Raw genomic sequence first — 57,671 nt, 5'->3', positions numbered from 1 at the left:
ACTTCAACTATCACAACGGCTTAAGCATTCCAACCTTTTTCGAAAGTATTATTGACGGATTGAAGAATATGTTTTAGACTCGGAGAGGTGGTAAAAGGATAAAGGTGAAAGGCAAAAGGTAGCTGCAGCTTTGCAAATCAAGTAGCAAAAGATTGCAGTGGCTTTACGAATTATTCAAACGAGGCTTATCATCTGATTTTCAATACCTTTTTCCTTTTACCTTTCAGCTTAACCTAACTAAAATGGCAATCCTATACCAAAGTTAAGCTGCATAAAGTTGTAGCTTTCGCCTCCGTTGGCTGCTTCGTAAGCTTTTTTGAATGAGCCTTTGCTGAATAATTCGCCTGCATGGTTAACCAATACCCATTGGTCGCTGCCATTAAATTGAGGGTCTTTAAATTTAAAGGCGGCATCCAGCCTGAAAACAAAGAAGCTTAAATCAAACCGGAGACCGGTACCTATGCCCATTGCTGTTGAGCTTAAAAAATTACTGAACTTGAACTGACCATTCGGGTTATCCGGCTCATCATGTAAGCGCCATACGTTACCTGCGTCAACAAAAAATGCGCCTTTAAGCTTCGCTCCAAAAAAGTTATCGGCAAGCTTATAGCGGTATTCGGCATTGGCTACAAATTTAATTTCACCAAACTCATCAAGATATTTTAAGCGGGCCCTTGTGGTATTATCCGCACCATAATAGGTTCCCCGGTTAAATTGCCCCGGTCCAAGGGTGCGCGGCAACCAGGCCCTGATATCATTGGCACCACCGGTATAGAAGTTCTTCTCAAAAATAAGCTGATTACTATTACCGTAAGGAATACCAATACCTGGGTTAATACGGAACACAAACTGCCTTTCGCCGCCTAAGCTGCGGTAAAAACGGGTATCCAGTTCAACCTTGGTGTATTGAGCAAAGGTATAGCCAAAAAGTTTATGTTGCCCTAAAGTATCTTTAGGGGCGTTTGTAATGTTACTGATGAGATTAAGAAAGTTGCCGCCAAGATCTAAACTACCGCGGAAATAGGTAAAGTTTTCGTAGCTGTTAAGCTTTATGGCATTAACCTGGTAAGTGTATTGGCTTCCCGCCGTAAAAACGGTACGCCCGATAAGATAAACGTACGAGTACCTATTTTGCTTAAGTAAGGTATCACGTGCTGCCGGATCAATTATACCTCTGGAAAATTCAATACTGATGGGCGTAATAGTATGTGATTTATATGGCGTATCAAAAAAGTCGTAAGTGATGGAATTGATAAAACTTTCGCGCTTAACCAGGTCTTTTTGAAAGAACAGTGAGTAGTTTGACGAGAATGTAGTATGCGGAACTGCGAATTTACCGAGGAAAGGAAATTTAAACGGCAACAAAAGGCGGGGATAAGTAAGCTGCGCACCAGCCCTGAACTCCTGGTTTTGGATACTGCTATGATCGTTACCTACTGTATTTCCATTATCAAAAAGGATACTCCAGTTCACTTTTAACTGCAAAATAGCAGCCTGTTTAAATAAGTTCCTGTCGGTAAAAGTATTACCTACGTTATAACCAAAACGCCCCCCACTAAACAGCACCTCTCCTTCCACACGGTCGCTCATGCGTTTCAGGGGCACTATATCTATCCGGGTATCGAGCTTATTGGAGCTATCTTTCAGCTTTTCGTAAACCGGGTTGGGCACATTTCTGAAAACGTTTAACTCTGATAAGCGCGTGGTGGTGCGTGTTTGCTTATCAATATCATAGATCTCGCCCTTTTTCTGGAAAACATAATCGGTTACTACTCTTGGCTTAAACCTTTTTGAGTAATCAACAAACCTGAATTGCGAGTCGACCTGTATGGTATCAACTTTACCAAGGGTACGGCCCTGGCTGTTTGATATCGTGATCAATGTATTGTTGATGGTATAAACCGGGTGCTGGGTTTTCCCTGCCGGATTATCAATGATCATTTTTACATCAACAACACTGCTGTTAAAGGTTGAATCGTAAGTAAAATTGATATACTGGCGGTAAAAATCATAGTAGCCGTTATGCTTCATCAACAGATAAAGCTGATCCCGGTCGTAAGCTAAGCTATCGGTATCAAAGCGCCCGCCGGGTTGTATATGCGTAATTTTATTGCGGTTGGCGTTGTATAGGTTTTTGATATTGTTATCGCCGATACTATCGGTAAACTTACGGATGCGGAACATAGGGCCTTCATCGGCAGTAAAAACTAATTCGGCCTTTTGCTTTTTGATCACAACGCTATCGGTAACCCTGCCTTTAAGATAACCACGGCTGCGGATAAACTTTTCCATCTGCAGGCGCGAGTACTCAATCAGGTTGCTATCCACAACCACCGGGGCTTCACCAATATTTTTTTTACCTTTTTTACTGAAAGTATAGTAGAGCTGTAAATTGAGCCAGTTGTTGGGTTGCTGCTCCTTATCTACATAATTTATAGCAGCTTCAGAAAATTCTTCGTCGATTCCTTTAATGGTAATTTTGCGCACCAGCGCCTGGTCTTTACGGATGCCACGGGTAATACTGCAGCCCGAACCGATAATAACCAGCAAAATACTTAATATTGTAAGGCGGTAAACAGCAGGTTTAGTATATGCTTTCAAAATCACAGATCAGTTTATTAAAGTCCTTACAACATAAAAAATTCCGTAAAGAGCATGGCTTGTTTTTGGTTGAAGGCTACAAATCGGTTATCGAGTTTGTAAATGCCGCATACCAGGTTGATACTATATACCATACCGCCGAAACTGCTCCAAAAATGCTGAATTTATCCCGAAAAATAAATTTTCAGGAAATTTCATCGGCCGACCTGGAAAAGATCAGCAGTTTGAAAACCCCGCAAGAGGTAATTGGTTTGGTTAAAATACCAAAATGGCCCGCATTAAATTATAACCTCCTGAAAAACAAGTTTTCGCTGGTGCTTGATGGTGTGCAGGATCCCGGCAACATGGGTACCATTATCCGCACGGCCGACTGGTTTGGCATTGCCGATATCATTTGCTCTGAAGACACTGTTGACGTTTACAACCCGAAAGTGGTACAGGCAACCATGGGGTCCTTAGCAAGAGTAAACGTACACTACGGCGATCTGTTAACCATCCTCCCCCAGATAAAACTCCCTTTATTTGGCGCAATGCTGGATGGTGAAAATATTTATACTACAAATTTCGGAACGGAGGGTTTATTGGCCATGGGAAACGAAGGTAATGGCTTACGCCCTGAAATACAGGACTTAATCAATAAAAAAGTAACTATTCCGCGCGTAGGACAGGCCGAATCATTGAATGTTGCCATTGCCACGGCCATACTTTGTTCAGAAATTAAGCGAAATTCGTTCAAATAAATTTGTTCGCTAAAAATAATTACTATCTTTGCAGTCCTTAAAAAAGGGTCGGATGGCCGAGTGGCTAGGCAGAGGTCTGCAAAACCTTTTACAGCGGTTCGAATCCGCTTCCGACCTCAGGGTTAAAAAATATTTAAAATACAAGACAATGGGCGTTACTCGTTTAAAAAGAAAAGACAGGAGAAATAAAACTTTTTCACGTTTAGAAGTTCAGTTCCTTAAACTGGCTACTAACCTGGAATACGGAAGCCGTTCTGCTGAGTCAAAACACAGCCAGATAGCTAAAAACAATGCAGCTTTAGATATCGCATTAGGTAAATAATTTATCTCCTTCTTCTTTAGAAGAAAAAAGACTTAAAGTCCTGCCGGTATCCGGCGGGACTTTTTTTTATGCCTGAATCTAAACCATGATTTTTAGGATTTAAGGATGGGCGTAATGCTCTCGTCTCTCCGAGCTTGTGTCCTCATAGGCTCATGTTAAATACTGTTCAATAACAAAAAGACAGTAGCGTTTCCGTGGGGACACGGAAACGGGGAGAGTTAACAGATGTTCATTTTCCCGCAACCGTGTCCTCACGGTCGCCAGTAGACAAGTGTTGGAATACATCGATGACAGGAGTTGAAAACACAGAATATCCGCGGGGCACGGGGATCAAAAAGAAAATCCGTTTAATCCCGGTTCAGAAGCTTTTTATTAATCCTGCCAATCAATCCCGGTCCCTCATAAATAAAGCCCGTATAAAGCTGCACTAATGACGCACCAGCATTTAGTTTATCAATAGCATCTTCAGCCGAATGAATCCCTCCTACTCCTATAATAGGGAATGAACCTTTTGATTTTTCATGCAGATAAGCAATAACTTCTGTTGAGCGTTTGGTAAGTGGTTTGCCGCTTAACCCACCCATTTCTTCTTTTAGTTTTGATGGCGATGATAGGTTTTCCCGACTGATAGTAGTATTAGTGGCTATTAAGCCTGCTATACCTGTTTGCTGAACGATATCAACAATATCATCCAATTGTGAGTCGGTTAAATCAGGGGCAATTTTTAGCAGTATAGGTCTGCTGACACCGTTTTTATTATTGCGTTGCTGCAAGGTGTTCAGAATTTCCATCAACGGGCCTTTCTCCTGCAGGGCACGCAGGCCAGGGGTATTAGGTGAGCTTACGTTCACAACAAAATAATCAACCACATCAAACAAACGGTCGAAGCATTTAATATAATCGCTTACAGCCTCCTCATTAGGGGTAACTTTGTTCTTGCCGATGTTTCCGCCGATGATTAAACCTTTATTAGCGTTTTTAGGATCGCGTCTGAAGGCTGCAATGCGCTCGGCAGCGATATCCACACCAAAATTATTAAAACCCATGCGGTTAACAAGCGCGCTATCTGCCGGCAGGCGAAACATGCGCGGTTTATCATTACCCGGTTGAGGCAAGGGTGTAACGGTCCCAATCTCAACAAAGCCAAAACCCATATTAGCCATCTCGCCCATCATTTCGGCATTTTTGTCAAAACCCGCGGCAAGACCAACAGGGTTCCTGAATTTAAGACCAAAAACTTCACGTTCAAGCTTTGGATCTTTCACATCCCAGATTGCCTTACTTAATGCTGTACCACCCGGGAAACGGTTAAAACGTTTGAGGTTACGGGTAACAAAGTAATGCACATTTTCGGGATCGAACTTAAACAGGATGGGTTTTATCAACTGATACATGCCGCGAAGTTAGCACATTCCAACGCGTTGAACAAACGGGATCTGTGGAGGCGATTGACACTAGGTGCGCGGGGCTTGTCATCTTGAGTGGGAGAAAATAGAGATCTGTGAAAGATAAATGACATATCCGCCGCGTCATTGCGAGGCATGAAGCAATAGCGCAGCGGCGGGTAACAACTATTGTTGTAATGAACTTACGTCATCGCGCTCCTGGCCGCGCGAGGCCAGGTACTTTTGTGGCCACAAAAGTACTCAAAAAGGCTTGCAGCAGAAAGGCTTCTTTGCGCCGACCAATCACAGACTTACGAAGTTTTTGAAACTTCGTAAGTCTTCAAAAGACACGAGGCGTAGTATCCTCTCAAATCATGTAGTTTAGTTAACAACCGTGTACAAAATACACCACAATTTTTAACGGATTTTAGCGCATCAAAACCAAATAGAAAATAGCATTTTAATACGACATAAATCACTAATAATCAATTAATTAAAATAAAAAAATCTTTGGTATCGATGCGTATCATTTTTATTAAAACGGGTGTAAATCGCAATAATTTATATTTCGCATTTTGCTTTTTTCTGATTAAGTTTAATAAATTTGAAAACTCCGGTTAGCCATAGTCCAGGCTCGTAACCAAACCGGCAAGCCTATTTAATTAAACTCATGCAAAAAAAGTATTTAATTGCCTGTTTCATAGCGGGCGGATTATTAAAGGCTGGCTTTGTCAGCGCCCAGGGTAAAGCCCCGTATTCGGCAGCAGGTAAATCTGTAAAAGTGATCGTATCTGAGCAAAATGCCGGGTACAAGTTCAAAGAAACCGAAACGCTGAAATTTGCCGACAAGCCGCAACCAGCAGAAACTGAGGTAGCAGTATTTATTGACCCTGCCAAAACATTCCAAACCATGATTGGTATCGGCGGCGCCCTTACCGATGCTTCTGCCGAAACTTTTGCCAAACTACCTAAGGATAAGCAAAAGGAATTTTTAACTGCTTATTACGATAAAGCCAGGGGTATTGGCTATTCCTTCGCCCGTACCAATATTCAAAGCTGCGATTTTTCGAGTGATAGCTATAGCTACGTAAAAGATGGCGACAAGGAGCTAAAAACCTTCGATATCAGCCATGATAAAACCTACCGTATTCCATTTATTAAAGCAGTTACAGCTGCCGCTGGTGGTAAACTTACCATGTTTGTATCGCCATGGAGCCCTCCGGCATTCATGAAAGATAATAATGATGTATTGCATGGCGGTAAGCTTAAAAAAGAGTTTGACCAAAGCTGGGCCAACTTTTATGTAAAGTTTATCAAAGCTTACGAAAAAGAGGGCATCCCAATCTGGGGCCTTTCGGTACAAAACGAGCCTATGGCTAAACAAACCTGGGAATCATGTATGTACACAGCCGAAGAAGAGCGTGATTTTGTAAAGAACTTTTTAGGCCCAACACTACAAAAACAAGGTCTGGCAAGCAAAAAACTCATTGTTTGGGACCACAACCGCGATTTGCTTTATCAGCGTGCCAGCACCATCCTGGAAGACCCTGCTGCTGCTAAATATATTTGGGGTATCGGTTTCCACTGGTATGAAACATGGACAGGTGCTGGCCAAAACTTTGAGGCAACACGCCGTACCCACGAAGCGTTCCCTAACAAAAACCTGGTATTTACTGAAGGTTGTATCGAAAAGTTCGATTTTAATAAGATCAATGACTGGTCGCTTGGTGAACGCTATGGTTTATCCATGATCAATGACTTTAATGCCGGTACCGTAGCATGGACCGACTGGAACGTGTTGCTTGATGAAAAAGGCGGACCAAACCATGTTGGTAACTTCTGCTTTGCACCGGTACATGCCGACCTGCGTAACGGAAGCCTGATCTATACCAGCTCATACTACTACATCGGTCATTTCTCTAAATACATTCATCCGGGTGCTAAACGCATCAGCGCTGTAGCCAGCCGCGATAAACTGTTAACAACAGCTTATCAAAACCCGGATGGTTCAATTGCCGTTGTGGTAATGAACAAAACCGACGAAAAAATAGATTACAGCCTTTGGATAAAAGGAAAAGCGGCCGGCACTACTGCCCTGCCACATTCGATTGCTACACTTATTGTGAAGTAATCTTTATAACGATCTTAGTTAATCAATCAACTAAATCTCTGGTATGGTGGGTCATTTATGATCCACCATTATCATTACCGGGAAATGGTCGCTTGGCTCTTTAGCCTCGTATTTGTCACTCCCTTTTGCCTTGGCCCTGTAGGTATCTGTTAAAACTCCGTAACGCTTTACCTTAAAATCTTTAGTTACAAAAATATGGTCTATCCGGCCGGTGGATTTGTCGTTAGCATTAAAATCATTAAACGTTCCGTTTGTAGCATATTTAATGGGCGAAAGTTCGTAGCTATCTTTTAGTACCCCCGAGTTGTTGATCACCGCGTAGCTATCAGAGGTTTGATCAACATTAAAATCGCCCGATAAAATGGTTGGTGAATTACCACCCATTTCTTTTACTTTTTTCAATACCAGCTTAGCGCTTTCGCGGCGGGCCACCACACCTATATGATCCATGTGCAGGTTAAAGTAGTAAAATTTAAAGCCGGTTTTTATTTCCTGGAAATATCCCCATGAACAGATCCTCGGCAGTGCCGCGTCCCAGCCTTTGTTTGGTTTATCTGTAATTGGAGCCATCCAGAAATCGCCATGCTTCAGCAATTTAAACTTACCCCTTTTATAAAATATAGCCGAAAACTCACCTTCCGTTTTGCCGTCATCACGACCTATGCCTGTATAGGTATACTGTGGCATGGCTTGCTTTAAACCGTTAAGCTGGTGTACCAATCCCTCCTGGGTACCAAAGATATCCCAATCATGAAAACGGATAAGCTGAGCAATAACAGGCAGGCGCTGTTTCCAGCCATTCCCACGTACAGAATCATCGTTTGTGGCATTATCATTGCGCAAATTGTAAGTAGCCACAGTAAGCTGATGCTGACCATAACTTACTGAAACAGAAAGCATAGTCATAAACACTAAAGAAAGTACTTTTTTCATAGGTAAATAGTTAATTCAAATGCCGCCTGCATTTGAACAAATTAAAAGCGAATATTGAGTTATATTTTTTAAGACCAAGATTATTTCCAGAAAAAGTTAATAATTAATTAAAAATATTCTTAATTGGTGTGCGGATTAGCCCGCGTCTTAAACATTGTTGCTTTATGTATAAACAGTCATTTGCAAAAACGCTTACACCTTTGGTGTGCCTGGTTTTGGCGCTGTTTTTACACACCAATGTATCTGCCCAAACAGCCGATATCAGCAAGCTGAGGCAACAAATGGCCCAAACAAAAGATAGCATCACCTATCTTAACCTGTTTAACAAGCTGGGCTTTATGTTGCATATGGAAAGTGCCGATAGCTGCTTTTACTACGGTATAAAAGGAAATGCCATGGCTACCCGCCTTCATAATGAGCCCGGCAAGGCCGATGCCTTAGCCAATATTGGTGCGGCACTATCCCTTAAAGGTTTGTATAGCCAGGGTTTAACCTATTACAGCCAGGCCCTGGCAATTTATAAAAAGTATGGCAATCACGGCGAGGTAGCGTCCATGCTCATGAACTCCGCCATTACCTATAGTTTTATTGGTGACAGCATTAAATCAATGCAGTTTACCAAAAAGGCACTTAACGAAATGTTAAAAGCCCCGGCAGATACCATGGCCAGCATGCTGTACGCCAACTATGCCGATATGAACCCGGTGCTTGCTCCGGACTCAGTAGTCTATTACCTGAAAAAGGCAACGGATGTAGCCAATCATTTTAAAGACAACCGCACCCTTCTGGTTATCGATCAGCTTTATGCCGACAGGCTCATGCAGCAAGGCAAACATGAACAAGCCTTGCCCTTTATAAAACACTCCTTACAAATTGCCCGAAGTAAAAACTGGGAGTACCACGAACTGGAGGCTTATAACGCCTTTGCCGATTACTATTTAGCAAAAAAACAGGTTGACAGCGCCATAGCCGAGTATAACATCATTTACAAAACGGCAATGGCCAATAAATTTATCTATTGGCAAACCGAAGTTTTAAAATCATTATTGCACTGCTATGAACTTAAAAATGATGCTGCCAGCCAGGCTCGCATTAATAAGCTGCTGGTAAAATCGCTTGAGCAAACTAACATCAATAGTAATGCCTTTTTGGGCGATTACATCGCCTACAATAATGCCCAACAACAGGTGAAAAGCCTTGAAGTAGTTAATAAAAATAATAGTGTAAAGATTTGGCTCCTGATTGCACTCAGCGTATTGAGCTTTGTATTTATAGCCTTACTATCGCGCATGAATGGCAAGGTGCGCCGACACTCGCGGATGTTATCGGTACTTAATGAAAAAATAGCCGGGCAAAATGAGGAGCTAAAGCTTACCGACGAATTTAAAGGCAGGCTGATATCTATGCTGGCCCATGATTTCAGGGCACCGCTGGCTTCAACAATTTCGATGATCCGTTTGCTGCGCGAAGATGAGGGCGATTTTGAAAAAGAACAATTAACGGGATTGTACGACCAGATAGAAACCGATATCCAAAACATCTTGCTCACCTTTGATAATATCCTGCAATGGATCAAAAAGCAGCTTTCGGGGTATGTTTTCAATGCGCAAACACTATCTGTAAAAGAACTCATTGATGACGCGGCCTCCATGTTCAAACTCAGCATCGACACAAAAAAAATCGAGTTCAGGAACGAGGTACTTGCTGATCTGAACTATTTTTCGGACAAGGAGATCATCCAATTCATTAATCGCAACCTCATCCATAATGCCATCAAGTTTTCACCTGCCGGAGGAGTAATTACAGTAAAAGCGCAGGTTAACGCCAATGAACTCATCGTATCTGTAAAAGATGAAGGGCGAGGAATAAGCGAAAACATGATGAAGCAGCTGTTCTCCTTCAACAACAATCAAAAAACCGATTCGCTTGATAAAGGAGCCGGTATAGCCTTAACCATTTGCAAGGAGTTCATCAATAAAATAAACGGCCGCCTTTGGGCCGAAAGCAAGGAAAAGAAAGGTACTACGTTTTATTATGCTTTGCCGTTGAGCTAAGCAGATTTTTCTCATTCACCGGTTTATTCATTCCCTCCCTCGGGAGGGGCGCGTTAGCATTGTGTGTTGGCAGGGAGGGGTTATACGTATTGCGAGATTGAGCATCTTGCAGAAACCCCTCCCTACACCCTCCCAGGGGAGGGAATCGCACTTTTCCGCCCGCTTTAAATCCTACCCAAACACTACCGTTTTATTCTTAAACACAAACACCCGGTCTTCAAAAACAAGTTTCAGAGCTTTGGCCAATACGGCGGTTTCAACCTCCTGACCGGCTTTTACCATATCCGTCCAGCTGTAGGAATGGTTTACCGGGACAATCTGCTGGGCGATGATCGGTCCTTCGTCCAGTTCATTTGATACGTAATGCGCGGTAGCCCCTATCAGTTTAACACCACGTTCAAATGCCTGCTTATATGGATTAGCGCCTATAAACGCCGGTAAAAACGAGTGATGGATATTGATGATCTTCATCGGGAATTCGGCCACAAACTCCGGCGACAGAATCCGCATAAACTTGGCGAGTATTACATAATCAGGAGTGTACTGCTTAATGGTAGCTATCACCTGCTGTTCAAATTCTGGTTTGCTTACCCCTTCATGGCTGATGTAATAAAAGGGGATATCAAAGCGCTCGCATATATCCTGCAGTTTGGCATGATTACCAATAACACATTGTACACTTGCACCAAGGGTATTAAAGTGGTTACGCACCAGGATATCGCTCAGACAATGATATTCTTTAGTGGCCAGCACCACTATTTTTTTAACAGGTTCGGGGTTTACTGCAATGTAGGCCCCTTCGGGTAATATTTTTCGTAATGAATCTTCAATCCCGGAATCTTCGCCGTCTTCAACCTCCAGACGGGTAAAAAAAACATTTTCGTTATGATCAACATGCTCACGCATGGAAACTATGTTAAGAAGGTGTTTGGCTAATGTTGCAGATATGGCAGCCACAAGGCCCACTTTGTCTTTACACTGTATTACAATTATCATGCTTTAATGATACAAAGAATTTTGCTGAATATGCAAGAAGCATTTTCTTTAAATTATTTACAACACATTGTAGCAAAGTGAAATAATATGCCGTAAAGTATTTTATAAACCCACAATTATGAAAAATATCCTGCTATTAATCTCCGCGATTGTATTATGTAGTATCACAGCTTGCAATAAAGACAATATTCCCGGCGCGGGCAGCAACACCATCATTGGCAAATGGCGCTGGGTAAAGTCAGTTGGCGGCATCGGCGGTTCTACCAGCACACCGCAAAGCAGCGGCTATACTGCTCGTTACGAATTCAATGCGGACAGCAGTTTTCAGAGTTTTCAGGACAATAAGTTATTGATAGAAGCCAAATTCCGTACAACCAAAAATTTCAAGGTTAGTTCAACCCAAACGGTGGATGCATTGTTGATATCCGGCCCTACGCTGGATACCCGCCCCGTTGCATACCTTATCAGGAACGATAGCCTCTATATGTATGATATTTATATAGCCGATGGTTATAACGAAACATATGTAAGGACGAAGTAAGGCATTGTTAATCAGTTGTCTTATATCCCCCCTTTTTACCTTTTGTCATCCTGAGGCACGAAGGATCTTCTTCGCTATGCACGGCGGCTTTGCATATTGAAGAAGATTCTTCGTTCTCACTCGGAATGACAAGCATTTACCTATTTATTACTATGCCCTACTTTCATCATATCCCGTACGGCACGCGCTAATAAGATCTTCTCGTTGTTATCCAGTTCCTTTTTCTTTTCGCTGTCATTAAACTGATAAGTGATACGACCATTATGATCGCTTTCGGCGTTTATTTCAAAGTCGTCATTTTTATATTTCACCTTACCATTAGGCGAGATCTGGGCGATGCCTGTGCTGTCGGCCGAAAAATATACATGTCCCCAGTATTCAATCCGCCTTTCTTTGCCATTGCCGTTTTCAACAATAACCGTGTGTCTTCCGCCTATGCGACAGCCATCTAACAGCGCTATCACGCCTATTACAATCAATACGTATCCTAATTTTTTCATGTTGTTATTTTTTAATGATGATTATTTTAATTGATGTTGTTCTTTTCTGTTAAGCAGCTTTATAAAACAAGCTGCCATCGATATAAACCATACCGACCAGCCCAGGTGGGCAAATCGTTGAATAAGCCCGATATAATTGTTTTCAATAGTGGCCGAAGGAATAAAACGGATAAAAATGAGCAGCATAACACCAAGGCTCAATAACGAGAGCTTTCTGATTTGCTTAAAGCTATCGCCCCGCCATAAAATAACGGATAGCAACGCACCTATATAAAGCAGCAAAAACACCGGCCCCGAAGCCGAATGCAGGCGATTCCCCGAATGAAAAATAGCCGCCCAGCCAAACATAACCGGGAAACCGACAACCCCAAACACAGGCAGGATATTAAGCTTCAACTGACTGCACGCTATAAACAAGCCGGCCATAAAAAACACGCTGAGCACGGTACAAAGCAGCGTAAATGTTTCCATCAAGGTTTCGGATTTTGTGCCGATGGCTCCTAACTCGCTTATGGTATTACTGATATGATTGTAATTGCCGTGTATAAAACCGCATATAATGGTTGAAAGCCAAAATATAATGGGAATGATGATGCCGGTATAAAGCAGAGGTTTAGTGTCCATTTTAATAATATTAAAATTGTTTTCTTCTGATTAAAACAAAGTTAATATTAAACATGGTACTATACAATACATAGTACTATATTTTTAAGATTTATTTTTTAGAGAGGATGACAAAAGTATAATGTCCAGTATCCGTCCTATCTTTCAAAGGCATATAATAAAAAAGGCAGCACATGACGCTGCCCCTTTAAAGAGTCTTAAATCTGCCAACCGCCATTGATCAAAACAATCACGTAGCTGTTTAAAATTCAAAATATTCATTGCCGTTGGTTTTAACCAACGGTAAAAAACTGAAAAGTCTTGGCTTTAGCCCAATTAAAGCGAACAGATTTAGGCTAAAGCCCATTTGTCGCTATTCATTATTCCGTTGGTTAAAACCAACGGCAATGAATATTCACATACCTGTAATTTGCATTAATGAATTTTAAACATCTTCTAAGAAAGATCAAATCTTTCGCATTCGATTATTCGGCAGAGTGCCCAATATGCTGCAACGCGTAGTTTATAAAATTGCTCGTCAACCCGTAGTCTTCAGTGCCTTTGCGGCGAATAAAGAAGAAATCACGGGTAATTTTCAATCCTTCAATAGGCACTTCTACCAAATCGCCTTCAGCAAGCTGACGGATAATTGACGGTCGCGGCATAAAGCCAAGACACTGATCGGCCAGTAGGAAATTTTTTAAAGCCTCGGTACCACCAAGACGGATTTTTACCGACAGATCGGCCGGTTTTATATGTAAGGGTGAAAGTGCTTTCAATACAGCATTCAACGTACCGGAGCCTCGTTCGCGCACAGCCAACGGCGTTTTTACAAACTGCTTTAAGGTTAGTGATTTACCCGCCAGCGGACTTTTGGCCGAGCAAACCGGGATCACCTCATCGCTCATAAAAGGTTTGTACGATACGGTGGTGAGCTTATTATCTACCTCCATAATACCGATATCAATCTCATGGTTAAGTAAAGCATTCAGAATATACTCGCTGTTACGGTTTACCAATTGCACATCAACATTGGCGTACTCGCGCTGAAAACCCGAAAGTATCGAAGGTAAAATATACAGGGCAATAGTTGTACTCGCGCCCAAACGCAAATGCCCGGCGGCTTGTGACAAGTTGCTTAACACCGAAAGATCGTACTCAACCTTCCGTTCAATCTCTGTTGCCTGTTGCAGGTATTCGTTCAGTTTATTACCAGCTTCGGTAAGCAGAATACTATTGCCTTTACGCTCAAACAGGGGCACTTTGTATTGATCTTCAAGTGCCTTTACATGCTTGCTAATGGCGGGCTGCGTAATAAACAGCACCTGTGCGGCCTTACTGAAACTCAGGTTGGCGGCAACTTCCATAAATACACGGTGAGCGAAAGAGATCATGCGGCAAAGTTAGTTTTTTACCCGTTCAAAATACTTGCCGGTAAATTTATATACGATATAGTCGCGGGTAACCTGTCGTTTTGCATTAACTAAGGGGCTATGGATAGTTTGTGTTTTGGCGTCGTAATAAATGGTAGGGATTACCTTCATATCAACTACCGACAGGAAGTTGTAATCAAAATACAGCTTGCTATGCAAACCCGTTGTGGTTTTAACCAACAGTACTGCACCGTTCAGTTTAGCGTTCTCGATAGCAAAAAACTGGATCCCCTGCGTGGCATCAACGCTCGACCGAACCGAATTATACGCTGCAAGGTAATAAGTTTTGCTCCCTGCTTTAAGGGTATAGATTTTTGAGTACCAAAACACCGGGTTATGCTTTTTCCCCACCGAATCCATTTTTAAGGACGAGAAAACCTGGCCGTTAAACTTGTACTGCAAAACGTTATCAAAATCATACCCGGTGCTTCCCAACCTGGTATCCCAGGAATAAGTACGGAACAAACCATCGGCAGATGAGGCAATCACTACCCGCTCTTTAACCAGTTCGGTAAAAGGATAATTAATGGTTTCAGGATATTTGGAGGTATAATACTTTAGCTTAAAGCCAAAGATCTTGTTCATTTTTTCTAATGAATCAATAGCCTTCCACTCTTTTTTGTGGGAGCCGTAATAGTTTACCCTTTTAAAAATCCGTAACAGATCGGCCTCAATGGCCTGCGGACTTTGGGCAAACAAATTTGCTGAGTAAAAACAGCAGCAGAAAACAATTATAAACTTAAAGGTTTTCATCGGTAAACAAGATACGCAAAAAAAGCAAACCGGGCGGATATTCTGTTATCATCGTTGCCAGTTACCTGTTTTTTAGCTTTTTATTTTTTCAAAATATTGCCCGTTAAATTTGTAGGTGATAATATTGTCGGTTACTTTACCATCGCCAATAACAACAGGAAATGTAATTATTTTTTGTTCCGGATGGTATTCAAGCCCGTTTTGGAGTTCCTCACCAACATGATAAGTATAATATAATTTATGAGTTAATCCGCTCCTGGTTTTTATCAGTTTTGCCTTATCATTCAGTTTACCATTCTGAATGGCAAATACCCTGATCCCGGCTCCCATGTCATATGTATGGAAAATACCATAATAAGTAGTAAGGTAATAGATTTCGCTCCCAACCTTCAAAGTATGTAACTTATTATAGGCATATATGTAATCATCGTCGTTTTTTACAGTATCTACAATAGTGAAGGTTTTACCTGCCGACTTATATTGGATAATGTTTTCATAAGCATGTTGCGTGCCCCCGGTCATGTTATCCCATGATAATATCCTGAACAAACCATCGTCGGATACAAGACCTATCTTTTTAAATGCCTGATCAAGTGCTGCAGGGCATTTTTGGGTATAAGATTTCACTTTTGCTTCAATCTGCAAATTGGCAGTAAATAACCCGTCACCATGGGTGTCTTCAGATGAATGCTCATTCCAATAGCTAATCTTTTCAAATGCTTTGTCAAAATCGGCCTCAATGGCTTTGGGAGTCTGCGCAAAAAGATCGGCAGAAAGAATGCAAAAAATTGCAATAAGCTTTAGGATTTTCATATTAAATATTACGGCATAAAAATAGGGATAATCAAATGACTATCCCTATCCTATTCTTTTAAAAAGTAATATCTACTTACGCCTCAACCGGCTGACCGATCAGGTGCTGAGCAGCAAGGTACTCGGCAATTTGAACGGCATTAGTAGCTGCACCTTTACGCAGGTTATCAGATACAATCCAACAGTTAAGCGTATTGTCCTGAGTTTCGTCACGGCGGATACGGCCTACAAATACCTCATCTTTATCATGCGCGTCAAGTGGCATTGGGTATTTCAGGTTAGCAGTATCATCAACCACAACAATGCCCGGCGCGTTAGCTAACAGCTCACGAACTTCGGCCAAATCAAAATCATTGGCAAACTCAATGTTAACCGACTCAGAGTGACCGCCCATAACCGGTATGCGCACCGTAGTAGCAGTTACTTTAATGCTGTCATCGCCCATGATCTTTTTAGTTTCAAGGATCATTTTCATTTCCTCTTTAGTATAACCGTTTTCGGTAAATACATCAATTTGCGGAATCACGTTTAAATCGATAGTATAAGGGTAAACTTTCGGTCCGTCAATACCTTTACGCTCGTTAAATAACTGATCAACAGCTTTAACACCTGTACCGGTAACCGACTGGTAGGTTGAAACTACTACCCTTTTAATTTTGTATTTATCGTGCAGTGGTTTTAAAGCCACCACCATTTGTATAGTTGAGCAATTTGGGTTAGCAATGATTTTATCATCGGCGGTAAGTACATCAGCGTTTACTTCAGGCACAACCAATTTTTTGGTTGGGTCCATACGCCATGCCGATGAATTATCAATAACAGTTGTACCAGCCGCTGCAAATAAAGGAGCTTGCTGTAATGAAGTGCTTCCGCCGGCCGAGAAAATTGCTACGTCCGGCTTCATCTTAATCGCATCCTCAACAGAAACCACCTTAAACTGCTTACCCTTAAAAGTAATTTCTTTACCAATACTTTTTTCTGAAGCTACGGGAATTAATTCTGTAACGGGGAAGTTGCGTTCTGCAAGAACCTGCAACATTTTGGTGCCTACTAATCCTGTAGCACCTACTACTGCGACTTTCATTTTTTAAATTGTTTTTGAAATGTATCAGGCTGCTTCACAGCGCCTGTTTTTAATTAATTATGTGTTTTAAATGTTAAACCCTCAAATATGCACATTTTTTTGGTATCGTGAAAATATAAAGTCTATGGTTTTTATGGAGTAATTCTTTTTGAGCGAGTGGTTGACTGGGTTGATTAAGTGAGTGGTTTGCCTGATTCTCTTTCTGGCGCAAATCTTGAGCGAAAGGCTGATACGCGGCTGACTTGTGACTTCTGAAGGCTATTAATTTGTCTGAACCAGAATTTTTGGAATTAAGCGAATTAATGGAATGCTAAGCAAAATTCAAGAAATTCTAAATAATTCGTTTAATTCGAGTTCAGATTTCTGAGCAATTCTGTAAATCCTTAAATTCTGTAAATTCTGATTCAGACAGAAATCAACGGTCAAAAAATCAGCGTAATCAACGCAATCAAAAAATAATCAACGGTCAATTTCCTACCTTTGCGCGGTAAACTCAAAATTGCATGAGCGAAAAGATTTTAGTGATAGGCGCCAATGGCCAGATAGGCACCGAACTGGTAATGGCTTTGAGAAATATACATGGTGCCGAGGCTGTTGTAGCTTCAGATATTAATAGCCCTACCTATGCTATGCGTGGCAGCACCGGGCCGTTTGAACTGATCAACGTGCTTGATAAAGACAACCTGCACCACATATTTGACAAGCATCGCCCCACGCAGGTTTACCTGCTGGCTGCCATTCTTTCGGCAGTGGGCGAGCAAAAGCCTAAAATGGCCTGGGACCTCAATATGACCGGCTTGCTGCATGTGCTTGATTTCGCGGTGGAGTTTAAAACAGCTAAAGTTTTTTGGCCGAGTTCAATAGCGGTTTTCGGTCCGCATTCACCACAGCATGATACACCGCAGTATTGCGTAATGGATCCTAACACGGTTTATGGTTTTAGTAAACTGGCCGGCGAACGCTGGTGCGAATACTATTTTAATAAATACGGACTTGATGTACGCAGTATCCGCTATCCGGGCTTAATAGGCTGGAAAGCTAACCCCGGCGGTGGCACTACCGATTATGCCGTACATATATTTCACCATGCGTTAAAAACCGGCAGTTACGAAAGCTTCCTGGCCGAAGGTACGGCCTTGCCCATGATGTACATGGACGATGCCATCAGGGCTACCATCAGTTTGATGGATGCGCCTGCCGAGCAGATCAGCATCCGGTCATCGTATAACCTTGCAGGCATCAGCTTTACACCTGAACAATTGGCGGCAGAGATCAAAAAACTGATCCCTAAATTTGAGATCAGCTACAGCAATAATGATCCGCGCCAGGCCATAGCCGATAGCTGGCCAAAATCAATTGATGACAGCTACGCACAAAATGATTGGGGTTGGAAATTGGAATATGACTTGCCTAAAATGGTAGCCGATATGCTGACCAATTTGAAAACGATAATTTAAGGTTAAAGACGAAAGGTTAAAGGTTTTTATCTGCCTTTTTATAAACAAATATTATATTTACCGCCTTGTCTTTATAGGGCAAAGCTTTGTAAAACAACAAGGTTGATCTATGAACCATCAACCATGAACAATGAACTAAAAACACATGGGAAGAGCATTTGAATTCCGCAAAGAAAGAAAGTTTAAGCGCTGGGCCAAAATGGCAGTGCAGTTTACCCGTTTAGGTAAGGAAATTGTAATGGCTGTAAAAGCCGGCGGCGGGGATGTTAACACCAACTCACGCCTGCGTACCGCGGTGCAAAACGCCAAGGCTGTAAACATGCCTAAAGACCGTGTTGAGGCAGCCATAAAACGTGCCAGCAGCCGCGATGAAAAAGATTACGAAGAGCTTGTTTACGAAGGTTACGCATCATACGGCGTTGCTGTTTTGGTTGAAACCGCAACCGATAATACCAACCGTACCGTTGCCAACGTACGCAGCTACTTTACAAAATATGGTGGTTCCTTAGGTAAAACCGGATCGCTTGATTTTATCTTCACCCGTAAATCGGTTTTCACTTTTGAGCCCGGTGACCGTGACCTGGAAGAGCTTGAATTTGAATTGATTGATGCAGGCCTGGAAGAAATATTTGTTGAAGCCGACGAAAACGGCAACGATGTTGCGGTAATCCACACCGCTTTTGAAGATTTTGGTAAAATGCAAAAGACTTTAGAAGAAATGGGTATCGAAGTAAAATCGGCCAAGTTGGAGCGCATCCCGCAATCATTCCATGCTGTTAGCGAAGATCAGGTTCCTGAAATCATGAAACTGATTGACCGTTTGGAAGAGGATGACGACGTACAGGCTGTATACCATAATATGGCGGAATAATTCTGATATCGGATTTCGGAATTTCGATTTCGGATTTGTTTAATCATAAATAACACGTCATTGCGAGGTACGAAACAATCGCAAACTATACAGGGCGAACCTACTAATCAGGGATTGCTTCGTACCTCGCAATGACGGTTTAAATAACATATCATGCCACTATTAAACACACGAAAAGGCGAGCGGAAAGTAAAGGTAACCTTTGCTAACGGGCTGCTATTTGTTGAAACCGATGGTGGCAAACCCCAGGCTTTCCCGTTAGAATGGTTCCCGAAACTATTGAACGCTACTGATGAGGAGCGTGAAGACTGGAGCCAAACCGAAAAAGGCATCCGCTTTAATAAGCTGGATGTGGATGTAACGCTGTAGTTTAGAATCAAGACAGCAAGAGCCAGGAAACAAGAAACAACAACAATCGGAATCACGAAAACAAGACTTAAAAATTGCATTTTTCTTATTGTCTTGACTCCCGATTCTTACCTCTTAACAAAAATGGTTTTTGAAGAATTTTTAAAGAAGAAAAGAATTGACCTTGTGGCTCTTGAACAGGGTGAACCGGCTTTATTTTCTGAATTTAAAGATCATTTTGAACAAATGGGCGAAAAAAGTTTCGACCATACCAAAAAGTACTGGTTCAATAAACTGAGGCGTCAGTTCCCGATCCCAATCGAGGTTAAAACTGAAAAAGTACACATCAAAAACCCGCTTGCTGAGCAAACCATTACCGAAAGCCTGATAGAACCGGGTACGGCGTCCAAAATTGGTTTTACGCCAAAGTTCCGCGCAGCGGCAGTGCCTAAGCCAACTCCGCCTGTTCAAGAAGCTAAGGAGGAAACAACGGAACCTGCGACACAGGAAACACCATCGGGAGAAACTGCACCGAAGCCGGCATTCAAACCACGCTTTAACCCGGCCATGGCAAAAGCTAAACCGGCAACAAGCGAGGCATCGCCTGAAACAGATAAAGAACAACAAGCTGAAGCTCCTACCCCGGCTGCAGAAACGCCTGCAACAACCGCCAAACCAGGTTTCAAACCACGCTTTAACGCGGCTATGGTAAAACCAAAACCTGTGGAGACGGATATGCCACAAGCTGAGGATAAAAAAGAGGAAGCTCCGGCTAACGAACCTCAAACTCCCGCTTCGGAAACACCGGCACCTAAAATGGGCTTTAAGCCACGTTTCAACGCAGGTATGGTAAAGCCTAAGCCCGCAGAAAATGAAATGCCTGCCGAAGAAGAGAAACCTGCTGAAGAGCCTAAAGAACAGGCATCTGAAGCATCGGCTCCTAAAATAGGGTTCAAACCACGTTTTAACGCTGCTATGACGAAACCCAAACCAGCTGAACCTGAACAACCGCCAGTTGAAGAGGTAAAACTACCAGCTGAGCCTCAGCAACCAACAGTTGAAGAAGAAAAACCGGTTTCCGACGTTCCTGCACCAAAACTTGGCTTCAAACCACGCTTTAACGCGGCAACAATGAAGCCGAAAGCTTCTGAAACCGAAACAAAAGCAGAAGATAAAAAAGGGGAGGACGCGCCAACTGAAGAGCCTCAGGCTCCTCCTACAGAAGCGCCTGCACCTAAATTAGGTTTTAAGCCGCGTTTCAACGCCAAAAATCTTCCTAAAAAATCAGAGGGAGAAGAATAGGTCGTTTCTTATAAACAAGCTTATTGTCATTTCGATACGAGGAACGAGTGAGAAATCTTATACGCCCTGCTGAGTAGCTATGCTAATAGGTTTGCTTGGCGTATAAGATTTCTCTTTCGCCCCAACGCTATTGTCTCCCCCGCTCACTCGAAATGACATTTTAAAAGTATATTTCGCTTATATGGGTGCATTCGCATTATATTCCACCTATAACAAATTGTCATTTCGATACGAGGAACGAGTGAGAAATCTTATACGCCCTGCTGAGTAGCTATGCTAATAGGTTTGCTTGGCGTACAAGATTTCTCTTTCGCCCCGATGCTATTGTCTCCCCCCGCTCACTCGAAATGACAATTTTGTTTTAAAGCAACTTTCGTTTAGATAGATGTAGTCACAGCACAGCCGCCCTGTATAGTATGCGATTGCTTCGTCGTTCCTCCTCGCAATGACATAGTTTTTATGTCGTCCATTATTTACTATGCGAAAACAGCCAGTGCAACAAATCCGGCTCCTTAAAAGCGTTATCCCAACTATTGTGCCCAACGCCCGGGTATAAGGTAAACCTTGGGCTACCCCCTGCTTCTTTAATGGCATCAACCATTACCTGCGAATGGTCTGCAGGCACTACCGGGTCATTATTACCGTGGAAGATCCAGAGCGGAACTTTTTTGGCGTATTTTTTAGCGTTTAGGGTGTTGTCGCCTCCGCAAATGGCGAAAGCGGCTGCGAACACCTTAGGCTCGCGGCCAATGATCTCAAATGTACCCATTCCGCCCATGCTGAGGCCTCCTACGTACACTTTATGCTTATCAACAAAAGGTTTATCTAAAAATTGCTCTACAAGCCCCATAAGCATGATCATAGCCATAGTTGGCGGCGCATCTTCCTGGAAAATAAATTTACGCTTGTTGCTTGCCGAATCGGTAACCTGTTTTACATTGCTCCAATAACTTTTTGCCGGGCATTGCGGAAAAACCACTATCGACTCGTACATTTCCCGTACGCTATCCTGCAAAAACCTTTGGGCTCCATAAGCCAGCTGCGATTCATTATTATTTCCGCGCTCGCCAGAGCCATGCAGTACAAACACCAAAGGATATTTTTGTCCCGGATTAAAATGTTTGGGAAATAAGATACGGTATGGTAGCGTATCTACTTTGTAGATATAACTACCCCTGTCAAACGAGCTCACGTTCTGGGCCTGGGCTGAAAAAGAGAATGCTAAGAGCAAGCTTAGCATTCCGGTTACAAGTATTGTTTTGATCATGGGCTAAACAGCGTTTTTGTTTTATAACCAATATAATTACTGGTTATTGCTTTAAAACAAATTTAACTGCTTTAACCGCGTTTTGTTTATCAACTATACTGATTTAATTTTTAGCGATAGCCGGACTTTCAAAGCCAAGCTTTTTCAATCCACCCTGAACTTCGGGGCAACTCATGAAAAGTTTCCATAATAATCCTGTACGATAGTTTTCAATCATCACAACAATGGGGCCCTGGTCAATAGCCAGGTACGACTTTGCATACCAGTTATGCGATTCGCTGAAGGAATCGGTAAAACCGTATTCGCCCCAGATCTTATCGCCCAGGTCATAATAAAAATGGCGCAGCGCCTTCATTGAATATTCTGGCGTATAAGGGAATGCCGATAGCGCGGCTGTTGGCGTAATCACCCCCAGATCATTAGTTGGCGAATGCGCGTTGTAGCCTTCAAAGTTATCACTGGCAGTTAAGCCCCAGCAGTTTTCGCCGTATCCTTTAAATTTTTTAGGGTTATCAACACAGTACGCGTGGTTTATTAAGGTGTGATTTTTGTTTTGCTCCCAATAATCGGCATACTGATCTTTTAGTCCTTTAGGATTTAAGCCAAGGAACGAGTACTGAGAAAAGAACAGCGGACCACCATAATCAAATCCCAGCGGCAATTTAAAGCCATAAAAAGTTCTTCCGTTTTTAAAGAAATCGCTTTGTGCCCAGCCCCGGTGATACACGTCGGCGCTAACCGGGTAACGCTCGGCAGATGCCGCAAGCACGTAAGTGATCAAACATTCATTAAAACCGTGGATCGGGAAATTCATAGCCCAGCCGTTATTAGGGCTCCAGTGCCAGTAAAGAGCGTCACGGCCATCGCGGGTGTACCAGCTCCATTCCATTTCGCCCCACATCCAGCTAATTACATCACGAATGCGGCGCTCTTTGGGGGCATCGCTGTTAAAATACTGCCTTGCACATAACAATCCCTGGAAAAGGTATGCCGATTCAACAATATCCCCACCATCATCCTTACGGCCAAAGCGGATCACTTTACCGGTTTCGCCATTTAACCAATGCGGGAAAGCACCGTGAAATGCGTCGGCCTTGTATAAAAAGTTAACGATCTTCACCATGCGGTCAACCGCCTGCTCATGGGTGATCCATTTGCGGCTATCGGCCACAATGAGCGACATAATGCCGAAACCAGAACCGCCGGTAGTTACCACCTCGTTGCCATAGTCAAAAGAAGTATTGCTGCGCTCACGGGCCAGACCGCTTACCGGGTGACCAAAATCCCAGAAATAACGGAATGTTTGGCGTTGCACCACGTCAAGCAGGGCACTATCCGTCAGGTTTTTGATAATACCAACAGGTTTAATGCCATCTTCTGATTTCTTTGCTGCTTTTTGGGCAAAGCAGCAAATGGCAGCCAACATAAGTACCGGGGTAATTAATAGTTTTTTCATTAAGCTTTTGCGTTTGAATATGAAAAACAGGGTTTTCAATAAAAAAGAGAGGTTGCCCGTTAAACCCAACAAGGCAACCTCATAATCAAATCAACTGTGTGTATTGTTATCGGTTAATTAATAACCAGGATTTTGTGTTAATGCACCACCGCTCAGGTCGATCTCGGTTTGAGGCACAGGCCAAACTTCGTTTTTGCCCGCTGTCCAACCACGTGAACCGAAAACTGCAGTACCCCTGCCCTGGCGGATCACGTCAAAATAACGTTCAAATTCCATAGCCAGTTCAACCCTTCTTTCCTGGTATATAGCAGTACGAAGCGTAGCCTGATCGGTAGTAGTTACCTTTGGCAAAATAGCAGCGTTACCGGCACGGGCGCGGGCGCGAACCTGCTCCAACGGAATTAACGCTGCCGCAGAGTTACCCAATTCGTTATTAGCTTCAGCGTTCATCAACAACACATCGGCATAACGAAGTACAATTTTGTTTTGCTGACAACCTTCGTTAAAGCCAGAAACATACATACTGAACGGAACGTATGATTTTTGGTTGTACATCGGGTTATCGCCTGTTGCAGGGATCTTATCACCTTCTGGCGTAGTTTCGCCCCTGAAAATGATAGTAGCGTCGCGACGTGGGTCGCCGGTTTCGTAAGCAGCAGCTAAACCTGCGCTTGGTACGTTAAAGCCCCAGCCACCGCCGGTAACACCACGTACACCCTGTACCTGCGAGTATTGTGAGTTTGAAGCATCCGGATTGTTAGGAATTAAAGCGCACTGTACTTCAAATACCGATTCCTGGTTGTTTTTATGATTAGTACGGAACATTTGTTCATAATCAGGAAACAACGAATAGCCCATACCCATTACCTGGTTTGTGTAATTTAATACATCAGTCCATTTTTTAAGGTACATGGCTACCTTAGCATGTAAGGCAATAGCAGCGCCCTTGGTAGCATGGCCAATATCGGCAGCACTGTAGGTTTGTGGCAATACATTGGCAGCATCATTTAAATCTGTTTCAATAGCTGCCCAAACCTGTGCTTTGGCAGTACGTGGCAGGTTGTATTCCGACGCACTTTTAGGTAAGGTTAAACGCAATGGCACATCGCCAAAAGCCCTAACCAACCTGAAATATGCATAAGCCCTGATAAATTTAGCTTCGGCCAGATATCTTGCTTTTAAGGTTTCGTCCATGGTGATGCCGGGAACATTGGTCAGGATCTGGTTGGCAAAGTTGATAGTTTGATACTGTCCTCTCCAGAAACCACCTAATTGAGCATCGCCCGAAGTAATGGTAAAATTGTGGTAGTCATTAAAAAAGGTAGCATCGCTGGCGGTACTGCCTTTTTCCACATCGTCAGAGCCCATGCTTTCTACAGCGATAGGCGCAAAAGCGATGTTGTTCCACTCGCGCAGGTTAGCATACATGGCACTAACCGCTTTAGTGGCATCATCTTGCGTTTTGAAAAACTGGGTTGCCGCGGTATTTTGAGCCGGGTCTACATTTAAGAAGCTTTTTTTACAGCTCTGGAACGATATGATTGAAGCGATAAGACCTAAAGCAACGACCTTACGCGAATATTTTGTACTATTTTTCATCTTTATATTGATTAAAAAGTAACGTTAACACCAAAATTATAGGTAGCAAACAACGGATACACACTTGCATCAATGCCACGGCTGCCTACATCACCACCAATTTCTGGCGAGAAGCCTTTATAGCCGAACAGGTTGATAGCATTCTGCGCATTTGCATAGATCCTGACTTTTGAAATATTCAGTTTCTTCAGGAAATCGCCCGGTATGGTATAACCCAACTGCGCATTCCTCATCCTGAAGTAAGCGCCGCTTTCAACATAAAATGAGTTAGGGGCTGAGTTAGCTGTTTTACCAACATTTACAGATGGGTAGGTATTTGAAGTACCCGCACCATGCCAGCGGTTTTGATAAAAGTCTTGCGTGAAGTTTTCATTACCAAAACGGTAAGCGATATTGGCATTATAAACACTTACACCGGCAACACCTTGAAAATCTAAAGCAAGGTCGAAGTTTTTATAAGTGAATGAGGTGTTAATACCGTAGTTATATTTTGGCAGCGGGCTGCCCAGCGCTACACGGTCGCGGCTATCCAATATACCATCGTTATTGGTATCCTGGTAAATGAAATCGCCGGGAGCTGCACCTTTTTGTTTTGAAGCAGCAACTTCCTGAGGTGTTTGGAATATACCGGTTACTTTATAACCATAAAACTGACCAATTGGCTGGCCAACCACAGTACGGGTGGCTAATGCGCCATTGGCAATACCTTCACCACCATCATAAATTGGGTTTTGGCCGGTTACTACGTTAAGCACTTTATTGTTGTTGATACCAAGGTTAGCGCTAACGCTGTAATTGAAATCTTTAGACGGGTTATCTCTCCAGCCTAATGAAAACTCCCATCCCCTGTTTCTGATGCTTGCCTGGTTACCTATCAATGAGCTGTTGTTTGTACCCAATGAACCGGCTACCGGGATTGCGAAAATAGCGTCCTGAGTTTCCCTGTTATAGTAATCTGCTTCAAAAGTTAACTTGTTATCAATTAATCCGCCTTCGATACCAAAATCAGATGATACTGTTCTTTCCCAAACGATAGATGGTGGTACTATAGAGTTAATACTTGCACCCGGATAAGTTGTAAGCGGGTTACCGAATAAACCTGTCAGGTAAGGATCAGTAGCGATAACCTGTACGGTTGGGTTAATTGGTACGCCGGAGTTACCTACTTTACCCCAGCTTCCGCGTAATTTCAGGTTGCTGAATACTTTCTGATCTTTCATGAACTCCTCGTTGGTAATTACCCAGCCGGCACCAACCGAAGGGAAGTAACCGTAAGTATGATCGCCATAAAACTGAGAAGCACCATCACGACGAATAGACGCGTTCAATAAATACTTATCTCTGAACGAGTAATTAACACGTGCAAATTGTGATAACGCACGGGTGTGGATCTGGCTGCCCGGAGTTGCAAAGAAATTTACATTGGTGGTATCCGGGAATGAGCTCCTGATGCTTCCGTTTTTCACATACGGAACATAATCGGCCTTACCATCTATTTGCCTGGTGCGGTTGTTCTGAGCACTGTAACCTACCAAAGCAGTAATTTTATGATCTTTTATTTTAACATCATAGGTAAGGGTGTTTTCCCAAATCCAGTTACGTACATCGGTATGGTTGATATCCAAATTGGTTTTATTGCTTTGCTGACGCAGGGTGGCCATATACTCAGGCGTAAATGCCCTTACTTCATTCTGGCTGATATCACCGCCAAAGCTTGATTTAAATTTGAAGTTTTTAAGGAAGGTAACCTCGCCGTAAGCATTGTAAGTAAAACGCTTGTTTTTTGTTCTCTGGTTAAAGAAATCAATAGTAGCCTGTGGGTTATAGTTATTACCGTCGCCGGTGTTGTAATCATTAGGATCACCATAACCACCATCCGCTTTACGCACAGGTAATGTAGGGGCGGCACCAAACAACTGGTGGAAAATAGCGCTGTTAACATCGCGCGATACATCAGATAAAGCACTTGCAGTATAACCGAATTTTACGTTTTTAGTCGGCTTAAAATCATTTGACAAGTGAACGGTGTAACGCTGATAGTTATTTGTTTTTGCTATACCATCCTGGTTAAGATAACCGAACGAATAGTTGTAGGTATACTTATCGGTACCACCGCTTATTGATGCTTCATGGTTTGTAGTGAATGCTTTGCGCAATATTTGCTTGTACCAATCGGTACCTGTACCGTACGATGCAGGATTGGTGAATATAGGATCGCCGCCATTTAATGCCGAAAGCTCATTTACCGCAGTAGCATATTCGCTGGCATTTGCCATTTTCACCTGGTTGGTAACAGCCTGCAAACCTACATAGCCATTATAATTAATAACCGGTTTGCCTTTGGTACCACGTTTGGTGCCTATCAAAACTACACCGTTAGCTGCACGGATACCATAGATAGCAGTACTTGACGCATCTTTCAAAATGCTGAAGCTTTCGATATCCTGCGGGTTAAGGAAGCTGATATCATCATACCAAACACCATCAACTACGAACAGAGGTTTGGTATTACCATAAATAGTACCTAAACCACGAATGGTAATATCCGGCGACTTACCCGGCGTACCGCTGTTGGTGATTTGTACGCCTGATACTTTACCCTGTAAACCGCTTAACGCATTGGGTGAAGCCTGCTTGGCAACATCGGCACCTTTAACCGTAGCTATGGAACCGGTTACGTCAAGCTTTCGCTGGGTACCATAACCAATAACAACTACCTGCTGTAATTCGTTGGTTTGTGGCTGAAGGGCTACGTTTATGGTTGTTTGCCCGTTAACGGCTACCTCTTGTGTAGCGTAACCTATATAAGCTACTGATAAAGTTGCATTGCCCGGGGTTTTAAGTGTAAAAGCTCCGTTTACATCTGTTTGGGTGCCTATGGTTGTTCCCTTAACTGATACAGACACGCCTATTAAAGCCTCGCCTGTTTTGCCGTCAGTTATTTTACCTTTTATTGTAACGTTTTGTGCAAACGCCGCGTCATAACAAAGTAACAGTAACAACATCAACCCTGAAATAGTAAAAATTCTTTTCATAGTGGTTAATAAATAATACGGATTGAAAAAATAATTGGTTTATTGATTTGCAAAGCTGAACAGATAATCAGCCTTTAACAAATATTGTAACTCAACATTAATACATCTGTATAAGAATACTTTCTCAAGAAATGTTTTAACCAAGTATAACAAACTATTTAACAGCGAGTTAAAAGCACCGACACTACTACACAACATGCATGGCAGTCAATGCCTCAAATTGACACAATGAGAGGTAATGATGTAGTGTTAAAGCTCGATGAGAAACTCGGTGAGGTTCTTGTCATGCTCCAGATTTAGCTTTTTGCGCAACCTGTAACGACGAATTTCGACGCCGCGCAGCGAGATGTTGAGCAGTGACGCGATCTCCTTACTATTCATATTCATGCGCAGGTACGCGCACAGTTTAAGGTCATTTGGCACCAGGTCCGGGTGACCCGCTTTTAGCTTTTTAAAGAAATTTTCATGGGCTTCGTTAAAACTGGTTTCAAAAATATTCCAGTCGCGGTCGTCACTCATGCCCTCGTCAATCACTTTTTGTATACGGCGCAGCTGCTCGTCGGCAAGCTTCTTACCATCGCCTCCTTTCAGGTGGGTTAGCTCATCGCTTATTTTTTGCAGCAACTCATTTTTATAAACTATGTTCATAGCCGAATTGGCAAGCTCCCGGCTTTTGCTGGCCAGGTCGGCCTGCAACTGCTCGTTCTTTATATTGACGATGTGCTGCTCATTAGCTATAGCCTCCTGCTTCAAAAACTCTTCTTTCTCTTTCTGTAGTTTTTGTTGGATTTGCTGCTGATGTTTTTTCAATTTAAGCCCGTAATAATATCTGATCACGTAAAACAGCAATACAGCCAGCAGCACATAAAACACCATGGCTAATTTACCGGCATACCATGGCGGCAATACTGTAAAAGTTATTGTTGAAACAGCCGACTGATACTGATCATTGATCTTAGCCCGCACCTTGAAATTATAAGTACCCTGATTAAGGTTGGTAAACTCCTTCTGGCTTTGCGGCGCCCATTCGCTCCATTGATGCGAATAGCCTTCCAGGTAATACTGAAACCTGATTTTGGCTTGCGTGTAGTAAGGCAAAGAGTAACTTATGCGGATGTTATTTTCGGCATAAGGTATTTCAATGTTATTGCTATCCTCGGCGGCTTCACTTATTAATGATACCTTATCTGTAACATTCTCTATCCTGCGGATGAGCACATTTGGTATTTTGACCATATTGGGCAACTGGGCATCCGCATCATTCAGTATCACAAAGCCGTCATCAACACTTATCAAATAGGTTGAGTTATTAATGCGGTTGATGGTTTCATAATGCTGTACCATTTGTCCGTTCAGGATAGAAAACCTATTGGTATCAATAGTTAGCTTCCCGGTAACCGACATATCGGCCAGGCCTACCCTACCCTGGTTAATAAACCAGTATTTTTTACCTATGGCCTTAATGATTTTGCTTGAGGTTGCAAATGTTCCCAGCTTACTGTTAAGCTGCTGATATTTATAAAAACGGTCTGTAATATCGTCATACACATAAAAACCCGAATCTGACGAGAAAACGGTGCGATTATCAAGGTCAAATACATTAATGTTGTAGCTACCCGGCAAACCATGTTTTTGATCATAATAAACGTGAGATACCACAGTGCGCTGATCGGCGCTTAAAGTGAGTTTATAAATGCCCTTATAAGCATGGCTTACCCAAATCTGGCCTTTGGCATCTCGTTCAACATAGCGCGAGGGTTCACTAAAACCTGCTAATTTATGGCTGTATTGCCAATTGCCCGCCGCGTCTTTCCGGTAGATCACCAAGCCGGTATAAGTACCCTGCATCAACATATCGGGTGCCATTTTCTTGATGTTCCATCCGCCTGTTATATCCGAGATCTTTTTTATGGAGGCTCCGTTTACCTGGTAAGTCCCGTCATTATGGCCGCAAAGCAACCTGTTATCCTGCAGCGACAAATCCCATACCTGCCCCTGCGAACCTGGAATGAGCTTAAAGTCGAACGTTTGAAAGGGACTGTTATGGTTATCGGGCAGCCAATCACTGTAAAACAAGCCCTGATTAGTGCCGAGATAGATCTTTTTATCGAAAATGATGCTTGAATAAACCGTACCGAATTTGCCCGTTTTATCGAAATAAAAATACAAAGGCGAGTTAACTTCAATTCTGTCGATGCCGTTATCCAATCCGGCCCAAAGGTTTTGGCTGGCATCGGTATATAGGCTCAACACAGTATTGTTTTGCATACCGCTGGCCTTATTGATGTGCTGTACTACACGCCCCGTTGTATCAATGATTACGATACCGTTCAAAATAGTACCGTAGGCGAAATACTTACCGGCGATGGCGGCGCCATTATTTAGCTGGTACGTTGTTAAAAAATCATTAGCCTGGTTGGCCCAGGGTTTAACCGTTTTGCCATCGTAAATAAACAAACCGTTTTTTGCCGTGCCTATGAGATATTTCCTCTGTTGAAATGGCAAAATGGATAACACACCACTTGCGCCTAAAATATTGCTGCCTTCAATATATTCAGTCTTTGAGCCTTTAAGCTCAAAAAGCCCTTTGGTTAATTGTTCTACAAAAAAACGGTTACCGCTTTTAAAAAGGAACAAATAGGGCTCACGCGTTTTCACCACCTCTATTTTACCCGCCGAATAAATGTAAATGGCACCAAATGATTGGAAAAGCACCCTATTGTTATCGCAATATATTTTCCAGATTTCTTCGGTTACCGGCAAAAAGTTTTTAGGTACCAGGTTAATTAGCGAGGTATATTTTAAAATGCCTTTACCATCATTATGCCAATAGCCAAATTCACCATAGCCACCGGCATATACCCTGCCCTTGCCATCGGCACTAACGGAGCGCACTATTAAGCCGTTAGGCATGTGGTACTGCTGCCAGTATTTACCATCAAAGGAGAGCAGACCTTCGGCGTTACCAAAGTACATGATATCATGCTCATCGCGCGTTACCGACCAATTTTGATTACCAAACTGATAAGTTGCCTTGGTATAGTTTTGAATGTAAGGAACACCTACACTTTTAATATCTAACGACCACGCCGGCCAAACCGATATAAAAACAAGAACGATAATAATACACAGGGTTTTACGCATAAAATATAGCGGCTCAGTTTACTAAAGTAGTGTTTGTACCCGACAAAATAAAAAAGCCTACCCTTAAGGGTAAGCCTTGTATAATTAATTGTACCACAGCTATTATGCTATTGGCTGTAGTTTGCTTTTATTGACGTTAACCGGCTGAGGAACTTTTACATAATAACCGGTACCATCATAAACACGTTTGCGCGGATGCTCTTTACAAGCGTCACTGCAGCAGCCATCCATGGCGGTGCCACATTCATCGCACTGGGTAAAATGCTCATTGCACTCAGGGTTGGCGCAATTGATCATTTTTGGCGTTGTTTTACCGCAATTGAAACAGGTTGAAATAACAACCGGATTAACGTTGTTCACATCAACCGAAAGGCGATTATCAAACACATAACATTTGCCTTCAAAATCCTCGCCGCCCGCTTCCTTACCATATTTAATGATACCGCCATGCAACTGGTACACTTCAGGGAAACCTTCGTGCAGCAACAAGGCAGATGCTTTTTCGCATTTGATACCACCTGTGCAGTAAGTCAGGATCTTTTTATCCTTGTACTGTGCAAGATGATTGATCATATCCGGGAAATCGCGGAAGTTATCGATATCAAGCGTTACGGCGTTTTTGAATTTGCCTAATGAATGCTCGTAATTTGAGCGCACGTCAAGCACAACCACATCGTCCCTGTCTTTCATCGCCAAAAACTCTTTTGGTTCCAGGTGGATGCCGGTTTTTTGTTTAGGGTCGATAACGTTAGGATCGCGCAGACCTGAGTGTACGATCTCTGATTTATAACGCACATGCATTTTCACGAACGAAGGAGTATCTACCTCGTCGATCTTAAACTCGGTTTTGGCAAAACGCTCGTCGGCGTGTACGGTATCCATATAGGTTTTACAAGCCTCAACAGAACCTGAAACGGTGCCATTAAGCCCTTCATCGGCCACAATAATGCGCCCGGTTAAACCTAAGCTTTTACAAAATTTCAAATGATCGGCAGCAAATTGCTCCGCATTATCTATTGTTGAATAACAATAGTATAGTAGGGTATTATACATTTCCATAAAATCATTGATACTGCTGCAAACAGTGTTAAATGAGCGGCGCAAAGATACATTTTTGAGCTGAAAGCTCAAAATGAGGTAAAAGGCAAAAGGTTAAAGGCAAAAGGTAGCCGCAATATTTTTAGTGAATAGTTGAATGGTTGATTAGGTGGGTGGTTACCGATCTAAAAAATATCAAACCCTATCAACCATTCACCCAATCAACCGCTCACCAATAAACTATCTTATCCCATAAAATATCCTGAAGCCCTGGATGTATTTTTTATCGCCGGCATAGGAAATACCATAATCTACACGGAAGATGAGGCGTTGTACACCGATATAAAACTCCCGGTAGTTGCGGTTGTTTTTTGTGGTGAGGTAGTTAGCGCCTATGATTTCTTCCAGTTTGGCCTTGCGTAAAAAAGGAATGTGATTAAATAACGATCCGGCAAAGTTATGTTGATAGTGTGCCTCTAAAAACGCGCCGTTGGTGCTGTAGGTATAAAACGGCAGGAAATGGAAGCTCCCTACATAGGTAGGGTCGAATGTTGTACCCTGGTTACCTAAAAAGTGGTTGTAATCCATGTAGTACAATTTTTTATTGTTAAAAAACCCGCCACCTGATATTTTAAACGACGAATAACCAGACAAGCCAACCTGGATATGATCCTGCGAAACATCAACAGAGGCAAAGTCATAATCCACATCCGAACCAAAAATATTCTTAAAACCTTTACGGTAATTAACTTTTACCATGGGGTACCTGGACGGCAGATTGAACTTGCCGGTTGGCCGGGTTTCATACCGCTGATCGAACGTAAATAAAGCTGAAGCGTTAAACACCAAAGCCTGGTTGTCCGGAAAAAGGAACGAATGGTCATCGGCCGGGGTACCCGGAGGGGCCAGCGGGTTATTGGAGGTAAACTCCCGATCTTTAATATCCTTTATCTTACTAAATGATGTATTATACAATTGCGAACGGCTTGAATAAGATAGCCCGCCTTTTAATAAAACCCCGTTTACCACTTCGCGCTGATACCCAAAATCGCCGTAATGGCTGCGGTAATATTTTACATAGTTGTTTTCGCTCAGCAAGGTACTCAGGGTATTGAAATATAATGAACGCGTACCCACGTTGTTCAAATCAAGCACATCGCTGCCGAAATCGGCATAAAACTTAGCTGCATGGAAAGGATCATTCAGATATTCCGTAGCCACGTTGGCGCTGAATATCTTGTTAGAGAAGCCGTAGCGTACCGCCGGCGTTATAGTAAGCGAATGAAAATCATCATAAGTACGAATATAACTTACCTTGGCGTTGATACCAAAACCCTCAACCGTGTTGTAATAAAAAGTTTGAATAAAAGGGAATATGTACAGCGAGTCGCGGGCGCTTTTGTTACTTGCGGCATAGCCAAAAATCAGGTATCCCGGGTAATTGATACGATTTTTATGATGCTGTAATGAGTCGATGTACCTATCGGTTTTCTTGTACTCTTCAAACGCGTCCTTCTTTTTATAGTCGCGCGTTTCATAAGCCGTTAAAGGGATAGGGCGTGCATTTTCCCAATACTCGGGCTTTTTACTGTTTGCCACAGTATCAATCTTTAATATCTCGCCGGTAAAAAACCCATCCGGGAAGGTGGGATTAATTTTATAGTTGTTGTATACAGCGGCGTAGTATCCGCCAAACTTAAAGCCTAATACCGCTCCCTTAAAGTTATACTGGGTTGAGGCTGGCATCCAAACACTATCGGTAATGGCAATGTATTGCTGCCTGATATTTAAAGTATCTACCAGGTTAAGGTTACTTACTTTGTTATCAATAAAAAAATCAACGCTGTAAATACGCCAATCGCCTTCAACAATATAAATATCGCCCTGAAAATACTGCCCGTGGCTGTGTTTAGGCGTAATACGGATCTTATCGATGGTATGCCCGTTCTCGACAGAAGTCCCCAATAATTTATAATTGTAAAACCGCGGGCCATAAGCCGCTACCGGCGATACGAAGCCCCTTGAAGCTAAACCGGGAATAGTAAAAACATTTTCGTAAAAATTAGCCTGCAGATCAGATGCTTTTTTATAGCCGAAAGCCGTATTCTGACCGGCCATTCTATTGGCTATGGTTATTTCCCTGATCTTGTCTGGCTTTTGAAAATTATATTCGGACAATGATTCGGACTGGTAAAGGATACCGCGACCATTGGAGTCAAGATCAAGTGTTCGCTGCACCTCCTGCCCTATCAGTGATTTTGGTACGCTCAACAGCTTTTGTACACCTTTGACATAAACCGCGCATGAAAATGAGGTGGCCTCTTCCATGTAATACTTACGTTTTTTAATAACCTGCTTAATGATGGTATCTGCTGCATCACGGTTTTTCCGGTAAGTTTCAGACACTCGTTCTGTGCTAAACTGCTCGTCGGCCATTTGTACGTTGTGCTCCTGGTCATGATCGGCTATGGTAACCTGTTCTATCTTTTCGGTATAACCAACATAACGATAAATTACATTATAAGTTCCCGGGTTAAGTTTAAACTGGTAAACACCATTTTCATTAGCAGTAGTGCCGTAGGTTGAATTGCGGATATAAATGGAAACGAAAGGGATAACCTGTCCATTCTTATCGGTTATCTTCCCTGTCAAAAGGGATTGCTGTGCAGAGGCTGTTATTACGCTGAAAGCAATGATTAATAGTAGTATATATTTTCTCATATGTTACTTATGTGTAATGCTTTATGGCTTAAAAATGTTTTATTATGTACTTAATAATTATTTAAGGTTTAATAAACCCCATCAAGTGCCTGCGAATGCTTAATTTTGTACCCTTTAAAACACGCACACTATGTACAACACACTACAGCCGGTTTTACAGCAGGAATTAACCGACATTGAAAATGCCGGGTTATACAAAAAGGAACGGATCATTACTTCGCCTCAAGGTGCCGATATCACCGTACAAGGCGGTGCCGAAGTAATTAACTTTTGCGCTAACAATTACCTTGGCTTATCAGGTAATGCCAAAGTTATTCAGGCAGGCAAAGATGCTATGGACACCCATGGCTATGGCTTGTCGTCTGTACGTTTTATCTGTGGTACTCAAGACATTCACAAGGAGCTTGAGAAAAAGATAGCCGAATTTTTAGGTACTGAGGATACTATTTTGTACGCCGCGGCATTTGATGCCAACGGTGGTGTGTTTGAACCTTTGTTTAACGATCAGGACGCTATTATATCCGACGAATTGAACCACGCCTCAATCATTGATGGTGTTCGCCTGTGCAAAGCACAACGCTACCGTTATAAACACGATGATATCGCCGACCTGGAAGAAAAGCTAAAAGCTACCCAGGAGCTGCGTCACCGTATTATTGTAACCGATGGTGCTTTCAGCATGGACGGAACTATTGCTCAACTGGATAAGATCTGTGATCTGGCCGATAAATACAACGCGCTGGTAATGATAGATGAAAGCCATTGCTCTGGTTTTATGGGCAAAAGCGGTCGCGGTACGCATGAGCATCACAATGTTATGGGCAGGATTGATATCATTACCGGTACATTAGGTAAAGCTTTGGGTGGTGCGTCTGGCGGTTTTACATCTGGCCGTAAAGAGATCATTGATATGCTGCGCCAGCGCTCACGCCCGTACCTGTTTTCCAATACCTTAGCGCCTGCTATTACAGGTGCTTCAATTGCAGTACTGGATATGCTGAGCGAAACCACCGAATTACGCGATAAACTGGAAACCAATACGCAATACTTCCGTAAAAAAATGACAGAAGCAGGTTTTGACATTAAACCTGGCGTGCATCCTATAGTCCCAGTGATGTTGTATGATGCCAAGCTGGCCCAGGAGTTTGCCGCAAAAATGCTCGACGAAGGTATTTACGTGATAGGTTTTTATTACCCGGTAGTACCGCAGGGCAAAGCAAGGATCAGGGTACAGATCTCAGCAGCGCATGATATGCACCACCTGGATAAGGCTATCGCGGCGTTTACCAAGGTAGGTAAGGAGTTGGGAGTGCTTAAATAGTCGTATATTTGCCGTCCTGCGTATAAAGATCAACTCATATATTTCTGAATCCGGCCAGGAAGCAGCGATAACAACAAAAAGAATTACAAATAATACATTATAATGCAAGCTCAGATAGACCAATATACCGCCGAGATCAACGCCTTTTCGCCTGCCAATGCCGACGAACTGGAAGCGTTCCGTATTAAGTTTTTAGGCACAAAGGGGATCATTAAAGACCTTTTTGAGCAATTTAAAAGCGTTAGCCCGGAAGAGAAACGCACCTTCGGTAAGGTACTTAACGAGTTTAAACAACTGGCCGAGGCTAAGTATAACGAACTGAAAGAAAACATTGGCGCAGGTGATCAAAGCAAAGGCAATGATCTTGACCTTACTTTACCAGGCGATGGCTTCACCGTTGGCTCACGCCACCCGCTATCACTGGTTCGTAACGAGATCATTGACATTTTTAAGCGTTTAGGTTTCGTTGTTGCTGAAGGCCCGGAAATTGAAGACGACTGGCATAACTTTTCGGCCCTGAACTTCCCTGATGAGCACCCGGCCCGTGATATGCAGGATACGTTCTTCATTAAAAAGAATAATGGCAAAGACGATATCGCCCTGCGTACCCACACCTCATCGGTACAGGTACGTATGATGGAAGCAGGTAAACCTCCGTTCCGCGCTATTATGCCGGGCAGGGTTTATCGTAACGAGGCTATTTCGGCCCGTGCGCATTGCTTTTTCCACCAGGTTGAAGGTTTGTATGTTGATGAGAATGTATCTTTCTCTGATCTGAAACAAACGCTTTATCACTTTGTTCAGGAGCTTTACGGCGAAGGCACGAGGGTACGTTTCCGCCCTTCATATTTCCCATTCACCGAGCCATCAGCCGAGATGGATATTTCATGTACTATTTGCGGTGGTGCCGGTTGTAACATGTGTAAGCACAGCGGCTGGGTAGAGATTTTAGGCTGTGGCATGGTTGATCCTAACGTTTTGGAAAACTGCGGTATCGACAGTAAAAAATATACAGGCTTTGCTTTTGGTATGGGTATGGAGCGTATCGCTAACCTTAAATATGTGATCCGCGATTTGCGCCTGTTCTCAGAAAATGATGTACGCTTCCTGAAACAGTTCCAAACTGAAATGTTATGAGGAAACTCACAATAATATTACTGGTAGTTATCAGTTGCTTTTCTTGCGGAAAGGCATCTGATAACGTACCAAGCGTACCTGTTAACTTCCAGGCAGCCCTGGGTACTCCGGCTTTAAGCCCGCTTAATGTTTCGGGCGGAGCAGTAGCTATTAATGGTTATGGCGTAGCAGGGTTAATTATTTACCGTAAAGTAAATGGTACTTATGCCGCGTACGACAGGTGCAGCAGTTACCAGCCCGAAAAGAAATGTGCGGTAACAATTGATAATACAGGCTTTACAGTAACCGATCCCTGCAGCGGTTCAAAGTTTAGCCTTGAAGACGGCACACCGGTAAAAGCTCCGGCAACAAAAGCATTAAGGTCATATAGGGTAGCCGTTACCCAGTTTGAAATTCAAGTAACTAATTAATGGAAGCCGATAAAATAAAAGATAGTATTAAGCGGGCAGCACAGGAACTTTTCCGCAAATTCGGGTACCATAAAACCAGTGTCAATGAGATTGCCAAAAAGGCTAAAATTGCCAAGGCAACTATCTATAAATACTTCGACAGCAAAGAAGCCGTGTTACACGTGCTGTTGATGGACTACATTAAAGCCAGTGTTGACGACCTGGTACAAGTCAATTCAAACGACATTGATGAAGAGGCTTATCTCAACAACCTCATCATGAAAACCTGCCGCCTCTCCTACACCGTTTGTAATGAGTTTATCGGCTGGGATTTTATCCGCGAATCAACCAACTCCCAGGATTTTTTAAAGAACCTATCTAATGAACTGGAAGAACTGTTGATGGCATCGTTTATCCAGTTGCCCGGTATCCGCAAACACGAAACTTATCAGCAACGCCTGCGCTTTCTGATCAAATGCAGCAAAAGCATCGTGTTCAGCTTCGCCTTTACCTCAGTAAGTGATTCGGACGTAAGGAAAAATTTTGTTTCTTTTCAGAAAGAAATACTGCCTTATTTGGTTAAGGCGGCGGTTTCGGTTTAATCAGCCCTTCCCTTAAGTTATCAAAAAAATATTCATTGCCGTTGACTTTAGTCAACGGTTAAAGGAACGGACCTCCGGGCTTTAGCCTAAATCCAAGCAATATTTTTGGGCTAAAGCCTCTTGTCCTTAGCAATTATTCCGTTGACTAAAGTCAACGGTTATGAATTTATCTGATAGTAATCAAACCTCTTTTAAAACAGCTTTTAATTATTAAAAATAAAATTGCTTCATTTACTTTGAAATACAAAGTACTTTATACTATATTTGTCATGGGCTTAATCAAAAGCCCCTTCTTTTTAATCAAATACTTTGAGATACAAAGTACTTTATATCCAAACAATCATGATCGGGGAACAATTTCCAAAACAAACAACATCAGGCTGGCTCAAGGAGTCGGCGACTTTTAAATTGATCTTTATTGGGGTATTAGCGCTTCTACTGCTAATTCCTTCGGCCTTCATCCAAAATCTTGTAACCGAACGTGCCGGCAGGCAGGATGAAATGGCAAAAGAAGTGTCGGATAGCTGGTCGGCCAGCCAGACTATTAAAGGCCCGGTGTTGGTTATACCTTACAGAAAAGGAATAAACATGACTGATACCACAAAGCAGGCTATAGAAAATCTGTACATACTACCCGATAACCTGCACATCAAGGCCAGTCTTGCAACGCAGATTTTACACCGGGGTATCTTTGATGTAGCAGTGTACAATACGCAGGTAAAAGTAAGCGGTAATTTTGCCAAACTCAATCTTTCATCGCTGGGAATAAATGTGAACCAGCTTATTTTAAACAAAGCCAGGTTTGAGTTTAGCGTGAGCGATCTGAAAGGTTTAAAAAGTAACCCGGTTATCAAGACAAATCAACCCATACTTAACGCCGAGCCTTCGTTCGAATCGGTATTTGGCAATGGTTTGCAGGCCCCTGTTGATCTTTCATCTGTAAACGATAGTGAAATCCCTTTTGATTACACACTCGATTTAAAAGGCAGCGAAGGATTAAGCTTCCTGCAACTTGGCAAAACTACCGATGTGCAGGTAAATGGCAACTGGAGCAGCCCCAGCTTTGATGGCAACCACCTGCCCGACGAGCGCAAAATTGATACCGGCGGGTTTAGTGCCGGCTGGCGGATGATGTATTATAACAGGCCTTTTCCGCAGCAATGGACAGGCTCACAAAAAATATTGGACAACGACAAGAAACTTGCAAACGCTACCTTTGGCGTAAAACTTCGCCTCCCGGTTGATCAGTACCAGAAAACCATGCGTACCAGCAAGTATGCCATATTCATTATACTGCTCGCCTTTATCTCGTTATTTTTAACTGAGATTATCCGCAAGCAGCCGATACATATGTTCAATTACATATTGATTGGCGCCGCAATGGTTATTTACTATACCCTGCTGCTATCCTTTTCGGAGCAGGTTGGTTATGACATCGCCTACCTGATTGCCTCTGTATCAACAATAGCGCTAATATCCGTATTTATTTCCTCCCTGTTAAAAAACGGCAAAGCGGCCCTGTTATTCGCTTTCATTTTGGCTGTATTTTACGCGTTCATCTTCGTGATTATCCAGTTAGAAGATCTTGCCTTAATGGTGGGCAGTATCGCCCTGTTTATCATTATAGCAGTGCTGATGTATTTTTCGCGCAAAATAAACTGGGATAAAAATTAAGCATTGCATAAGCTAACCGGCAGAGGATTCAGCAATCTTTACCGGTTAATAAATATACCTTATACTATTTTGGTTTTTAGTTTAAAAATTACTATGTTAGCATAGTAATTTTTTATTTTATGAGCCGTGAACTAACAGAACTTTCCGACCTGATTGATGAGCAATTTGAAATAGAAGATATTGACGTTGATGACAACGTGGTTAATTATCTGCTAAGCCTTTTTGCTTAACAATCTTACTTCGACATGTTGACGCCTTTTAAAGGCGACCGGCTTTCTTTTGTGCTTCCCCGGGATATTCGCTCTTAGAACGAGGCACCTACGGAGCCTAAAATATTACACGTATCCAAGCTATAAACACGGGACTCCGCTGGAGTCTCTTATCTCCTGTAAATACATAACAGGACTATCTCATAAACTGTAAAACTTTTTTTGGACGAGCAGATGCTTTCAACTCCAGCGGAGTTGTGTGTTTATAGTAAAAGCAAATCTGATTTTCAGGCTCCGTAGGTGCCTCGTATAAAACGGCAAATTTAAAACCGATTCCACGGTCTCCCCTCCCATTTTCAGGATTAAATAAATAGGGTTAACTTTGCAGCCTGATGAGTAAAGCTAACAAACCAAAGTTTTTTGAGAACGTACAGATCATTGATATTGCCGAAGAAGGCAAAGGCGTAGGCAAAGCCGATGATTTTGTACTTTTTGTAGATAAAGCCGTACCCGGCGATATTGCCGATGTACAAGTGTACCGTAGTAAGAAAAACTTCGGCGAAGGTAAGATCACCGAATTAAAACAAGCTTCTGAATACCGCACCACCGCTTTTTGCGAGCATTTTGGCACCTGCGGTGGCTGCAAATGGCAGCACATGACCTACGAGGCCCAGCTTAAATTTAAACAAAAATCGGTTGTTGATGCCTTAAGCCGTTTAGCTAAGATCAACGTTGAAGGCATTATGCCTATCGTTCCATCTCCTGCCGACAGGTATTACCGCAATAAACTTGAGTTTACCTTCTCCAACAAACGCTGGCTTTACGATGGCGAAAACAAGGAAGATGGCACGCTGAACATGAACGCTCTGGGTTTCCATATCCCCGGCCGTTTTGATAAAATATTAGATCTAAACCATTGCTATCTGCAAGCCGAACCATCTAACAGTCTGCGTAACGAGATCCGTGATTTCACCGTTCAGCAAGGTTATACTTATTACGATTTGCGCAATCACAGCGGCATGCTCCGTAATTTGGTTGTACGCACCTCATCAACCGGCGAGATCATGGTAATAGTAGTGTTCGCTTATGCGGAGCAAAGTGAGATCGATAACCTGATGAGCCATGTTGACGCCCGTTTCCCGGAAATCACCTCATTGCTTTATATTGTAAACCAAAAAAAGAACGATACCATATTTGACCAGGATGTTGTAGCCTTTAAAGGACCTGAATATATTCATGAAGAAATGAATGGCATCAAGTTCCGCATAGGTCCTAAGTCATTTTACCAAACCAACTCTGTACAAGCGCTTCGCTTGTATGAAATAACCCGCGATTTTGCCGGTTTCAAAGGCGATGAGCTGGTGTACGACCTTTACACGGGCGCCGGTACCATTGCCAACTTTGTTGCCGGTCACGTACGTGAGGTTGTGGGTGTTGAATACGTACCAACAGCCATTGAAGATGCTAAAGTTAACTCGGCCATCAATAATATCACCAATACCAAGTTTTACGCGGGTGATATGAAAGATGTGCTGGTAGGTGATTTCGTAGCCGAGCATGGCAAACCGGATGTGATCATCACCGATCCCCCGCGCGCAGGTATGCATCCGGACGTTGTGGCCCGCCTCATGGAAATAGAAGCGCCTAAAATTGTATACGTAAGCTGTAATGCTGCCACCCAGGCCCGCGATTTGCTGGTATTGAAAGAAAAATACGATACGGTTAAAATTCAACCGGTAGATATGTTTCCGCATACCCAACACGTAGAGAATGTGGTGTTGCTTGTTTTGAGAGATTAGAGGTCGGAGGTTAGTTTTTTAGCAAATGGTTCATGGATCATAGTTCATAGCAAAAAGCCTTGATCAGCGCAATCAACGAAATCAAAAATCATCAACGGTCAAAATCGGTGTAATCCCCAAAAATAAAAATCAACGGTCATGAACCCTGAAGAACTGCTTAACGAAAGTAACGAACGCAATAAACCGGCGGCTGATAGTCCGCTGATAAGTTTGGAGCGCGACCTTAAATATTTTAATGAATCAATTAAAGAGGTAGCCGAAGAGATCATCAATGAAGGTCTTTCGTCTTACCCTATTTTTATAGCCCACCAGCATGAACTAAGTTTAGGCGAGTTGATACTTGACCGCCATGACTTAAACTCTGAATGGAGCATTCATGCATCTACGCTGGAAGAGTTTGTAGAGCGTGACGTTATAAAACCCGTATTAAAGGAACGTTTTGTCAATAGCTACAAAGATCCTTATCAGTACATGTGCGTATTTGTTGTAGTACCCGAGGGTGCAAACTTTGTATTTTTCCCGTACGTGAAATAATTATTGAAAGTTAAAAACTGTGGGGTTGCTTGTATGAGCCTTACTTGTATATTTACCACAGTTTAGCCAACGTTACAACAATAACATGCCTGAAAAAAAGCTTCTCATATTAAATAAGCAACAGATCCAGCAAAAGCTTGATAGGATGGCCTACCAGATACTGGAGGATAATTTTGAAGAGGATGAAATACTGATAGCTGGTATCCTGCCCCGCGGTAACCACATTGCCGAACGCCTGAAAACCATTCTTGACGGCATTGCCCCTTTTAAAAGCCGCATACTTACCATTGAGCTGGAAAAACAAAGCAGCAGCCTGAGTGCCAGCATTGATTTTGAGGTTGAAGAATGCAGCAACAAAGTAGTGATACTGGTTGATGACGTGCTGAACAGCGGTAAGACGTTAGCTTATGGCTTTGGTGTGTTTTTAGATGTGCCGCTAAAAAAGCTCCGCACCGCAGTTTTGGTTGACCGTAACCACAAAAGTTTCCCTATCACTACCGACTTTGCCGGCGTAGCCCTTTCAACCGTTATCAAAGAGCATGTTGATGTGGTGCTTCAAGAGGAAGACGCAGAAGAGGATGCGGTTTATTTGAGGTAGAATAATTAAATTCGTATAAAACAAATATATCATGTCGGTAGCTGAATTAAATAAAACAAAATCAAACCTTATAGCATGGATTGAGCAGCTTTCAGACTCAAATATGCTTACTTTTTTAGAAGGCCTTAGAAGTTCTAAGTCGGACAAAGATTGGTGGGAGCAATTAACAGATGCTCAAAAGCAGAATATAAATGAAGGCGTTAATGATGCAGAAAATGGTCGTGTTATGTCTTCAACAGAATTTTGGACTAAGCTAAAAAATGGCTAAAGACACTTTGCCAACAGTATTTTTCACAACTCGTGCATTTGCAAACGCTGAAACAATTAAAGCATACCTCCTATATAAATTCACGCAAAAAGAGGTGAATAAATTTTATGAGTTATTAGAAATATTTGAGAACATTATTGTAAAGTTCCCTCAACTCTATCCTAAAAGCGCTATTAATAGCAAAGTACACAGAGCGGTTTTAAGTAAACAGCTTTCTGTATTTTACACAACCTCCAAAAATAAAATCTCAGTTGTAGCGATATTAGATAATCGGATGAGTGATACTAAATGGCCTTAACACCTAACGCCTCTTCCAGCTTCTCAACCGACATATCTATCCCCTCAACAATATTTGTTGCCTGCAGATAAAAATCCTCACGTTCGGCCAGTTTACCGGTTATAAATTCAACCAGTTCATCGCCTTTTTTTCCTTGTAATACCGGGCGAATGGTTTTGCTGTTCTCCAACCTGTCGGCTAAGGTTTTAGGTGATAGTTTAATATACAGCGTTTTGCCGTTGGCTTTCATCCAATCCATATTATCAAAAAAGCAAGGCAAGCCTCCCCCTGTTGATACTACTATATTTTCAGGGTAATCGGTTTCCTTCAAAACCTGTGATTCCAGCTTGCGGAAGGCGTCTTCGCCAAAAGATGAAAAATATTCGGCAATACTCATTCCTGCTTTGGCTTCAAGCACATGATCAAGATCAATAAATTCGTAGCCCCATTTGGCGGCGAGTTTGCGGCTCCAGGTTGTTTTGCCACAGCCCATAAAGCCCACAATAAAGTATTTCATAAAAATTTCTTCAGCTTAATTTTACCCGCGGATCAATCCAAACATAAATTACATCCACCAGGATACTGATCACCACAAATATAAACGCGATAAACAATATAGAGCCCATTACCACCGGAAAATCCGACATTTCCAGCGCATCAACCGTCGCTTTACCCAATCCGTTGTAACCAAAAATGTATTCCACAAAAAACGAACCTGCCAGCAACGATGCAAACCAGTTGGCTATAGCGGTAATAACCGGGTTCATGGCATTTTTTAGCGCGTGGCGATAAATGATTGTCCGGTTGCTCAAACCCTTGGCTTTTGCAGTACGGATATAATCCTGACCTAAAACATCAAGCATGGCATTACGGGTAAGCTGTACAATAATAGCCAGCGGCCGCAAGCCTAAAGTAATGACCGGCAGTACAAGATTTTTTAACGTGATCACTTCGCCTTTAAAAGGATCATAGCTATACAAACTACCCGACATGTTGAGATGTGTATAATTACTCAGTACAAAACCAAATATCCAGGCAATAATGATCCCCGCAAAAAAGGACGGAGCCGATATACCCAGCGTTGAAAAACTCAGCGCCAGCTTATCAATCCAGGTATCTTTATTTACCGCGCTCGCCACACCTAAAAACACCCCGATAATGATAGCGAAGATCATAGCAGCGGCGGCAAGCACCAATGTATTAGGGATTACCTCCATCAACAGCGAAGCCACATCCTTACGGGTTTGGTATGAACGCCTCAGGTAAGGCCATTTCAGCGCCAGTACCTTGCTTTTACTTACCGGGAACAGTTTAACATAGCTATAACGTTGCTGCTCATCAGCCGTATTAAGATGGATCCCTAAAGGCGAAAGATCATTCAGATAATAGGCAAACTGCACGGGCACGGGTTTATCCAGCCCGAACTCTTTACGTACAGCCTGTAACGATTGAACATCGGCACGCTGCCCCTGGGTCATGCGGGCCGGGTCGACAGGCAGGATATTGAACAGAAAAAAAACAACAACCACTACCCCCAGCATTACTGCCAGTCCGTATACTAATTTGCGGAGCAGGTAGGGGATCATTTTATTGTTTCTGCAGGTACTGTTTTACGATATCCTCATACTTAGGTACCGAATGATAATGCCATTTGTTAACCACGGTGCCGTTCTTCATCAGTAAAACACCCGGGTTAGAGCGCACCATTGATTTCAGCGGAACACCATCTGCATAAAATACTTCGCTGATCAATTTGTGCTCCTTCGCGAAAGCTTTTGCATCAGCCGCCGAATTTGACGTAAGCAATATGGTACGGATGTTATAATTATCTGTCAGATTGATGGCCAGCGCGTTTAAGCGATTGATAGCATCTGTATCCGTTTCACTCAGGTCATAAGCTACTATGAACAGGCTATAAAACGGGCTCGAAAGTAATTCTTTAGTATAATCGTTCCTTTGTGCGTCCTGGATAGCCAGGTCACGAATTTTAGGTTCATATCCTTTTTTTACCAGGCGATTTTCCGGATCGCCGATCACTTCCCAGTTGGTATCTTTCCAGATATTGGATTTAAGGTATTCCTTGTCATTCATCACCTTGGTAGCGCCTGTCTTTTTATTTTTGAGGTGATAAGTCAACTCAAATTCATCAAGCGGGGCACCCGGCGGAATCTTCATTTCATCGGGCAGGTTAGCACCTATTTTATATGGCAGAAAATCAATAATCGGCGAAAAATTATAAGTGTATACCCCGAAACCAACCGAAACAAGGGCAGCACAGATTAACCATTTATCGCCAACCTTTGCGTTAAACAAAGGTGTGATCTGCTTACGTTTAATAAACAATATCAGCACCAAAGCCAGCAACACCATATCTTTAGTGAACGACTGCCAGGGCGTTAACGGAATAGCATCACCAAAGCAACCACAGGTTTGCACTACTTTAAAAAAGGCCGAATAAAAAGTTAAGAAGCCGAAAAAGATGATCAGCAGCAGCAATCCCCAGGCCACCTTAACAGCACGTGCCCCAATGAGCAGGGCAAAACCCAGCAGCATTTCAAGCGCACACAGCACAATAGCCATAGTAAGCGCCAGGCCGTTCAGGAACGTCATATGAAAAACCTCAAAGTATTCAACCAGCTTGTACGAAAAACCAAGCGGGTCATTAGCCTTGATCAGTCCCGAAAATATAAATAACAGCCCCACCAATAAACGGGGAATCCATATAACGGCGCTGTTTGATGATGTTTTTTTCATAAGCCTTATTTACCCAGGTGTACATTAAGCTTAATGAGCGCGAAAACAGCATAATTCAGCATATCCTGGTAATTAGCTTTCACGCCCTCCGATGCCTCGGTAAGGCCTTTATTATCTTCTATTTGTTTCACGCGGAGCAGCTTCATCAATATCAGGTCGGTTAGTGAGCTGATGCGCATATCGCGCCAGGCTTCGCCATAATCGTGGTTTTTGGCAAACATGAGTTCTTTAGTCTCGTTCACCTTTGCGTCAAACATTTCACTTACATGATCAGGATTAAGTTCGGTCGACATTTCAGGGCCGCATTCCAGCTGCATCATGGCAATCACGCAGTAGTTAACAATGCCTATGTATTCGCCGGTAATATCATCCCCTACCTTTGATATTTTCTTTTCTTCGAGGGTGCGAATGCGCTGTGCTTTGATAAAAATCTGATCGGTGATGGATTGCGGACGAAGGATGCGCCAGGCGGTACCATAATCGCGGGTCTTTTTCATGAAAAGGCCTTTACATATATTAATTACGCCTTCGTATTCTGCTGCTGTGTCTTTATTACTCAAAGGATGATGTATTTGAATGTTGTAATGTTTAAATGTTGCAGGCTTGTGAAGCCCATGCTTACAAAGTTAATTAACTTTACCACATTCAAACTTTACAACACCCAACTAACCGTGGTAAAAGATACATTTTTCCGTAAAAAAGTTACTATCAATGCAGGCGGCAAACTAATCGACTTGTCGTCGCCAAAGGTGATGGGCATCATCAATATCACCCCCGATTCGTTTTTTGCCGACAGCCGTAAGCCCGGTATTGATGAAGCCTTGCTTCAGGCACAAAAAATGCTGAGCGATGGCGCAACATTTTTGGATATCGGCGCATATTCATCGCGCCCCGGTGCGGTTGATATTTCGGCGCAGGAAGAAACAGACAGGCTATTGCCTGTAGTTGAAGCCATTGCCGCCCAATTCCCGGAAGCCATTATGTCGATAGATACTTTTCGCGCGGGCGTTGCCGAAGCTGCCATTAAGGGAGGCGCGCACATCATCAATGATATTTCGGGCGGTACGCTTGATATTGATATGTTCACCACCGTTGCCCGTTTAAATGTGCCCTATATCCTCATGCACATGAAAGGCACCCCGCAAACCATGAACCAAATGGCCGATTACGATGATGTATTTAGCGAGGTATTCGATTATTTTGTATCCAAATATGGTGAGTTGAAACGCCTTGGCGTTCACGATGTAATCCTTGATCCTGGCTTTGGCTTTGCCAAAAAAGCGGAACATAGCTATACGCTAATGAACCGCATGAATGAATTTGATCTGCTGGGTTTGCCCGTGCTTACCGGTATTTCCCGCAAAAGGATGATCTATGGTTTGTTAGGTAATACGGCAGATGAAGCATTGAATGGCACAACGGTTTTAAATACTATCGCATTAATGAAAGGTGCCAGTATTTTAAGGGTACATGATGTGAAGTATGCTGTAGAAGCGGTAAAGGTTTGGGAGGCTTGCCAGTAAGTTTCGAGTAAACAAAAAATGATGTCATTTCGACGAGGAACGAGGAGAAATCTTATACGCCATGTAAACCGGACTGCACAAATTCGTTTTGCAGGGCGTATAAGATTTCTCGTTCACCCCCAACGCTCATTCCAAACTTGCTCTATCGAAATGACATCGCTTAGTATCTTTCTTGCTTCTTAATTCTTAAAGTCCTGATTCTGAAAAGCCGGTTCCATCATCTTCAAAATGGCATCAACATATTCCCGGTCATTAGCCAGACGTGGCACCTTATGCTGACCGCCCAACTTTCCTTTTTCCCGCATCCAATTAAAAAAAGTGCCGTCAGGCGCACGGCGCACTATCGGGCGGCGCAGGGCAAGGTCTTTAAAACGTTTGGCATCATAGTCGGAATTAATACGGCGCAGGGTTTCATCCAGCAGGTCGACAAAGCGCTCAAACTCGGCAGGTTTCTTTTCAAACTCAATGATCCATTCATGGGCGCCACAGTCGTCGCCGCTGAAATAAACCGGGGCGGCGGTGTATTCCCTAATAATGGCACCTGTTTGCATACAGGCTTCTTCCAGGGCACGTTCGGCGTTGTCAATGATCACTTCCTCGCCAAAGGCATTGATAAAATGCTTTGTGCGGCCGGTGATCTGGATCCTGAACGGAGCAAGCGATGAAAATTTGATGGTATCCCCTATCATGTACCGCCACAGGCCTGCATTTGTTGATATGATGAGCGCGTAATTTTTATTCAGTTCTACCTCATCCAGGGTGAGGGTTTCAGGGTTCTCGTCGTGCAGGTGTTCGAGTGGTAAAAACTCATAAAAGATGCCATAGTCGAGCATGAGCAGCATATCGCCGGGCTCTTTGGTATCCTGAATACCGAAGAAACCTTCGGACGCGTTATAATTTTCGAGGTAATACATTTCCTCGTTCGGGATCAGCTTTTTAAACTGCTCGCGGTAAGGCGTAAAATTCACCGCTCCATGAAAGTACATTTCAAGGTTGGGCCACACTTCAAGCAGGTTCTTTTTGCCGGTTATCTCCAATATGCGTTTAAACAGCACCAGGTTCCAGGTAGGTACGCCGCTGATACTGGTAACGTTTACATCCTTGGTAGCATGGGCTATCTTTTCAATCTTTTCCTCAAAGTTTTCGAGCAGGGCAATATCCAAATGTGGTGTACGGTGAAACTCGGCCCACATAGGCAGATTTTTCATGATCACCGCCGAAAGATCGCCGAATGAGGTATCCGGACTTAATTGGCTGATCTGGTGACTGCCTCCAAGCGTCAAGATCTTCCCCGTAAACATGCGGGGATTGGGCTGGTTATTAAAATAAATGGTAAGCAAGTCCTTACCTCCTTTAAAGTGGCATTCTTCAAGTGCTTCTTCACTTACCGGAATAAATTTGCTCCTATCACTGGTAGTGCCCGATGATTTGGCAAACCAGCGGATTTCCGACGGCCACAACACATTCTTTTCGCCTTTGAGCATCCGCTCAATAAAGGGCTTTAAAGTATCGTAGTTTTGTATAGGGACCCGCTCCTTAAACTGGCTCAGGTTTTCGATACTTTTATAATGGTATTTTTTACCCCACTCGGTATTTTCGGCAACTGATACCAGTTGCTCAAACCATTCTTCCTGCACTTCATTCGGGTATTTCATAAAAAGCTCAATCTGGTGGATCCGCTTTTTCATGAACCAGGTAAATACGGAGTTAAACAGGGTCATAGGCTGTTATTGAGGAAAAACCTTTCTTTTAAGTACAAAGTTAGCCCCAAGATACACTTTCCTCACCATTTCATTCTCAGCCAATACCTCAGGAAATCCCGATTCTAATATTTTGCCTTCAAAAAGCAGGTATGCGCGATCGGTAATCGATAGGGTTTCCTGCACGTTGTGGTCGGTTATCAGGATGCCGATGTTACGGGTACGCAATTTAACCACCATCGACTGGATCTCTTCAACCGCTATCGGATCTACACCGGCAAAAGGCTCATCAAGCAGGATAAAGTTAGGCTCGGCGGCTAAGGCACGGGCAATTTCCGTACGACGACGTTCGCCGCCCGATAGCAGGTCGCCCCTGTTTCTGCGCACTTTATGCAAGCTGAACTCGTCTATCAATTCTTCCAGCTTATCTTTTTGCTTATCCTTGGGCATATCGCCCATTTCCAGTACAGCCTTAATGTTGTCCTCCACCGAAAGTTTTCTAAACACCGAAGCCTCCTGCGCCAGGTAACCTATCCCCTTTTGGGCACGGCGGTACATCGGGTCCTGGGTTATGTCTTGGTTATCCAGGTGGATACTGCCTTCATTAGGCTTTATTAAACCTACTATCATGTAAAAGGAAGTTGTTTTACCGGCACCATTAGGCCCAAGTAAACCAACAATTTCGCCCTGCGCCACATCAAACGATACATCGTTTACAACGGTACGCTGCTTGTATTTTTTAACTAAATTATCTGCTCTTAGTATCATTTTTTGTCTGAACCATGATTTATGGGATTCATGGATTACCCTGATATTTGACCGTTGATAGCTTTTTGATTTCGCTAATTCCGTTGATTAAGACTTACGGCTATGAACCATAATCCATCAACTATGAACCTAACTCACTAATCTCTAAAACCTAATTCCCTTTACATTTAACTGTATCGTTCTTCTTTCGCGCCAAACATTTTCTTCTATCGAATAGCACATTTCAAACGGCACACCAGGCCGCAATTGTTCCAGGTATTGACCGTGGTTAAAGGCAATGCAATCAAACGCCGCCGATCCTTCCTGCATTACGCTCATTTTAATATGTGAACCACCTACCAAACCGGCGTTACCACTAACATACACATTTTTACTTATGAAAACCGGGGCCATATTTTCAGGCCCGAAAGGCGCAAACTGATTCAAAATCCTGAAAAATTTGGGTTCTATCTGGCTTAAACGTAATTCGGCGTCAATTTGTATTTGCTGTATCAATTGTTCCGGTTTTATGGTTGAACTTACCACTTCTTCAAACCTTTCAATAAAAGCTTCGAGGTTTTCGGGCTCCATAGTCAAGCCTGCGGCGTACTTGTGCCCGCCAAACTGAATCAGCAGATCTTTACAACCGCAAAGCGCCTCGTATAGGTCATAACCTAAAACAGAACGTGCCGAACCGGCGACATGGCCGTTAGAACGGGTAAGCACAATTGTTGGGCGATAATATTTCTCGGTCAGGCGCGAGGCCACTATACCGATAACCCCTTTATGCCAGTCTTCATTAAACACCACGGTTGATTTACGGGCGATCAGCACCTCATCATTTTCAATCATGCCAAGCGCCTCGTCGGTAATAGACAGATCATGCCCTTTACGTTCGGTGTTGCGCACGTTGATCATTGCGCTTTTTTCTTTAGCGGCATCCTTATCTGTCGCTATCAGGAGTTCAACGGCATGTTTGGCATCGTCTATTCTGCCGGCAGCATTAATACGCGGCCCAAGCAAAAATACTACATCCGATATCGTGTATGGCCCCATCCTGCCTGCTATCTCCATTAACGCTTTAACGCCAATACATGGATCGGTATTTATTTTTTGCAGACCGAAATGAGCCAGCACCCTGTTTTCGCCGGTGATGTGCACGATATCACAAGAAATACTGATCACTACCAGGTCCAGATAGCAATTTACTTCCTCAACCGGAATATTATTCTTTTCGGCGTAAGCCTGGATCAGTTTAAAGCCGATGCCACAACCGGATAATTCTTTATATGGATATTCACAATCTTCACGCTTAGGGTCAAGCACTGCCACCGCATTAGGAATAGATGCCCCCGGCAAGTGGTGATCGCAAATGATAAAGTCGATCCCTTTTTCATTAGCATAGTCAATTTTATCAATTGATTTAATGCCGCAATCGAGCGCTATGATCAGGGTGATACCATGCTCAGCTGCATAATCAATGCCCTGTGTTGAGATGCCATACCCTTCCTTGTAACGATCGGGGATATAATAATCAATATTGTTATAAAGCTTTTTGAAAAAACTATAGGTAAGCGCTACCGCAGTAGTACCATCCACGTCATAATCCCCGTAAATCATGATCTTCTCGCCAGCGGCTATCGCCTGCTCAATACGCAGTATTGCCTTTTCCATATCCTTCATCAGGAACGGGTCATGCAGGTGCCGGTGATCTGGCCTGAAAAAATAGCGGGCATCTTCAAAGGTTGTGATACCGCGCTGCACAAGCATGGTGCTTAAAACGGTATCGATATTGAGTTCGGCGGCTAATTTTATTACATCATCATGGTTTGTATTATCCTTTAGCGCCCAACGTTTATTCATATCTTTGCAGCTTGAAACAGTAAATATACTTATGCTCTGTTAAAGAGCCAAAGTTACATTCAAAATCTGATACTACGTTTACTATGGAATTTTTTGCTTTAGGTGAAGGCTCTTATTCGGTTGATGCAACCAAGAAATTTATCCCGTTCAACCCGGAAACTGATAACCCCAAAGATCGCCCGGCTTCGTTGTTCATCCACGTTAACCCTTTCCTCATCAAAACAAAAACCGATTTGATAGTATTGGATACCGGTCTTGGTTTTAAAGATACCCGCGACGAATTAATGCTGCACCAGAACATCCGCAACGCCGGCTTCGATCCGGATGATGTTACCCTCGTAATGATGTCGCACCTACATTATGACCACTCGGGCGGTTTAGTGGTTGAACGTAATGGTAAATTAATCCCGAGCTTTCCGCAGGCCGAGCACGTGATCAACAAACAAGAATGGGAATTTGGCATGAGCGGCAAAGGCTCGTCATACCATGTTGAAATATTTGAAGCTTTACAGGCAAGCGCTAAGATCACTTTTATTGAAGGCAGCGGTGAGTTTAAGCCGGGGATAAGGTATGAGCATTCGGGGGGTCACTGCCCGGCGCACCAGGTATTTTGGTTTGATATGGAAGGCGAAAAAGTATTTTTTGGCGGCGACGAACTTCCCGAACCCGAACAGTTGCTAAGAAAATTCATAGCTAAATACGATATGGATGGCCGCAAAGCCATGATGCTGCGCGAAGAATATGGTAAAAAAGCAGCCGCCGAAGGTTGGAAATGCCTGTTTTACCATTCCAAGTCATTTGCTATTGGAACGGTAGAAACAGAAGGTGACCATTTTAAAGTTAAACCTTTTTAATTTTCAGCAGCTACTTCAAAAAGCTCTTTTATTTTTTCAACATTAAGCGGTTTAGAGATAAAATCCTTCACCAGCGGGTATGAACGCGCTTTGTTGATATCATTGCTAAAAACCGACGATGAAATAATGTAGATCTTGCTTTTGCCCAGCGGGTCAAGGTTGAGGCGCTTATACTCATCCAAAAATTCCCAGCCATTCATGATAGGCATATTAATGTCAAGCAAAATATAATCGGGCAGTTTATTAGGGTCTTTACGCTGAATATCTGAGAGTTGCTCAATCGCATACTTTCCGTTCAGGCAGGCCATAATTTCCGTATTCAGTAAAGCTTTCTTTATCAGTTTTATGGAGATGAAGTTATTTATTTCGTCATCATCAACCAGTAATACACTAATGGCTTTATTGTTAATGTTCATATCTATAATTTAAGCGCTCCCTCTTTATACGAGGCTACAATTTAAAAAGTTATATTCCTTTTAGTTGTAAATACTAAAAAATAATATCTCTCACAAATCCAGTTAAATAACCCATTCGGGGCCATTTTATTTTATTTTGAAAAATAAATAAAGTCAGCAAAAAAGGAAATTAAAGGCAAAAACTAACAGTTGAATATTATATTTTAAAAAGTATAATCACGCTCAACCTTACAAACACGTACCGTGTAATTTTGATACCACTTTTCGCGCCCCTGCTGCTGAGCAAACAGGTGACGGGCATTAGCTTTCCAGTTTTTAATTGCTTCTTCCGATTGCCAATAAGACACCGTTATTCCAACATTGTTACGGGCCGATTCTATACCAAGAAAACCTTCCTGCTGCCGGGCCAGCGTTTCCATTTCAACAGCCATATCGCCATAGCCTTCATCTCCCGGAGTGCGTACCGAAGTAAATATCACCGCGTAATAAGGCGGTTGAGGAGTTGGAGCGATAAGCTCTTCTGATTTTAGATGTGCAGATTCCAAATTTGCAAATTATTAAAGGTGAGATAATAGATTTTAAGAGGCGAAATATGCAAATTATCGGCGTACATATTTCAGATATAAAAATAAACATGCTAATCACAGATTTCAGGCGGTTAAGCAAAAAAAATGTGCAGGCAATTTATCATCACCTGCACATTTGCACATCTATAATCTGCACATATTATTCTATCACACTTTCTTCAAACTCATACTCTTCTAACGGAGGGCATGAGCAGATCAGCGTTCTGTCGCCGTAAGTGTCATTAACCCTGCCTACCGAAGGCCAGAATTTATTGGTAGCTACGTAAGGCAGCGGGAATGCCGCTTTTTGACGGGTATAAGGATGCTCCCATTCGTTGCCGGTAATTACGGCTACAGTATGTGGCGCATTTTTTAACGGATTGTTTGTTTTATCGGCAAGGCCATCAACCACATCGGCAATTTCATGACGGATAGAGATCATGGCATCACAGAAACGGTCAAGCTCATGCTTAGGCTCAGATTCAGTTGGCTCAACCATCACTGTACCCGCAACCGGGAACGATACGGTTGGCGCATGGAAACCATAATCCATTAAGCGTTTAGCGATATCTGTAACCTCGATACCTGCCGATTTAAATGAACGACAGTCCAGAATCATTTCGTGCGCGCAACGGCCGTTTGCACCAGAGTATAATACCGGATAGTGTTCCTGTAGCCTTGCTTTAATATAGTTGGCATTCAGGATAGCGTAACGGGTAGCATTGGTTAAACCTTCGGCACCCATCATCGCGATGTAAGCATGTGATATAATCAGGATAGAAGCCGAGCCCCATGGTGCTGCAGATACAGCATGTATTGATTTACCCCTGTCGATATCAACCACGGCATGGCCTGGTAAATAAGGCACCAGGTGCTTTGCAACACCAATTGGGCCCATACCGGGGCCACCACCACCGTGAGGGATACAGAATGTTTTATGCAGGTTAAGGTGACAAACATCGGCACCAATGTTGGCCGGGCTTGTTAAACCTACTTGTGCGTTCATGTTAGCACCGTCCATATAAACCTGGCCGCCGTTTTCATGAATAATTTCGCAAATTTCGATGATACTTTCTTCAAATACACCGTGGGTTGATGGATAAGTAACCATCAAACATGAAAGCTCGTTTTTGTATTGCTCGGCTTTAGCTCGCATATCGGCAACATCGATGTTGCCATTATCGTCGCATTTAACTACCACGATCTTCATGCCAGCCATAGCTGCAGATGCAGGGTTGGTACCGTGGGCAGATGAAGGGATCAAAGCGATGTTACGGTGAGTATCGCCCCTATCGTTATGATAAGCACGGATCACCATTAAACCGGCGTATTCACCTTGTGCACCTGCGTTTGGCTGCAAGCTCATGGCCGCGAAACCGGTGATCTCGCTCAACCAATTGTTGATCTCATCAAACAACTGCATATAACCGCCAACTTGATCGGTTGGGGCAAACGGGTGAATTTTGCTGAACTCGGCCCAGGTAACTGGTACCATTTCGGTAGTAGCATTCAGCTTCATGGTACATGAACCCAAAGCTATCATCGAGTGGCAAAGTGAAAGGTCTTTTGCTTCTAATGATTTGATATAACGCAACATTTCATGCTCAGACCTGTGGGTATTGAACAAGCTGTGCGTTAAGTAAGCCGAAGTACGCTGAAGCGCTGTAGGAATAACCGTTTCAAGGCTTGCATTGGCGCCATCGAAATCAACATCATTAATGGTTTTGCCTTTTACTTTGGCAAAGAACCTCACAATGGTTTTAATATCCTCAACCGAAGTTGTTTCATCAACAGCTATAGTAACTACCGAACCTTCGTAGTTAAGGTTCATTTCGTTATTTAAAGCTTCAGAATGGATTGGGCCTGCCAGGTGGGCTACATCAAACTTAACGGTATCAAAGTATGATTCGTTAAGTTGCTCGTAGCCAAGCTGTCCTAAAGTTTTGGCTAATAAAACTGCTAAGCCGTGAATACGTTCAGCAATCAACTTAATACCATCCGGACCATGATATACGGCGTACATACCGGCCATGATGGCCAATAAAGCCTGAGCGGTACAGATATTTGAAGTAGCTTTATCACGGCGGATGTGCTGCTCGCGGGTTTGCAGGGCCATACGCAGGGCATAGTTATTGGCGCTGTCGATAGTAACTCCAATGATGCGGCCCGGGATAGAGCGTTTGTATTCTTCTTTAGTTGCAAAGAAAGCGGCATGTGGGCCACCAAAGCCCATTGGTACGCCAAAACGTTGTGATGAGCCAACTACAATGTCGGCACCCCATTCGCCAGGAGGCGTTAACAGGGCAAGGCTCATAATATCGGCAACAACGGTTAGTTTAATGCCTTTTTCATGCCCTTTAGCGGCAAAGTCGGCATAGTTATAAACAGCACCGTCGCCTGCAGGGTATTGTACAATGGCGCCAAACATATCGTCGGTTAATTCAACGGTACGGTGGTCGCCTATTCTTAGCTCAATGCCATAGGGCTCTGAGCGGGTTTTTAAGATATCAATGGTTTGCGGGAACAGTTCTTCAGAAACGAAGAATACATTGGCGCTGTTGTTTTTACGCAAGGTATATTGCATAAACATAGCTTCGGCAGCGGCAGTACCCTCGTCAAGCAAGGAAGCATTGGCAATTTCCATACCGGTAAGATCAATGATCATGGTTTGGAAATTTAACAAGGCCTGTAAACGCCCCTGTGCAATTTCTGCCTGGTAAGGAGTGTATTGTGTATACCATCCTGGATTTTCAAGAATGTTACGCTGAATAACGCCCGGTACAATTACATCATAGTAACCTTTGCCAATAAACGACTTGAAAACTTTGTTTTTTGAAGCAGTTTGCTTTAAAGTGTTCAGGTAATCAAACTCGCTTTTTGCGGCTGGCAGGTTAAGCGGTTTGGCAAGCCTGATCTTTTGCGGTATTGTTTGCCCTATTAATTCATCAAGCGTATTTACGCCGATGGTTTTTAACATTTTGGCCGTGTCGGCCTCACTTGGAGCAATGTGCCTCGACTGAAACTGCTCCTGATAGGTTGTATTCAACTTCATGAATTAATCGTCCCTCTTAAATTTACCGCAAAGGTACGGTTTTACAAATTGAGTAACAATTAGCTAATATGATATTGACAATGCATTTACAGGAAAAAAATGTGATTTAGCTTGCGAATACCTAAACATGACGGGCCGGCGAGTTTTAACCTTATCATTATTTTTCTTTTCATTCCCGGCAAAAGCCGCAACCAACTCCCGTGAGCCTGGCAATCATCAGGTAAATACCAGAATTTCTCTCCCGCCATTGTTGGAAGGTTA

At 42.9% G+C, this 57,671-nt stretch carries 49 protein-coding genes and 1 tRNA gene (1 of these 50 cut by a window edge); 23 read left to right on the top strand and 27 right to left on the bottom strand.

The window, feature by feature from the left end; translation table 11 throughout:
- Nucleotides 1-77, top strand: the 3' end of a protein-coding gene (locus DUL71_RS02215; RefSeq protein ID WP_114936536.1) for a hypothetical protein. 457 nt of this gene lie to the left of the window's left edge; only the last 77 of its 534 coding nucleotides appear in the window; the start codon falls outside the window, past its left edge; the stop codon is at nucleotides 75-77.
- Nucleotides 78-237: 160 nt separating this feature from the next.
- On the opposite strand, the gene tamL is transcribed toward DUL71_RS02215, so the two are convergent.
- Nucleotides 238-2,601 (bottom strand): translocation and assembly module lipoprotein TamL, encoded by a 2,364-nt coding sequence (tamL, locus tag DUL71_RS02210; RefSeq protein WP_154402293.1) that lies wholly within the window; start codon nucleotides 2,599-2,601, stop codon nucleotides 238-240.
- Here tamL and DUL71_RS02205 point away from each other — a divergent pair.
- The 3 genes from DUL71_RS02205 (at nucleotide 2,592) to DUL71_RS02195 (ending at nucleotide 3,663) form a co-directional block, all read left to right on the top strand.
- A complete protein-coding gene (locus tag DUL71_RS02205; RefSeq protein WP_114936534.1) occupies nucleotides 2,592-3,341 on the top strand; it encodes a TrmH family RNA methyltransferase in 750 nt (249 codons plus the stop codon). The two genes, tamL and DUL71_RS02205, sit on opposite strands and share 10 nt — an antisense overlap.
- Nucleotides 3,342-3,387: 46 nt before the next feature.
- Nucleotides 3,388-3,458, top strand: a tRNA-Cys gene (locus tag DUL71_RS02200).
- A 31-nt stretch (nucleotides 3,459-3,489) separates the two neighbouring features.
- Nucleotides 3,490-3,663 carry a spore protein gene (locus DUL71_RS02195; protein ID WP_090527770.1) on the top strand — a complete coding sequence of 58 codons (174 nt, stop codon included), beginning with the start codon at nucleotides 3,490-3,492 and terminating at the stop codon, nucleotides 3,661-3,663.
- Between the two features lie 347 nt (nucleotides 3,664-4,010).
- Here DUL71_RS02195 and DUL71_RS02190 read toward each other — a convergent pair whose 3' ends face one another.
- Complete coding sequence (locus DUL71_RS02190; RefSeq protein WP_114936533.1) at nucleotides 4,011-5,057, bottom strand: quinone-dependent dihydroorotate dehydrogenase; 1,047 nt, start codon at nucleotides 5,055-5,057, stop codon at nucleotides 4,011-4,013.
- Between the two features lie 661 nt (nucleotides 5,058-5,718).
- Between DUL71_RS02190 and DUL71_RS02185 the strand changes: the two genes are divergently transcribed.
- Nucleotides 5,719-7,179 (top strand): glycoside hydrolase family 30 protein, encoded by a 1,461-nt coding sequence (locus DUL71_RS02185; protein ID WP_114936532.1) that lies wholly within the window; start codon nucleotides 5,719-5,721, stop codon nucleotides 7,177-7,179.
- A gap of 51 nt (nucleotides 7,180-7,230) precedes the next feature.
- On the opposite strand, the gene DUL71_RS02180 is transcribed toward DUL71_RS02185, so the two are convergent.
- A complete protein-coding gene (locus DUL71_RS02180) occupies nucleotides 7,231-8,112 on the bottom strand; it encodes an endonuclease/exonuclease/phosphatase family protein (protein ID WP_114936531.1) in 882 nt (293 codons plus the stop codon).
- 164 nt (nucleotides 8,113-8,276) lie between these two features.
- On the opposite strand from DUL71_RS02180, the gene DUL71_RS02175 reads away from it, so the two are divergent.
- Nucleotides 8,277-10,166: an ATP-binding protein gene (locus DUL71_RS02175; protein WP_114936530.1), complete on the top strand. Its 1,890-nt coding sequence runs from the start codon at nucleotides 8,277-8,279 to the stop codon at nucleotides 10,164-10,166.
- Nucleotides 10,167-10,337: 171 nt separating this feature from the next.
- On the opposite strand, the gene purU is transcribed toward DUL71_RS02175, so the two are convergent.
- Nucleotides 10,338-11,162: a formyltetrahydrofolate deformylase gene (purU, locus tag DUL71_RS02170; protein ID WP_114936529.1), complete on the bottom strand. Its 825-nt coding sequence runs from the start codon at nucleotides 11,160-11,162 to the stop codon at nucleotides 10,338-10,340.
- A gap of 118 nt (nucleotides 11,163-11,280) precedes the next feature.
- Between purU and DUL71_RS02165 the strand changes: the two genes are divergently transcribed.
- Nucleotides 11,281-11,703: a hypothetical protein gene (locus DUL71_RS02165; RefSeq protein WP_114936528.1), complete on the top strand. Its 423-nt coding sequence runs from the start codon at nucleotides 11,281-11,283 to the stop codon at nucleotides 11,701-11,703.
- A gap of 140 nt (nucleotides 11,704-11,843) precedes the next feature.
- Here DUL71_RS02165 and DUL71_RS02160 read toward each other — a convergent pair whose 3' ends face one another.
- The 6 genes from DUL71_RS02160 to DUL71_RS02135 all read right to left on the bottom strand — a co-directional run bounded on the left by DUL71_RS02160 (nucleotide 11,844) and on the right by DUL71_RS02135 (nucleotide 16,889).
- Entirely contained in the window at nucleotides 11,844-12,203 is a 360-nt protein-coding gene (locus DUL71_RS02160; RefSeq protein WP_114936527.1) for a hypothetical protein, read from the bottom strand.
- Between the two features lie 21 nt (nucleotides 12,204-12,224).
- The gene (locus DUL71_RS02155; RefSeq protein WP_114936526.1) at nucleotides 12,225-12,827 is read right to left on the bottom strand and encodes a DUF998 domain-containing protein; all 603 of its coding nucleotides are present in this window, start codon (nucleotides 12,825-12,827) and stop codon (nucleotides 12,225-12,227) included.
- Between the two features lie 464 nt (nucleotides 12,828-13,291).
- Nucleotides 13,292-14,200, bottom strand: coding sequence for a LysR substrate-binding domain-containing protein (locus DUL71_RS02150; protein WP_114936525.1), 909 nt, complete (start codon nucleotides 14,198-14,200; stop codon nucleotides 13,292-13,294).
- Between the two features lie 9 nt (nucleotides 14,201-14,209).
- Nucleotides 14,210-14,992 carry a hypothetical protein gene (locus DUL71_RS02145; protein WP_112572348.1) on the bottom strand — a complete coding sequence of 261 codons (783 nt, stop codon included), beginning with the start codon at nucleotides 14,990-14,992 and terminating at the stop codon, nucleotides 14,210-14,212.
- 72 nt (nucleotides 14,993-15,064) lie between these two features.
- Nucleotides 15,065-15,805, bottom strand: coding sequence for a hypothetical protein (locus DUL71_RS02140; RefSeq protein WP_114936524.1), 741 nt, complete (start codon nucleotides 15,803-15,805; stop codon nucleotides 15,065-15,067).
- A gap of 76 nt (nucleotides 15,806-15,881) precedes the next feature.
- Nucleotides 15,882-16,889 carry an aspartate-semialdehyde dehydrogenase gene (locus tag DUL71_RS02135; protein ID WP_114936523.1) on the bottom strand — a complete coding sequence of 336 codons (1,008 nt, stop codon included), beginning with the start codon at nucleotides 16,887-16,889 and terminating at the stop codon, nucleotides 15,882-15,884.
- 503 nt (nucleotides 16,890-17,392) lie between these two features.
- On the opposite strand from DUL71_RS02135, the gene DUL71_RS02130 reads away from it, so the two are divergent.
- The 4 genes from DUL71_RS02130 (at nucleotide 17,393) to DUL71_RS02115 (ending at nucleotide 20,867) form a co-directional block, all read left to right on the top strand.
- Entirely contained in the window at nucleotides 17,393-18,346 is a 954-nt protein-coding gene (locus DUL71_RS02130) for an NAD-dependent epimerase/dehydratase family protein (protein WP_114936522.1), read from the top strand.
- Between the two features lie 145 nt (nucleotides 18,347-18,491).
- The gene (locus DUL71_RS02125; protein ID WP_112572356.1) at nucleotides 18,492-19,217 is read left to right on the top strand and encodes a YebC/PmpR family DNA-binding transcriptional regulator; all 726 of its coding nucleotides are present in this window, start codon (nucleotides 18,492-18,494) and stop codon (nucleotides 19,215-19,217) included.
- Nucleotides 19,218-19,370: 153 nt separating this feature from the next.
- A complete protein-coding gene (locus tag DUL71_RS02120) occupies nucleotides 19,371-19,586 on the top strand; it encodes a DUF2442 domain-containing protein (protein WP_112572358.1) in 216 nt (71 codons plus the stop codon).
- Between the two features lie 123 nt (nucleotides 19,587-19,709).
- The gene (locus tag DUL71_RS02115; protein WP_114936521.1) at nucleotides 19,710-20,867 is read left to right on the top strand and encodes a hypothetical protein; all 1,158 of its coding nucleotides are present in this window, start codon (nucleotides 19,710-19,712) and stop codon (nucleotides 20,865-20,867) included.
- A 469-nt stretch (nucleotides 20,868-21,336) separates the two neighbouring features.
- On the opposite strand, the gene DUL71_RS02110 is transcribed toward DUL71_RS02115, so the two are convergent.
- From DUL71_RS02110 to DUL71_RS02080, 7 genes are all read right to left on the bottom strand, one after another.
- Entirely contained in the window at nucleotides 21,337-22,134 is a 798-nt protein-coding gene (locus tag DUL71_RS02110) for a carboxylesterase family protein (RefSeq protein WP_114936520.1), read from the bottom strand.
- A 103-nt stretch (nucleotides 22,135-22,237) separates the two neighbouring features.
- Nucleotides 22,238-23,590, bottom strand: a complete 1,353-nt coding sequence (locus DUL71_RS02105) for a glucoamylase family protein (protein ID WP_114937446.1) — start codon at nucleotides 23,588-23,590, stop codon at nucleotides 22,238-22,240.
- A gap of 117 nt (nucleotides 23,591-23,707) precedes the next feature.
- Complete coding sequence (locus DUL71_RS02100) at nucleotides 23,708-25,189, bottom strand: RagB/SusD family nutrient uptake outer membrane protein (protein ID WP_114936519.1); 1,482 nt, start codon at nucleotides 25,187-25,189, stop codon at nucleotides 23,708-23,710.
- An 11-nt stretch (nucleotides 25,190-25,200) separates the two neighbouring features.
- A complete protein-coding gene (locus DUL71_RS02095) occupies nucleotides 25,201-28,224 on the bottom strand; it encodes a SusC/RagA family TonB-linked outer membrane protein (protein ID WP_114936518.1) in 3,024 nt (1,007 codons plus the stop codon).
- A gap of 249 nt (nucleotides 28,225-28,473) precedes the next feature.
- The gene (locus DUL71_RS02090; protein ID WP_114936517.1) at nucleotides 28,474-31,368 is read right to left on the bottom strand and encodes a triple tyrosine motif-containing protein; all 2,895 of its coding nucleotides are present in this window, start codon (nucleotides 31,366-31,368) and stop codon (nucleotides 28,474-28,476) included.
- Nucleotides 31,369-31,470: 102 nt separating this feature from the next.
- Entirely contained in the window at nucleotides 31,471-32,427 is a 957-nt protein-coding gene (gene trhO / locus DUL71_RS02085) for an oxygen-dependent tRNA uridine(34) hydroxylase TrhO (RefSeq protein ID WP_114937445.1), read from the bottom strand.
- Between the two features lie 219 nt (nucleotides 32,428-32,646).
- Nucleotides 32,647-35,127 (bottom strand): DUF5686 and carboxypeptidase regulatory-like domain-containing protein, encoded by a 2,481-nt coding sequence (locus tag DUL71_RS02080; RefSeq protein WP_114936516.1) that lies wholly within the window; start codon nucleotides 35,125-35,127, stop codon nucleotides 32,647-32,649.
- A 130-nt stretch (nucleotides 35,128-35,257) separates the two neighbouring features.
- Between DUL71_RS02080 and kbl the strand changes: the two genes are divergently transcribed.
- The 10 genes from kbl (at nucleotide 35,258) to DUL71_RS02030 (ending at nucleotide 43,956) form a co-directional block, all read left to right on the top strand.
- Complete coding sequence (gene kbl / locus DUL71_RS02075; protein WP_114936515.1) at nucleotides 35,258-36,448, top strand: glycine C-acetyltransferase; 1,191 nt, start codon at nucleotides 35,258-35,260, stop codon at nucleotides 36,446-36,448.
- 102 nt (nucleotides 36,449-36,550) lie between these two features.
- A complete protein-coding gene (pheS, locus tag DUL71_RS02070) occupies nucleotides 36,551-37,585 on the top strand; it encodes a phenylalanine--tRNA ligase subunit alpha (RefSeq protein ID WP_208644903.1) in 1,035 nt (344 codons plus the stop codon).
- Nucleotides 37,582-37,995 (top strand): Rieske (2Fe-2S) protein, encoded by a 414-nt coding sequence (locus tag DUL71_RS02065; RefSeq protein ID WP_112572378.1) that lies wholly within the window; start codon nucleotides 37,582-37,584, stop codon nucleotides 37,993-37,995. Before pheS ends, DUL71_RS02065 begins: the two co-directional genes overlap by 4 nt.
- Nucleotides 37,995-38,576, top strand: coding sequence for a TetR/AcrR family transcriptional regulator (locus DUL71_RS02060; RefSeq protein ID WP_091220479.1), 582 nt, complete (start codon nucleotides 37,995-37,997; stop codon nucleotides 38,574-38,576). The genes DUL71_RS02065 and DUL71_RS02060 overlap by 1 nt, the downstream gene beginning before the upstream one ends.
- 342 nt (nucleotides 38,577-38,918) lie before the next feature.
- Nucleotides 38,919-40,250 (top strand): cell envelope integrity protein CreD, encoded by a 1,332-nt coding sequence (creD, locus tag DUL71_RS02055; RefSeq protein WP_114936513.1) that lies wholly within the window; start codon nucleotides 38,919-38,921, stop codon nucleotides 40,248-40,250.
- A gap of 601 nt (nucleotides 40,251-40,851) precedes the next feature.
- Nucleotides 40,852-42,258, top strand: a complete 1,407-nt coding sequence (rlmD, locus tag DUL71_RS02050) for a 23S rRNA (uracil(1939)-C(5))-methyltransferase RlmD (RefSeq protein ID WP_114936512.1) — start codon at nucleotides 40,852-40,854, stop codon at nucleotides 42,256-42,258.
- A gap of 138 nt (nucleotides 42,259-42,396) precedes the next feature.
- Entirely contained in the window at nucleotides 42,397-42,792 is a 396-nt protein-coding gene (locus DUL71_RS02045) for a hypothetical protein (RefSeq protein WP_114936511.1), read from the top strand.
- Nucleotides 42,793-42,877: 85 nt separating this feature from the next.
- Nucleotides 42,878-43,390 (top strand): phosphoribosyltransferase family protein, encoded by a 513-nt coding sequence (locus DUL71_RS02040; RefSeq protein ID WP_112572386.1) that lies wholly within the window; start codon nucleotides 42,878-42,880, stop codon nucleotides 43,388-43,390.
- A 31-nt stretch (nucleotides 43,391-43,421) separates the two neighbouring features.
- Nucleotides 43,422-43,658 (top strand): hypothetical protein, encoded by a 237-nt coding sequence (locus DUL71_RS02035; RefSeq protein ID WP_114936510.1) that lies wholly within the window; start codon nucleotides 43,422-43,424, stop codon nucleotides 43,656-43,658.
- Entirely contained in the window at nucleotides 43,651-43,956 is a 306-nt protein-coding gene (locus tag DUL71_RS02030) for a hypothetical protein (RefSeq protein WP_114936509.1), read from the top strand. Before DUL71_RS02035 ends, DUL71_RS02030 begins: the two co-directional genes overlap by 8 nt.
- Here DUL71_RS02030 and DUL71_RS02025 read toward each other — a convergent pair.
- From DUL71_RS02025 to DUL71_RS02010, 4 genes are read right to left on the bottom strand one after another with little or no spacing between them, the layout of a single operon-like run.
- Nucleotides 43,943-44,452: a shikimate kinase gene (locus DUL71_RS02025; protein WP_114936508.1), complete on the bottom strand. Its 510-nt coding sequence runs from the start codon at nucleotides 44,450-44,452 to the stop codon at nucleotides 43,943-43,945. The genes DUL71_RS02030 and DUL71_RS02025 overlap by 14 nt on opposite strands.
- A gap of 10 nt (nucleotides 44,453-44,462) precedes the next feature.
- Entirely contained in the window at nucleotides 44,463-45,521 is a 1,059-nt protein-coding gene (locus DUL71_RS02020) for an ABC transporter permease (RefSeq protein WP_114936507.1), read from the bottom strand.
- A 1-nt stretch (nucleotide 45,522) separates the two neighbouring features.
- Nucleotides 45,523-46,689, bottom strand: coding sequence for a BT_3928 family protein (locus DUL71_RS02015; protein WP_114936506.1), 1,167 nt, complete (start codon nucleotides 46,687-46,689; stop codon nucleotides 45,523-45,525).
- Between the two features lie 5 nt (nucleotides 46,690-46,694).
- A complete protein-coding gene (locus tag DUL71_RS02010) occupies nucleotides 46,695-47,186 on the bottom strand; it encodes a DUF1599 domain-containing protein (protein WP_112572565.1) in 492 nt (163 codons plus the stop codon).
- Between the two features lie 117 nt (nucleotides 47,187-47,303).
- On the opposite strand from DUL71_RS02010, the gene folP reads away from it, so the two are divergent.
- On the top strand, nucleotides 47,304-48,212 hold the full coding sequence (gene folP, locus DUL71_RS02005) for a dihydropteroate synthase (RefSeq protein ID WP_167443284.1): 909 nt from the start codon (nucleotides 47,304-47,306) through the stop codon (nucleotides 48,210-48,212).
- A 179-nt stretch (nucleotides 48,213-48,391) separates the two neighbouring features.
- Here folP and DUL71_RS02000 read toward each other — a convergent pair whose 3' ends face one another.
- From DUL71_RS02000 to recJ, 3 genes are all read right to left on the bottom strand, one after another.
- A complete protein-coding gene (locus DUL71_RS02000; RefSeq protein WP_114936505.1) occupies nucleotides 48,392-49,933 on the bottom strand; it encodes a GH3 auxin-responsive promoter family protein in 1,542 nt (513 codons plus the stop codon).
- A 6-nt stretch (nucleotides 49,934-49,939) separates the two neighbouring features.
- Complete coding sequence (lptB, locus tag DUL71_RS01995) at nucleotides 49,940-50,680, bottom strand: LPS export ABC transporter ATP-binding protein (protein ID WP_112572569.1); 741 nt, start codon at nucleotides 50,678-50,680, stop codon at nucleotides 49,940-49,942.
- A gap of 144 nt (nucleotides 50,681-50,824) precedes the next feature.
- Complete coding sequence (recJ, locus tag DUL71_RS01990; RefSeq protein WP_114936504.1) at nucleotides 50,825-52,522, bottom strand: single-stranded-DNA-specific exonuclease RecJ; 1,698 nt, start codon at nucleotides 52,520-52,522, stop codon at nucleotides 50,825-50,827.
- Nucleotides 52,523-52,605: 83 nt separating this feature from the next.
- On the opposite strand from recJ, the gene DUL71_RS01985 reads away from it, so the two are divergent.
- Nucleotides 52,606-53,376, top strand: coding sequence for an MBL fold metallo-hydrolase (locus tag DUL71_RS01985; protein WP_114936503.1), 771 nt, complete (start codon nucleotides 52,606-52,608; stop codon nucleotides 53,374-53,376).
- Here DUL71_RS01985 and DUL71_RS01980 read toward each other — a convergent pair.
- The 3 genes from DUL71_RS01980 to gcvP form a co-directional block, all read right to left on the bottom strand.
- Complete coding sequence (locus DUL71_RS01980; RefSeq protein ID WP_091172136.1) at nucleotides 53,373-53,792, bottom strand: response regulator; 420 nt, start codon at nucleotides 53,790-53,792, stop codon at nucleotides 53,373-53,375. The genes DUL71_RS01985 and DUL71_RS01980 overlap by 4 nt on opposite strands.
- A gap of 203 nt (nucleotides 53,793-53,995) precedes the next feature.
- On the bottom strand, nucleotides 53,996-54,337 hold the full coding sequence (locus DUL71_RS01975) for an antibiotic biosynthesis monooxygenase family protein (RefSeq protein WP_244228681.1): 342 nt from the start codon (nucleotides 54,335-54,337) through the stop codon (nucleotides 53,996-53,998).
- Between the two features lie 181 nt (nucleotides 54,338-54,518).
- A complete protein-coding gene (gene gcvP / locus DUL71_RS01970) occupies nucleotides 54,519-57,410 on the bottom strand; it encodes an aminomethyl-transferring glycine dehydrogenase (RefSeq protein ID WP_114936502.1) in 2,892 nt (963 codons plus the stop codon).
- Nucleotides 57,411-57,671: the final 261 nt, after the last annotated feature.

Source organism: Mucilaginibacter endophyticus, from assembly GCF_003351025.1.
Lineage (GTDB): Bacteria > Bacteroidota > Bacteroidia > Sphingobacteriales > Sphingobacteriaceae > Mucilaginibacter > Mucilaginibacter endophyticus.
Note: the sequence above shows the minus strand (reverse complement) of the source record. Positions and strands in the feature narration are given on the sequence as shown.

Coding starts and splice junctions, on each gene's coding strand:
- DUL71_RS02205 (WP_114936534.1), top strand. CDS start 2,592: ATGCTTTCAAAATCACAGATCAGTTTATTAAAGTCCTTACAACATAAA.
- DUL71_RS02195 (WP_090527770.1), top strand. CDS start 3,490: ATGGGCGTTACTCGTTTAAAAAGAAAAGACAGGAGAAATAAAACTTTT.
- DUL71_RS02190 (WP_114936533.1), bottom strand. CDS start 5,057: ATGTATCAGTTGATAAAACCCATCCTGTTTAAGTTCGATCCCGAAAAT.
- DUL71_RS02185 (WP_114936532.1), top strand. CDS start 5,719: ATGCAAAAAAAGTATTTAATTGCCTGTTTCATAGCGGGCGGATTATTA.
- DUL71_RS02180 (WP_114936531.1), bottom strand. CDS start 8,112: ATGAAAAAAGTACTTTCTTTAGTGTTTATGACTATGCTTTCTGTTTCA.
- DUL71_RS02175 (WP_114936530.1), top strand. CDS start 8,277: ATGTATAAACAGTCATTTGCAAAAACGCTTACACCTTTGGTGTGCCTG.
- purU (WP_114936529.1), bottom strand. CDS start 11,162: ATGATAATTGTAATACAGTGTAAAGACAAAGTGGGCCTTGTGGCTGCC.
- DUL71_RS02165 (WP_114936528.1), top strand. CDS start 11,281: ATGAAAAATATCCTGCTATTAATCTCCGCGATTGTATTATGTAGTATC.
- DUL71_RS02160 (WP_114936527.1), bottom strand. CDS start 12,203: ATGAAAAAATTAGGATACGTATTGATTGTAATAGGCGTGATAGCGCTG.
- DUL71_RS02155 (WP_114936526.1), bottom strand. CDS start 12,827: ATGGACACTAAACCTCTGCTTTATACCGGCATCATCATTCCCATTATA.
- DUL71_RS02150 (WP_114936525.1), bottom strand. CDS start 14,200: ATGATCTCTTTCGCTCACCGTGTATTTATGGAAGTTGCCGCCAACCTG.
- DUL71_RS02145 (WP_112572348.1), bottom strand. CDS start 14,992: ATGAAAACCTTTAAGTTTATAATTGTTTTCTGCTGCTGTTTTTACTCA.
- DUL71_RS02140 (WP_114936524.1), bottom strand. CDS start 15,805: ATGAAAATCCTAAAGCTTATTGCAATTTTTTGCATTCTTTCTGCCGAT.
- DUL71_RS02135 (WP_114936523.1), bottom strand. CDS start 16,889: ATGAAAGTCGCAGTAGTAGGTGCTACAGGATTAGTAGGCACCAAAATG.
- DUL71_RS02130 (WP_114936522.1), top strand. CDS start 17,393: ATGAGCGAAAAGATTTTAGTGATAGGCGCCAATGGCCAGATAGGCACC.
- DUL71_RS02125 (WP_112572356.1), top strand. CDS start 18,492: ATGGGAAGAGCATTTGAATTCCGCAAAGAAAGAAAGTTTAAGCGCTGG.
- DUL71_RS02120 (WP_112572358.1), top strand. CDS start 19,371: ATGCCACTATTAAACACACGAAAAGGCGAGCGGAAAGTAAAGGTAACC.
- DUL71_RS02115 (WP_114936521.1), top strand. CDS start 19,710: ATGGTTTTTGAAGAATTTTTAAAGAAGAAAAGAATTGACCTTGTGGCT.
- DUL71_RS02110 (WP_114936520.1), bottom strand. CDS start 22,134: ATGATCAAAACAATACTTGTAACCGGAATGCTAAGCTTGCTCTTAGCA.
- DUL71_RS02105 (WP_114937446.1), bottom strand. CDS start 23,590: ATGAAAAAACTATTAATTACCCCGGTACTTATGTTGGCTGCCATTTGC.
- DUL71_RS02100 (WP_114936519.1), bottom strand. CDS start 25,189: ATGAAAAATAGTACAAAATATTCGCGTAAGGTCGTTGCTTTAGGTCTT.
- DUL71_RS02095 (WP_114936518.1), bottom strand. CDS start 28,224: ATGAAAAGAATTTTTACTATTTCAGGGTTGATGTTGTTACTGTTACTT.
- DUL71_RS02090 (WP_114936517.1), bottom strand. CDS start 31,368: ATGCGTAAAACCCTGTGTATTATTATCGTTCTTGTTTTTATATCGGTT.
- trhO (WP_114937445.1), bottom strand. CDS start 32,427: ATGGAAATGTATAATACCCTACTATACTATTGTTATTCAACAATAGAT.
- DUL71_RS02080 (WP_114936516.1), bottom strand. CDS start 35,127: ATGAGAAAATATATACTACTATTAATCATTGCTTTCAGCGTAATAACA.
- kbl (WP_114936515.1), top strand. CDS start 35,258: ATGTACAACACACTACAGCCGGTTTTACAGCAGGAATTAACCGACATT.
- pheS (WP_208644903.1), top strand. CDS start 36,551: ATGCAAGCTCAGATAGACCAATATACCGCCGAGATCAACGCCTTTTCG.
- DUL71_RS02065 (WP_112572378.1), top strand. CDS start 37,582: ATGAGGAAACTCACAATAATATTACTGGTAGTTATCAGTTGCTTTTCT.
- DUL71_RS02060 (WP_091220479.1), top strand. CDS start 37,995: ATGGAAGCCGATAAAATAAAAGATAGTATTAAGCGGGCAGCACAGGAA.
- creD (WP_114936513.1), top strand. CDS start 38,919: ATGATCGGGGAACAATTTCCAAAACAAACAACATCAGGCTGGCTCAAG.
- rlmD (WP_114936512.1), top strand. CDS start 40,852: ATGAGTAAAGCTAACAAACCAAAGTTTTTTGAGAACGTACAGATCATT.
- DUL71_RS02045 (WP_114936511.1), top strand. CDS start 42,397: ATGAACCCTGAAGAACTGCTTAACGAAAGTAACGAACGCAATAAACCG.
- DUL71_RS02040 (WP_112572386.1), top strand. CDS start 42,878: ATGCCTGAAAAAAAGCTTCTCATATTAAATAAGCAACAGATCCAGCAA.
- DUL71_RS02035 (WP_114936510.1), top strand. CDS start 43,422: ATGTCGGTAGCTGAATTAAATAAAACAAAATCAAACCTTATAGCATGG.
- DUL71_RS02030 (WP_114936509.1), top strand. CDS start 43,651: ATGGCTAAAGACACTTTGCCAACAGTATTTTTCACAACTCGTGCATTT.
- DUL71_RS02025 (WP_114936508.1), bottom strand. CDS start 44,452: ATGAAATACTTTATTGTGGGCTTTATGGGCTGTGGCAAAACAACCTGG.
- DUL71_RS02020 (WP_114936507.1), bottom strand. CDS start 45,521: ATGATCCCCTACCTGCTCCGCAAATTAGTATACGGACTGGCAGTAATG.
- DUL71_RS02015 (WP_114936506.1), bottom strand. CDS start 46,689: ATGAAAAAAACATCATCAAACAGCGCCGTTATATGGATTCCCCGTTTA.
- DUL71_RS02010 (WP_112572565.1), bottom strand. CDS start 47,186: ATGAAAAAGACCCGCGATTATGGTACCGCCTGGCGCATCCTTCGTCCG.
- folP (WP_167443284.1), top strand. CDS start 47,304: ATGCTTACAAAGTTAATTAACTTTACCACATTCAAACTTTACAACACC.
- DUL71_RS02000 (WP_114936505.1), bottom strand. CDS start 49,933: ATGACCCTGTTTAACTCCGTATTTACCTGGTTCATGAAAAAGCGGATC.
- lptB (WP_112572569.1), bottom strand. CDS start 50,680: ATGATACTAAGAGCAGATAATTTAGTTAAAAAATACAAGCAGCGTACC.
- recJ (WP_114936504.1), bottom strand. CDS start 52,522: ATGAATAAACGTTGGGCGCTAAAGGATAATACAAACCATGATGATGTA.
- DUL71_RS01985 (WP_114936503.1), top strand. CDS start 52,606: ATGGAATTTTTTGCTTTAGGTGAAGGCTCTTATTCGGTTGATGCAACC.
- DUL71_RS01980 (WP_091172136.1), bottom strand. CDS start 53,792: ATGAACATTAACAATAAAGCCATTAGTGTATTACTGGTTGATGATGAC.
- gcvP (WP_114936502.1), bottom strand. CDS start 57,410: ATGAAGTTGAATACAACCTATCAGGAGCAGTTTCAGTCGAGGCACATT.